This window comes from Nocardia pneumoniae NBRC 100136 (assembly GCF_000308755.1).
Taxonomy (GTDB): Bacteria; Actinomycetota; Actinomycetes; order Mycobacteriales; family Mycobacteriaceae; genus Nocardia; species Nocardia pneumoniae.
The window spans coordinates 1-57,091 of the sequence record NZ_BAGF01000149.1 but is presented as its reverse complement, the minus strand read 5'-3'; the positions used below and the strand labels follow the sequence as shown (position 1 = coordinate 57,091).

Below are 57,091 nucleotides of genomic sequence, written 5' to 3'. Positions count from 1 at the left end.
CCAGCACCGCGGCCTCGTGCTCGCGAATCCCCGCGCCCCGCCCCGCGGGCGGCTCCCAGGCGATGCTCTGCGCGAGAAACCGTTTCGCTCCGGCGGCCCGCGCGGCCGCGATCAAGTTGCGCGTGCCTTCGGTGCGAATGCGCACATTCGCCTCGGCCCGTTCCGCGAGCAGCGCCGCGTCGTCCGGCAGATCGGTGAGTTGGTGCATCACCATCTCCGACCCGAACCCGACCACAGCCGCAGTCAGCGCCTCGGCGTCATAGACGTCGCATACCACCGGCTCGGCACCCGCGGCCCGCACCTGGTCGGCCTTGGCCGCCGACCGGGTCATCCCCGCGACCTCGTGCCCCGCCTCGATGAGCAGCGGAAGCAAGCGGACGCCGATCACGCCGGTCGCACCGGCCAGGAAGATGCGCACGGTGCTATTTTGCCGCGACTCGGCCACGCACCGGTAGGCCACGCCGTGCACGCCTTACGAGCGCCATTCGCGGCACCGGGGCGCTGCGATCGCAGCGCCGCGGAATCAGCTCCAGCACACTCGGGCGGTGACCTCGTCGCCGTCCACCGCGTATTCGATGCCGCGGGCGCTCAGCATGCGCAGCACCGCGGTGTTGTCCGCCGTTGTGCTCACGAACAGGGAGGTGTAGCCCTCGTCGGTCGCCCGCTCGATCAACCGCGCGAACACCGCGGTCCCGATGCCGCTGCCGCGATGGGAACGGCCGATCCACACCCCAGCTTCTGCGACGCCCGTTTCGATGGGGCACAATCGGGCGGCCCCGACCACCGCATCGTCCGCGACAATGCAATAGGTCGATTCGATCGGCGGATCTGCCAGTGCCCTACCGCGATGGAACTCTCGGAACGCCGCTTCCCGCTGCGCGTTCCAGCCCGTGCCCGGTCCGTCCACCGGCATCACCTCGCCCGGAGCGGCGTCCGTCACCGCGGCGTGCAGCAGCTCGGTGAGCAGCTGTTCGTCGAGGGGTTGGAGCGTGACGTTGTCGGGCACAGGCTGATCGTGTCACCGGAGACCGGCCGAGGGCGAGGGATTTGTCGGCTCGCAGCGGCGTGATCGGCAGTCGCGGCACGGGCCTGAATGGCGAGGCCGGTGCCGTCGAGCGCGTGTCCTTGCAGCTGACCCGCGCGTTCGGCGGCAGACCCGCGGGCGTCGTCCGCTCTATGCTCACTGCGACGCGTCCAGGAAAGGAGAGCCGGTGGCGGATCGGGAAGTGCTGACCTGGGAGATGTTCGGCGCGGCGAGCCGGGAACTCGCCGTGACCATCGCGGAGGACGGCTTCGAGCCCGACCTGATCCTCTCGATCGCCCGCGGCGGGTTGTTCGTCGCGGGCGCGCTCGGCTACGCGCTGGACGTGAAGAACCTGCACGTGACGAACGTGGAGTTCTACACCGGCGTCGACCAGCGCCTGGACATGCCGGTGATGCTGCCGCCGGTCCCGCAGGCCGTGGATCTGGCCGGTGCCACCGTGCTGGTCGCCGACGACGTCGCCGACACCGGGGCCACCCTGAAGCTGGTCCGCGACTTCTGCTCCGGCCAGGTCGCCGAGGTGCGCTGCGCGGTGATCTACCAGAAGCCGTGGTCGGAGGTCGACAGCGAGTACGTCTGGCGCCGCACCGACCGCTGGATCAACTTCCCCTGGTCCACCGAGCCGCCGGTGGTACGACGCCGAGCGCAGGTGCTCGACGCGTAACCCGCCTCAGCGCCCGTGATGTTCGCACGCCACCGCGTCCAAACGCTCGCCGAGCGCGTTGACCTGATCACGCAGCGCGACGACGGACTCGAGCGGATACCCGACGGCGGCCAACACCGATTGGACCATCTCCCTGGCCCGCCGCCGCAGCGCGTGCCCGGCCTCGGTCGAGCGCAACTCGACCGATCGGCGGTCATGCGAGCAGCGCACGCTCTCGACCAGACCGCGCGCCTGCAGGCGCTGGATCAGCGGCGAGACGGTCCCGTAGTCCAACCGCAGCTGTTCGCCGAGTTCCTTCATGGTCATGCCCGGTCTCTCCCACAGCGCGAGCAGGGCGATGTACTGCGGATAGGTGACCTCCATCGCCTCCAGGAAAGGCCGATAGGCGGCGGTCATCGCGCGCGATGTCGAGTAGAGGGCGAAGCACAACTGGTTGGCGAGCGCGAGCAGGTCGTGGTCCACGTCTCGTGCGGTGGCGGGCGCCCCGGCCGGGTCGACACGCACCGCTGAAGAAGGATGCGCTGCATCGGGCATCAGGTCACTTTACTGGAACGAATTCGCCCTTCGAAATGTGTTGTTACCACGTCAGTGCACGCACATGCGCGTGCCAGCTGTCCGATGGTGCCGGAGGTGGGTGCGATGAGGCCCGGTCTGGTCGTGCCGACGCTGCCGGGCGTGCCACGCGCCGGCGCTCCTGCTCGGCGAGCGCGCCGGGGTCGGGTTCACCGCCTTGTTCCGCTCCGCCGCCGAGCGGCGCCCCGCGGGGCGTGCAGTGCGCGCGTGTGGACGCGAATGGGCGGGTGATCGACAAGGTCGAGCCGGTGCTGCCGAGGTTCGAACCGCGTCAGCAGGGCGGTGGCACCGCCCTGCTGACGACGAGCGGTCTTCACCCGCACGCGCCGCATCTGGTCGAGATTTGTTGGGTGGCTTTCAGAAATGCGTCGTTTTCCTCGGCACTTCCGATTGTCATACGGAGGTGATGAGGTATTCCCGGCTCACGAACGAGAACGCCACGAGCGAGATAGTCGTGCCACGAACTGTAGCTGTCCTCGAAACGACCGTAGAGAAGAAAGTTGGCTTCACTGTCGACTACACTGAATCCCATCTCGCGCAACGCCGCCGTAACCCTCACCCGCTCGCTCACCACCTCGGCTACTCGCTCTGATATCTCCTCCGAGTGTCGGAGCGTGGCCAACGCTGCCGCTTGGTTCAATCTCGATAGATGGTACGGCATGCGGACAAGTTTCATCGCTTCGATAACCGCTGGAGCGGCCACCATATAACCGACCCTCCCGCCCGCGAAAGGAAATGCCTTGCTCATGGTTCTCGTCACGAGTAATTTTTCCGGAAAAAATATCGAGGAGTTCAACAGTGCTTCCAGCGGAAGAAAACTCGGCGTATGCCTCGTCGACGACTACCATTCCCGGCGCTTCCCGTAGTATGGACTCCAGATCTGCAATAGATGTTGCGCGTCCGCTGGGATTGTGTGGATCACTGACGAGGACGATGTCCGGGCGGTGTGCGCGGATGCATCCGATGGCATAATCCACATCGAGCAAAAGGTTCGGCCTACGTATTCCCTCGACCCACTCGAGATCGGCCACGGAAGCAATGAAGCTGTACATCGAGTAATCTGGGACAAAGCTCAGAACACGCCCGTCAGAGTCACCGAATAGTTGCATGATTTCTGTAGTATTTCGAGTGACCCATTTGCGACCCAGACATTTTCCGCTCCAACGACGACTTCGCTGTGCCGAGTCACATAGCCTGCGAGCGCGGCACGTAATGAAGCCGCCTCGCTGTCTGGATAGCGATTCAAGGAGCTCAACTCCGCCCGGACCGAATCGATGATGTCATCGGCCAGTTCCCGAGAGGGAGGAAAAGGGCTTTCGTTCGTGTTCAATCGCACCGGCGTCAACGGCTGCGGTGGTGTGTACGGTCGCTGCTTCAGTAAACGCTTCCGCACCGGCAAATCCGCCAGAATTACTTTCGCTCCCGGCAGGCGGGCATTCTTTTCCTCGTACGAAATCATATCTTCCTCATCAGTGTTAACCCATCTGGTGGCGGCACCGCACGAAACGAGCGTTGCCACTGTCATAGAAATTCACAGCGAATGGTAGAAGAATCGCCTTGCCGAGTTCGCTGGGCACTAACCTATTCGTCGCGCCGCAGAAACCCGACGAGCGCTCCACTTCCCTGGTGGCGATACCGATATAATGTGCTTCCTGATCATTTCCATCTCCTTCGTGTGATGGGCGAGATGGTGCTGGTCGCGGCCGACCATGCGTAGGCTCAGGCCCTCGTGTCGGGTGACCACGGTGCATCCTTTCGTTGATGAACTCGCCTTGACGCTGCACGAATATTCGAGCCGCATAGGTAGGAGTCCCACATCGGTAGCCATGCGGCGTTCCCGAACGCCGCGACTTTGGGATTCCTACCGCCGCAGCGCACCCGGATAACTAGGCTGATGGTGTGTCGTTACAACGTCCGCCGAGGTCTGGCGGTCTGCCAGCGGCTGCCGATGGTTTCATCGGTCGAGAACGAGAGCTGGAGAAGATCGCAACACTGCTGCTCGGTTCCACCCGGCTGATCACGCTGACCGGCTCCGGCGGCATCGGCAAGACCCGGCTAGCCACCGAAGCCGTGCACCGTTATCGCCGAGCCAGGCGGGTCCCAGTGCACTGGGTGCGGTTGGCGCGTTTAGCCAAAGGCGCCAACGCCACAGCGGTCGAGAACGAGCTGGCGCAGTCGGTGGTGGAAGCGGACTTTTCCGGCCGCTCAGCATGGGATGCCGTGGTCGACACGCTGACGCCCTCCGAAGCGGTGGGTCGCAAGTTGCAGTCGATCTTGGTAATGGACAACTGTGAGCACGTTCTGGATGGAGCCGGGGAGGTAATCGCCGATCTGCTCGCTGCGGTACCTGAGCTGACCGTGCTGGCGACCAGCCGTGAGCCGATCGGCTGGATAGACGAGCAACTGCTACCGGTCCCGCCGCTGACACAGGACCAGGCTCTATCACTCTTCCGCGCGCGGGCGCAGCTGACCGGTCATGCCATTACCGACGGTGATATCGGCGTGGTCGGTTCGATCTGTCGGCATGTGCACAATCACCCTCTCTACATCAGGCTGGCCGCTGCGCGCCTGCTACACCAGCCGCTGCCGATCATCCTGCGAGAGCTGAGCGGGGAGAGCAGCGACCGGCGGCTGCACTGGTCGCATGGTTCCCGCGTGGGGGCCGACGAGCGGCACCGCGGAATCCGCGATGTCATCGCCTGGTCCTACGACCTGTGCGGAGACAAGGAGCAGCTGCTGTTGGAGCGCCTGTCCGTATTCGCCGCGGGCTACGACGCCGACGACCCGGACGACGACGCGGCCGCTGCCGAGGTGGGCGCCGAGCTGGAGGCGATCATCGCGGTCTGTGCCGACGCCCCGGAGCCTGGTATCGCCGCCGACGAAATCGAAGGTTTGCTCGAGCGCCTCACCGATCGATCTTTGGTGACCGTCCACCGGACGCGGACTGCCGTGCGCTACTCGCTGCTGGAAAGTTTACGGGTGTTCGCCCAGCAGCGGCTGCGTGAGCGCGCCGAGGGCGAGTGGGACCGGCTGGCCGGGCGACACCGGCGCTACTACCGGGACAAGGTGCGACAGGCCAGCGAGGACTGGTACAGCCCGGCTGAAACGGAGGTGCTGGATTGGGCCAGCGCGGCATGGGACAACCTGCAGTGTGCGATCGACAGCAGCCTCGACGACCCGGCGGAAGCGGTGCTCGGCCTCGAGATCGCCCTCGGGCTCATCACCGTGCGCGTGTCGTTTTTCCGGGGTTCGCTGCGTGAGCCACGGCGCTGGGTCGAGCAGACGATGGCCGCCGCACGCAGCCCCGAGTTGCAGCCGGTCGAGCTGCAGATCGCCGCAATGGCGGCAACCGCCTGGATCACCCTGTGCCAGGGCCAGCATGAGGACGCCGAGCGCCTGCTCGACGAATGCGTCGCCGTTTGCTGTCCCGATCCCGAAGGCCGGTCCCAACTGCGCGCCGACCCCAGCGTCGACCTCGGGCTGCCCCCATCCGTGGAACTCGCTCGCGGCGCCGAACTGTTGCTGGCACGGCGCGATGTGCGGGCGTTACCGGTGCTGGCCCGGGCGCGGGAGAGGTTCGCGGCGGGCGGCGATCGCGGCGGTGCCTCCATGAGCGAGTTGTTCGAGGCGCTGACCGCGTGCTTCTGCGGTTCCCGGGAACAAGCGCTGGAAATCGCCCGGCGTCATTTCGACAACGACTTGCGGTCGGGTGCTCCCGTGTCGATCTCGTTCGCGGGATTGTCCTGGGCCATCGCGCAGACCAAATACGGCGATCCGAACGAGGCATTGCTGCTCGCGCGTACCGCACTGGCGAAACAGCTCGCGATGCGCGATCAGTGGGGTGCGGTCTGGGCCGTGCACATCTGTGCCTGGGCACTGGCCCGGCTGTGCGCCGACGCGCGGCCAGAACCCGGCCGCCGAGCCGAAAAACCGGCCGCCCAGGCAATCGAAATCGCGCGGCTGCTGGGCGGTGCTGCCACCATGCGGCGTCGGCTGGGAGTGAACATAGAGCATCTCGGCCCCTTCGCGGACGAGACCGACCGGGCTCGCGACACGGCGCGGAAAGTGCTCGGCGACCAGGTGTTCACGGCTGCCGAGGCCGAGGGTGCGATGCTGCGTACGGAGCTCGACGAGGTGGCCCGCCTCGCCCTGGGCAAGCTGTCGCTGGACCGGCTCCCGGTCAACCATCCGATCCGGCGGCAGCAGCCCTCCCCGTGGGAGGAACTGTCCGAGGCCGAACAGGAGGTGGCGATACTGGCGGCGGCGGGCTGGACCAACAGCGCGATCGCCGCCCGGCGCGGCAGCTCGTTCAGAACCGTCGACGCCCAGATGGCCGCGATTCTGCACAAACTGATGATCAGCTCGCGTGAGCACATCATCACTCTGGTACCCGCCGGCCATCGAACCCGGATCGCCCGGGAGGCCCAACGTCGGCCGCACCGTTCCAGCACGAGAGAACCTCGATTGCGCTGACCCGTTCCGTCCCCACCTGCCGACCTTGAAATCACGTTGATGACGCAAAGTCCCGACAAACTGGACACTCGCGGATCACGGGGTTGGAGCACTCCAGGACGTGATCGAGGCATTCGCCGCCGCCACCCAACACGACGAGGGCTTGCGACAGTGCCATGGCTTATCGGGGGACTGCTTCGAGCACCGGTTCGGAAGTCGTAGCAGGCAGCAAACTCACATCGAGAGTTCGGGTCTCCGAAGCCGGCCTTCAGCTCGCCCCTGGGCTGGTGGCATGTAGGTAGGTAGGTATTGCGGAAAAGTCGCCGTTTGCCGATGTGGAGCTAGGTACCTAGCGGACAAGGATGGGAAGTGCCGGCGACAAATGCATCAATCTCCCGGAAAAAGAGTTCAACTGTACGACGACATCAGGCCGAGGAGCGATTGCGACCCTTGCGATGCACAACGAAGTGCAGAGTAGAGCAACGGCGCTCGGTAGGGTCACAAACTCCTCGGCAGGCAGTCGTCGCCCCGACGGTACCTCCAGTGCACTTCATGCTCGGAAATTCGTAGGCATGCGAGGTCGAACTCGACTGGCATGCTGAGCCGCCGGCAGGCACGCATGTTCAGGTGCGTCCTGCGCTCACAGATGACAACCCGCCCGGCTGTGGGACGTGATCTCCCGCGGCCGGCCCTACCGCAAACCCGGATCCTGCGATGACTTCTCTACTACCTCTTGCTTACGGGTACGTACGCGACGATCTGCTGCGTGGCCATGACCCAACTTTGAGCGACGACAGACTACGGACCGCCGCCAGATCACTCGGCTACACGCTGGGAACCGTATTCCACGAGCCGACACCGCAGAGCGCGACACTGCCGCCGGCATTCGTCGATCTCGTTCACGAATGCCGGCGAGCCGAGGCGCACACCGTGCTGACGCTGCAGGGACACCTTTCGGGCATGTCCGTGTGCCGGATGGTCCTGCTGGCGGTTCTAGACGTGCGAGCCGATGCCGCAGTCCAAGAAGTCGACCCCTGAACCCATGCTGCTGGACCGACCACGCTGACAGCAATCGCCACCCGCTCGCGATAAACGATCGGCGCAATCAGGAGGGGCCACCGGTATGCCGACACGCTATGAACACTCCGCTGACGCGGATTCGCTGCGAGTGGGGTGTCCTAACGGGCATCAGGACACTTTACTGGGATGGATCCGCCCTCCGCCGCGTGATGATCGCCGAGTTCGCGTGCCCCTCGGTGGGGATGGCCAACTCTCGTAGTGCCGCGATCGCGGCGTTGTATCCGCTCATTCCGTGTGCTCCGGGTCCTGGCGGGGCGGCGGCCGAGCAGATGAACATTCGGTCGGCAATATGGTAGGGGCGCACAGTGATACGCGGTCCCCCACAGATCAGTTGGCGGACGTTCTTGTCGCCGGTGAGGATATCTCCGGCCACGTAGTTGGGGTTGTAGGCCTGCATGTCGGCGGGGCCGACCACGGCGGTGGCGACGATGCGGTCACGGAACCCGGGTGCGAACCGTTCTATCGCGTCGAGCAGTAAGTCGGTGATGTCCTCCGAATACCGTTGCGGTACATGTGCATACAGGTCGATCGGGTGTACGTTTCCTCGTGATCGCGTCGGGTCGGCGAGGTACTGCTGTCCGACCATGATGAAGGGGTGTTCGGGAAGCCGTCCTTGATGGATCGCGCGTTCGGCGCGCACCACATCGGCGGCGTTTCCGCAGACGTGCACGCTTCCCGCCTGCCCGGCGTGGGGGTTGGTCCACGGTATCCCGCCCTCCACGGCCAGGCTGACCTTGTAGGCGGCCGGTCCGTGCCGGAATCGCCGGTATGCCCGGGAGATCCGCGACGGGAGCCGGTCACCGGCGATGTCGGCGATCGCGGCTGGGGCGAGGTCGAACATCACGAGATCGGCGGGCGGCAGCTGACCGAGCGACTCGACCCAGATGCCGGTCTCGATCGTGCCACCCAGATCCGTCAACGCGGCCGCCATGGCGTCGGTGATCGCTCGCGAGCCGCCCACCGCGACCGGCCATCCGTGACGATGTCCGGCGGTGGTGATACCGAGACCGATTGCCGCGGACAGGATCCGATGCTGCGGTTGCCAGCCGTGCGCCATGTTTCCGGCGAACAACGCCCTTCCCTGCTCGGTCCGGAACAACCGGCCCAGCGCGGTGGCGGGAATCAGCGTCGGAAGCCCGAATCGGGCCAACCGCAGCGGATGCGACGGTCTCCGCAGGAGCGGTCGCATGAAATCGGTGGCCAACAGCTCGTATCCGGCGGACGGGCCGCCGAAGATATGACGCCAGACCGAGCCGTCGCGGCCGAGGCCCGCCGCGGTCTCCTCGACGGATCGATACAGCACTCCCGCGGTTCCGTCGTCGAGCGGGTGCACGCAGTCTATGTCCGGCCACGCCCAGGTCAATCCGTATCGGGCCGCGTCCATTCCGGTCAAGAACGGTGAGCCGACAGCCATGGGATGGGCCATCGCACAGTGGTCGTGCAGCAGGCCGGGGAGGGTCAGCTCGCCGGAGCGGGTGCCGCCGCCGATGGTGGCGGCACCCTCGAGCACGGTGACGTCGACGCCGTGACGGGCCAGCGTGACGGCGGCGGCCAACCCGTTCGGCCCGGAGCCGACCACGATCGCCGTGGTCATCGCACCCCCGCCGAAGGCCTCCGGGTGTCGTCGCGGCCGACGGGGTGAACCGGGAACGAATCGCCCGGCTCCGGCCACGGCTGACGGGCCAGCATGTCCCGCACCAGCACATAGCCCTCCTCGATGACACCGCACGCGGCGTCGACGATGCGATATGCCTGGCGTTGCCGGTGGATCGGCTGGGACTCGAGGATGACGACGCGCAGCTCGCCTTCCTCGAACCGGCAGCGACGTTGCACTGCGGCCAGCAACTGTTCGTTGTGCAGGTGCCCTTCACCGAAGTTCCAGCCCAGCAGCGGACCGGCGACTATTTCTCCGTCGCGGACGGTGTAATCGTCTTCGTTGTCGACAGCGCGGGCGATCAGGCCGTTGAGCGCCCGGCCGTGGGTGTGCATCGAGCGCCAGCCCATTCCGCTCTGGAGCACCATGTCGGCGATCTCCGGCCCGTAGAGCTTGGTCAACTGGATGACCGGCAGCGCGGCGCTCTTGGTCACCTGCCGCTCGAGCTTCAGTTCGGCGTCACCGCGGAAACACCAGGCGCTGGTGGCCCAGTTGCCTGCGTAGTAGCGCATCGACGCCAGGAACGAAACCCATTGCGGGCGAACATGTCCCAGGACCACGACGACCGCGGAGAACAGAATCAGCGCGAGCACCAGCGGTGATCGAAGCTCTTGGACGTGGATGTACCCGTAGTGCCCGAACAGGTAGAACAGGCTGACGATGAAGAAGATGTTCCATTCCAGCGGCACGCCCATCGGCACGGTGGAGATGATGTGCAGGTGGAAGACGGCCATGAAGATGATCGCCGCCCAGGTCAGTGGGCCGCCGTCGCCGAAGAAGACCAGGTAGGCGGGAACCAGGTACTCCACGACGGTGCCGCCGTGGGCCAGCAGGACGGGGATCCGTGACGGGCGCAGATCCCGCGGCGGGTCGCGGTACATCTTGCGCTTGAGCCACGGCATCCGCAGGGCGGGGCTGTTGCTCATCATGACAGCCACCACGTGGCCGAAGTGATGGTTGAGCTTGGACGTGGCCGCACCCCACCACAGCGCGAGCATGACCAGCTCGAGTCCGATCACCATGTCGGCGAACGGGGCGAAGAACATCAGCAGCATCACCAGATAGTGCTCGGGGCGGGCGGCCAGAAACACCGTCTTGTCCCGCAACCCGAGCAGGCCGAGCGCGACGACCAGAGCGACGACGACGGTGGGGTCGAGCAGGCCTACGTGACTGCCGTCCACCGGTGGCGCACCGTGGCCGGATGCGAGCAATGCGCGAATTCCGGATCCGATCACGACCGCATACAGGATGACGTCGATGATGCCGCGCTCGTCACCGCGAGTGAACGGCACCTTCCCCGGCCACGGCGGCAGCCGCAGCGTGCCGGGACGCAGGAAATACAGCAGCCCGCCGACCGGCGGCACGAACCGCGTGGTGAGCGGCCCGAAACCGCAGCCGAAGCCGAAGATTTCGAACAGCAGGGTCCAGACGACCAGCTTCTGGTAGGCGATCGGCTCGGTCCACCACGAGGTGACATCGGTGAGCGCTCCGAGCCCGGGAGTCAGGGAAATGACCGCCGCCGCACCGAGGAGGTACAGGGCGCACTTGACGATATAGAGCACATAGACGGCGTAAGGGGTGCCGAATCCGTGCTCGACCCAGTGTTGCGCGACGGTGCGAATCCGTTCACCGCGCGGGCGGGTCTTCCATTCGGCGTAGTCGATGTCCGGAAGGTCCGGTTTTGTGAATCCCATGGCAGGCTTGTCTTTCGAGAGAGAACTGAGGAGTCAGACGGGCGCGTGCACCGAGCGGGCGCGCAGGGTCGGCTTGTCGATCTTCCCGACCGGGTTCTTCGGGATCTCGTCGACGGTCACGATCAGTTCGGGAAGCTTGTACCTGGCCAAGGACTTCCGGAGATGATCGAGCATCCGTTCCGGCTCCACCACGGCGCCGTCGCGATAGGACACGAAGGCGACGGGCACTTCGCCGTACACGGGGTGGGGTTGCCCGATCACCGCGGCCTCGAGCACCTGTGGGTGGGTGTAGATCGCGGACTCGATCTCCTTGGGAGAGATGTTCTCACCGCCGCGGATGATCATGTCCTTGATGCGGTCGACCAGGGTCAGGTAGCCGTCGGCGTCGATGCGGCCGATGTCTCCGGTGTGCAGCCAGCCGTCGACGATGACCTTCGCGGTCTCCTCGGGCCGGCCCAGATATCCCCGCATCACCGTCGGGCCTTTGATCACGACTTCGCCGGCTGATCCGTCGGTGACGAAGGCGCCGTCGCTGTCGACGATGGCGATCTCCTGTCCCGGTAACGCGATGCCGACCGTGCCGGGTTTGCGGACGCCGTCGAGCGGATTGCTCGCGCTCGCACACGTCCCCTCCGACAGGCCGTAGCCCTCGTAGATCGGGATCCGGTAGCGCTCCTCGAACCGGAGGAGCAGCTCGACGGGCATCGGAGCGGCGCCGCAGAGGGCGAATCGGATCGAGGAGGTGTCGGGCCGGACGGATAGGGGCAGCGCCGACAGCATGGCGTAGATGGTCGGCACCGCGGAGAAGTAGGTCGGCCGCGCCGCCTCGACCCTGTCGAAAAACGTCTGCGGCGAGAACCGGCCCGCGACCGTCGTCCGGCCGCCCGCGAGCAGCGGCGACAGCACGCTGACGACGATGCCGTTGACATGGAACAGCGGCAGGATGAGCAGGCTGTGATCGTCGGCGGTCAGTCGCATGCCCGCGACCATCGTCTCGGCCATCGCCATGATGTTCGCGTGGGTGAGCTCCACGCCCTTGGGGCTTCCGGTGGACCCGCTGGTGTAGATGATCAACGCCAGTGTGTCGCTGGAGAACTCGGTCGCCTCCACGCTACCCGCGCGGCCTTCGTGCCGCTCCAGCTCCGGCACCGAAAGCCGTTGCGGCACATCGACATCGCCGGACTCGTCGGCATCGGCGCAAACCAGTACCCGAGCGTGGGCGTCGTTCAGCTGGTATCGCAACTCGGCCGGGGTCAGCGCCGGGTTGACCGGTGTCGCCGCGGCGCCCAGCCGCCAGGCCGCGAACAGGGCCACGATCAATTCGAGCCGGTTGGGCAGCATCACGGCGACGACGTCGTCGCGACCGATCCCGGCTTCCGACAACCGATCGGCGTACTTCCGGACCAGGTCGAGGAACTCTTCGTTGGTGACCCGCCGCAGGTCGTCGGCAAGACAGGGATTGGCGGGGAAGGTCCCGGCGCGCAGGTCCGGTAGGGCGGCGAAGTGCATGTCGATCTCCTTGCTAACGCAGCGGCTCGCTTGCGTGAACGCCACGTTAAGAAGGTGATGTGACCCAGACCATAGTGCGGGCGCATGAAGATAGGCGCAGCGATCGTGCGCACAGCACGACAGACGTCTCAGCCGTTGCCCGGTTGCAGCACTGTCGCCCCCAACCATCGGCAGGCCAGCAGTGCGACCTCGACGTTCAGCCGGCCCTCCCGCAGCGGATGCCCCAGTGCTGCCTCCGCCTTGCGGATCCGGTACTGGACGGTGTTGCGGTGCAGGACCAGCCGCTCGGCCGTCGTCTGGAAGCTGCCGTTGGTCTCCAGAAAGACGCGCGCCGTCTCGCGCAGCTGTGCGGTGGCATCGTCGTCCTGCGCCAGCGGCCCGAGCACTTCACCGATCCATGCCCGGGTAGCGGCCAGATCGGCGCACATCAGCGCGATCGGCCCGATATGCGCCGAACACGACACCGAGGCGCGCTGCGGCGCCGGTGCCGACATCGCGACCACCTGCGCTTGTGTCGCTTGACGGTGGGTCAGCCGGAAGCCCTCCAGCCCGGTGGCGGGCATGCCTACCGAAACCCATGTCGCCTTCGGCGTGGTCACCGCGGCCGGGTCGATCTCCAGTTCGGGTTGCGGGAGCCACGCCCAGAGGGTCGATTCGTCCGCCGGGATCAGCAGCGGTTGTCCTTGGCAGTGCAGCTGGTCGGCGATGGTCGTCGCCAGCTGCTTGGCCGCACGCAGTTGATCGGCGCCTGCCTCCGACCAGACGACCAGGCCCAGGTGCGTCCGGTCGAGCCGATATCCCAGCGCACGTTCGCTGTCACCCCGGTCGACGCGCTGCCCGGACAGGATCGAACGCACCCGGGCCGTGCGGACGGCCATCTGGTTCTGCAACCACCGGTCCCGCTCGTCCTGGTAGGCGGTCACGACTTGCTGGGTGACCCGATCGATGTAGGCGAAGGAGCGGTCGGTCATTTCGGCCACCGCCGCCGCGACCAGCTCGCGGTCGCTCGTCGCGGTGCTGATCTCCGCGAGCATGTGGTCGATGAACAGCCGCTGCCCGATGCGGTACGCCCGCAGCAGCGCGGTGATGGAGGTGCCGCGCTGGGCCATGCGGCGGGCGTACTCCAACGCCTCGGCGGGCGCGTCGAGCTGCTCGATGTCCAGACCCAGCTCATAGACGTGCAACGCGATTACGACGTTTCCGGTGACGCTGGCGCGCAGCAGAGACTCCACCCGGCCGTCGCCACGCAGCTCCGGCTCGATCGCGAGCATCTGCTCCGTCAAACGTTCGGACAAGGCCAGCGCATGCTGATTCAACCCGCCCGCGATTCGAGCGAGCAGTTCGGCGCCGTTGCTCTGCTGCATGTCCGGATCACCTTGTGCTGCCAGCCGACTCGCGATCGAGCGGGGTCGGCGCATTCCGCTTCCGGCCGCCGACTATTCGCAGGGCAAGCTCGGCGTAATAGTCACCGATGTCTTCCGATGACCAGGAGCCGTCCTCACGATACCAGCGCGTGATATCGATCCCCAGCGAAAGCAAGGCGGTGGCGGTCATGTGCGTATTCGAGTTCTCGAATACCCCGGCGGCGACACCTTTCTCGATCACACCGCGGACCTCGGCTTCGATCGCCCGCCGGGTTTCCTTGATCTCCTGCTGGTGTTCGTGGCTGAGGGCAGCGAGCTCGTAATTGATGATCCGCGCCACGGTGTGCGCGCGGGCGTGGTGGACGGCGAACTCCCGCATCAACGCCGTCAGCTGGTCGGCGGGATCGTGCGCCGAGGCGATGGCGCCTCGGACACGCGCCAATGTGTCCAGGTGACCGGTACGCGAGATCTCGTAGAGCAGCTCTTCCTTGGAGCGGTGGTGCACATAGATGGCTCCGGCGCTCACTCCGGCGAGCGCTGTGATGTCGCGCGTCGTCGCGCCGTGGAAGCCGCGCTCGGCGAAGGCGGCCACGGCCGCGTCGAGCAGCCGTGACCGGGTCTCCTCCGCGCGCGAGCGGTCCGCCGTATCGGTCACCTGGACGGCAGTCCCACGAGGTCGGCCAGAACCGCCCGATGGTGGCCGGGACTTCCCAGTCCGATCTGGTCGGCCTTGGCACGTTTGAGGTACAGGTGCGCCGGGTGCTCCCACGTCATGCCGATCCCACCGTGCAGTTGGACGGCCTCCTCGGCGGCCCGCACCGCGATGTCTCCGCAGTACGAAGCGGCAACGGCGGTGGCGATAGCGCTGTCGGAGTCGGCCGCGGCCAGCGTTCCCGCCGCGTATCGTGCGGCGGCGGAGGCCGACTCCACCTCGACGTAGAGGTCGGCAAGGCGGTGTTTGAGCGCCTGGAATCCGCCCACCACACGACCGAACTGGCGGCGCAGCTTCAGATATTCGACGGTCGACTCCAAGCATCGGGCCGCGAGCCCCGCTTGCTCGGACGCCAGCAGTGCGGCACCCATCGTCAAACCCGATTGCAATGCCGCCCAACCCGATTCGGCCGCGACGACGATCCGGCCGGGCACGGCGTCGACGCGGACGTCGGCCAGCGGGCGGGTCATGTCCAGGGAGACCACCGGCTCGATCGCGACCGCGGCGGCCGACAACGCGTGAACTTCCGTACCGTTCGCCGTCTGCACGGCCGCCAGCAGTACATCGGCTTCGAGCGCGCCGACGACGCTGGTGACGCGGCCGGACACCCGGCCGGCGGCATCAGCGGTCAGCGTCGGGACCTCGGCCACCGACGCGGTGGAGAACGGCGTCAGCAGCGCTGCGCTGCATTCACCGCCGCCGAGCTGACCGACCAGCGCGGAGTCGCCTGCGAGCAGGACGGTCGCGGCGATCACGCTACTGGTCAGAAACGGCACCGGCGCGACGAAGCGCCCGAGCTCTTCGAGGACGACGGCGGCGTCCCGAGCGGTACCGCCGGCACCGCCGCGGTCCTCGGGGATGAGGAGCCCAGCGAGCCCGAGATCGTCGGCGATCGATTTCCACAGCGTCCGGGTCAGTGTCCGATCGCCCTCGTAGGCCCGGACAACCGTGGCCGGATCGCAGCGCGCGGTGAGCAGGTCACGCACCGCGCTCCGCAAGGAGGTCTCGACATCGGTGTCGAGCAGCAGGATGTCGCTCATCGGCTCAGGTCCTTCCAGGCGATGTCCTTGTCGGCCCTGGCTTCGCCCGGCAGGCCGAGGACGCGTTCGGCGATGATGTTGCGCAGGATCTCCGAGGTGCCGCCCTCGATCGAATTGCCTTTGGCCCGCAGAAAGCGGTAGCCGGCGCCACGCCCGGCGAAATCGACCCGGTCCGGGCGCACCATGGTCCAGTCGTCGTATCGCAGGCCATGCTCACCGTGCAGTTCGACTTCCAATCCGGACACCTGCTGGTTGACTCGCGCGAACGACAGTTTGACCGCGGAGGTTTCCGGCCCCGGTTGACCGCCCGCCACCCGCTGACGCAGTCGGGTCGCCGCCAGGCGGGAGACCTCGGCATCCACCCACAATCGCAACAACCGATGGTGCAGGTCGGGGGTGCGCTTTTCCGGGGATTCTCGCCAGAGGCGGGCGGCGACACCGACTACTCCGCTCTCCCGGGGTAGCGCGCGCCCTCCGATCGAGACGCGCTCGTTGTTCAGTGTGGTGGTGGCGACTCGCCAGCCCTCCCCTTCCTTTCCCAGACGGTGGGCGTCCGGGATCCGCACGTCGGTGAGGAAGACTTCGTTGAACTCGGCCTCGCCGGTGATCTGCCGCAGCGGCCGGACTTCGACGCCCGGGGCGGTCATATCGCAGATGAAGTAGGTGAGGCCCGCGTGCTTCGGCCGGGTGGGATCGGTGCGCGCCACCAGGATCGCCAGCTGCGCCTTGTGCGCGACCGAGGTCCACACCTTCTGCCCGTTGACGATCCAGTCGTCGCCGTCGCGCACCGCCCGAGTGGCGACCGCGGCCAGGTCCGATCCGGCGCCCGGTTCACTGAACAGCTGGCACCAGATCTCCTCCCCGCTCCACAGCGGACGCAGGAAGCGCTGCCGCTGTTCCGCTGTGCCGTAAGCGAGGATCGTCGGCGCGGCCATGCCCAGACCGATGCCGTTGACCTCCGCATTGTTACCCGGAGATCCGGCCTGCTCGAACAGGGCGTCGACGAACGGTTGCAGTTCCCGGTCGACAGCCAGGCCACCGAGACCGATCGGGAAGTGCACCCACGCCAGACCCGCGTCGAACCTGGCCCGATGAAATGTCACGGCGTCGGTTGTGGCCGGATCATGCTCTCCGAGTACGGCTTCCACCCGGCGGCGCAGATCATCGCGAACCGCGTCGGGAGTCGTCATCTGTCATCCTCCAGATCGGTGATCACGGCACCAACACCGCGACGGAATCGGCTACGCACGCGGGTTTGCCCGAGCCTTCGATCTCGATCGTCACCCGGCTGAGTGCCTGCGTGCCGAGGCGGCCCGGGGTCAGTGACAGCAGTTCGACTCCGGCTCGGATCCGGGAGCCGACCGGGACCGGGGCGGGGAAGCGCACCTTGTCGGTGCCGTAGTTGACACCCATGGACAGCCCCTGCACGGTGTAGATCTGCTGGGTGAGCATCGGCAGCAGCGACAGGGTGAGGAATCCGTGCGCGACGGTCGTGCCGAACGGACCGGCGGCGGCCTTGTCGGGGTCGACGTGGATCCACTGGTGATCGCCGGTCGCCTCGGCGAACTGGTCGATCTGCTGCTGGGTGATGGTGTGCCAGTCGCTGTATCCGAGGTGGGTGCCGACCGCGGACTCCAACTCGGTCAGGCCCTGGAATATACGCATGGTGGGTGTTCCTTCCGTGTCAGTTCCGCGGTCCGCCCGCGACGTAGATCACCTGACCGGACACGAACCCGGCCCCTTCGCTGACCAGGAACGACACCGCGTGCGCGATGTCGTCGGGCGTGCCGGTGCGCGCCACCGGGGTCTGCGCGGCGATCGCCTTGGTGAACTCGGCGAACGGAATCCCCATCCGCTCGGCGGTCGCCACGGTCATCTCCGTTTCGATGAACCCCGGCGCGATCGCATTCGCGGTCACCCCGTACTTGCCCAGTTCGATCGCGAGGGTCTTGGTGAACCCCTGCAACCCGGCCTTGGCTGCCGCGTAGTTGGCTTGACCACGGTTGCCGAGCGCGGAGGTGCTCGACAGGTTGACGATGCGCCCCCATTTCTGCTCGATCATGTGCGCCTGGGCGGCACGCGACAGGAGGAACGACCCGCGCAGGTGCACGTTCATCACCGCGTCCCAGTCTTCGACGCTCATCTTGAACAGCAGGTTGTCGCGGGTGATCCCGGCGTTGTTGACCAGCACCGTCGGCGCACCCAGCTCGGCGGCGACCCGATCGACCGCCGCGCTCACCGCGGCCTCCTCGGCCACATCCACACCCACCGCCAGCGCGCGCCCACCCGCCGACTCGATCTGCTCCACGGTCGCCTTGCAGGCGGCCTCCTCCAAGTCCAGCACGGCCACCGCCATACCGTCACCGGCCAGCCGCCGCGCCACCGCGGCACCGATACCCCGGGCGGCGCCGGTCACGATCGCGGTCCGCTGCGTCGGAATGGTCATCAAATACTCCTCGAAAACGTGATTACGATGAAAACTGCTGAATTCACGGCGTGTACACGACACGGCCGACGGTCCCGCCACCGGCCAACCGCTGCATTCCGTCGGCGACCCGGTCCAGGGGCAGTCGTTCGCTCACCAAGGGACGGATCAGCCCATCGGCGGCGAGCGCGGTGAGTGCGCGATGGCATTCGGTGACCGCGGCCGGGTCGTAGGTGTTGTACAGGCCCCAATGCAGGCCGACGATCGAATAGTTCTTCACCAGCGCGTGATTCAACGCCGCACTCTGGATCTCGCCGCCCGCGAATCCGACGACCACGATGCGGCCTTCGAAGGCGATACATTTCGTGGACCGCTGATAGACCTCGCCACCGACCGGGTCATAGACCACATCGGCACCGCGGCCGCCGGTCAGCTCCTTCACGACCTCGACGAAATCGTCCCGGTGCCGGTCGATGACCACGTCAGCGCCCAATTCCTTAGCGTGGGAGGCTTTCTCGGCCCCACCCACGACACCGATCACCTGGGCGCCTGCGGCCTTGCCCAGCTGCACCGCCGCGCTACCCACGCCACCGGCGGCAGCATGCACCAACAGCGTCTCCCCCGCCTTCAGTCCGGCGCGCCGATGCAATCCGAACCATCCGGTCTGATAACCGATGAACAACGCCGCCGCTTCGGCGTCGTCCAACGACGCAGGCGCCGGAAAAGTCTGAGCCGCATCCATGATCGCGAATTCGGCGAAACCACCGTGCGGCAGCACGACACCCCCGAGCACACGCTCACCGACCGCGAACTCGCTCACCTCGGCACCGACCGCCACCACCTCGCCGCACAGCTCGACGCCGGGGGTGAACGGCAACGGCGGTTTCACCTGGTAGAGACCGCGGCACATCAACACATCGGGAAAGTTCGCCGCCGCACCAGCGACCCGCACCAGGAGCTGCCGCGGTCCGGGCTCGGGACGTTCCACGTCTTCCAACCGCAGGACAGCACTCGGCTCGCCCAGCTCATGCACCCGCCACGCCTTCATCGTCGTCATGTCACACCCCACCGGTCAGGGTGATGCCACCATCGACGACCAGCAGCTGCCCGGTCAGCCAGCCCGCGTCCTCCGACAGCAGGAACGCCACCACACCGGCGATGTCCTCGGGCACCCCGAGTCGCTGCAACGGATAGGTCGCCGCGATCTGCTCTTCCCGGCCCTCGTAGAGAGCGGTAGCGAACTTCGTCTTCACCACCGCCGGAGCCACCGCATTCACCCGCAGCTTCGGCCCCAGCTCCACCGCCAGTTCCTGCGTGATATGGGTGAGCATCGCCTTGCTCGAACCGTAGAACCCGATACCCGGAGCAGGTTTGACACCCGCCACCGACGACACGTTCACCACCGCGCCACCGAAATCCTTCATCCACGCCCGATACACCTGCTGCACCCACGACAGGGCGGCCAGGCAGTTGACCTCCACGATCTTGCGGGCAGCATCGAGGTCCAACTCGATCATCGGGCCGAAGGCCGGATTGATCCCCGTGTTGTTCACCAGCAGATCAGCGCCACCGAAGGTCTCGATCGCCCGCGCCACCGTCTCGGCCTGATGCGCCACATCATCCGCGCGACCGGCAACCGCCAACGCCCGCGACGGGCCGCCGAGCGCCTCCACCGCCTCGTCCAGAGCCTCTTGCTTGCGGGCGGTGATCACGACGTTCGCGCCCTCATCCACCAGCCGCTGCGCGATACCCAACCCGATACCCCGACTGGCACCGGTGACAATCGCGGTCTTACCTTCGAACCTGTTCACAAATAAGTCCTTTGACGTGTAGTTGCGGTTAGGAGAGGCGCTCGAGCACCATGGCCATCCCCTGACCACCACCGACGCACATGGTTTCCAAACCGATCTGCTTGTCGTGGAACTGCAGGGAGTTGATCAATGTGCTGGTGATGCGGGCGCCGGTCATGCCGAACGGGTGCCCGACCGCGATCGAGCCGCCGTTGATGTTGAGCTTGTCGAAGTCGACACGCAGCTCCCGCGCCGAGGGAATGACCTGGGCGGCGAAGGCTTCGTTGATTTCGACCAGGTCGACATCGTCGATGCTCATCCCCGCGCGGGCCAGCGCCTGCTTCGACGCCTCGACCGGTCCCAGGCCCATGATCTCGGGAGACAGCGCGCTGACTCCGGTCGCGACGATCCGAGCCAGTGGCGTCAAGCCCAGCTCGGCGGCCTTGGTGTCGGACATGATCACGACCGCGGCGGCGCCGTCGTTGAGCGGGCAGCAGTTGGCGGCCGTCACCGTCCCGTCGGGCCGGAAGACCGGCTTCAGTTCGGCGACCTTCTCCACGGTGACTCCGGGCCGGGGGCCATCGTCCTTGGCGACGATGGTGCCGTCCGGCAGGGTGATCGGAGTGATGTCACGCTCCCAGAACCCGTTGACGAGGGCGGCCTCGGCGAGGTTCTGGCTGCGCACGCCGAAGGCGTCCTGTTCGGCGCGGGTCACACCGCACAGCTGCGCCACGTTCTCGGCGGTCTGGCCCATCGCGATGTAGACATCCGGCAGCAGGTCTTCCGTGCGGGGGTCGGTCCAGATCTCGCCTCCGGCAGCGAATTTCGCGGTCCGGCGCGCGGCGTCGGCGAACACCGGGTTCTCGGTGTCGGGCAGGCCGTCGGCGTTTCCCTTGACATAGCGGCTCACGGTTTCGACACCGGCGGAGATGAAGACATCGCCCTCTCCGGCGCGGATCGCGTGCAGCGCCATCCGGGTCGTCTGCAGACTCGACGAGCAGTACCGGTTGACCGTTGTGCCGGGCACGCGGTCCAGGCCCGCCAGAATCGCCACCACGCGCCCGAGATTGAAGCCCGACTCACCGGCGGGCTGGCCACAACCGAGCATCAGGTCATCGATGTCGTTCGCGCCGAGGGCGGGCACCTTCGCCAGCGCGGCCTGCACGATCTGCGCCGCCAGGTCATCCGGCCGCAGGTCCCGCAACGACCCTTTGCCAGCACGACCGATCGGCGACCGGGCGACAGAGACGATGACGGCTTCGGGCATGACGGCGAACCTTTCCCATGGCTTACTAAGCGCTTGCTAACCTCGGTCACCATGCTGGATGGATTCGCGACCGTCAATACCCACGAGCAATATCAGGACTGTGGGACAGCACACATTGACACCGGCGGCATAGCTCGTTCTGACCTGCAAGACGGCGAATACCTGCGCTTATACGCTGGTAGCGCGCCACCAACTGATCGCGACCCGTGTCACATCAGCTTCGTCCTCGACATGAAGACGGGCGAAGCTTGTTGATCTGGGAGGCTGCCGGGCATCGCCGAATGCCCCTTGCCGCGTCATGACATCCTCGGTCCGACACTCGACGATTCGTCCCAGGATGTTACGCGGCATCATCCCGATCGTGTGCGTGTCGTTACCATCCGGATTTTCCTGAGGCCCGATCTCTGAAATTCCGTAACATGCAGGCAGATTCGCGGCTTACCATCAGAATCGTCTCAAACGCGCTGCCATATAAGACAATTCGCCGGATTCGTCCAGGCTGATGTCGCGTACCGATTTTCCGTGCACCACTCGTCAGATCCGACCGACCACAGGCTCGACCGCACCATCGTCTCGGTTAACCAGCTCGGGGGTGAGGACCACGCATGACCATCGATCCGGACCATGCACGACCACCGTGATCGTCGCCGCGACGCCGGTCGATCTCGCCGCAATCCGCACCCGAGCCGACACCGCGCAGGCTCGGTCGTGAAATACTCTGCGCCATAGGCCGATCCGCGATAAACGAAAGAGTCGGCACCCGATGGCGACGTACCGAATGGTCGCCAGAACACGTCTTTTTCCCGTCCGCAGTGCGACAGTCCGCGCGCTACTTCGCCGACGCCACGGTCGCGAATCCCAGATAGAACGGAGTCGCCGCATGGCCTTCGAGTTTCTCGTGCCTGCCCTCACCGCGCTGGTCGCGATAGTCGTATTCGTGGCCGGGGATCGTCTACATCCGAAGACGTGGCGGCACACCGACGACGACACCGTCGGCGCATTGGTGCTCAACTTGATCAACACGATCTTCATGGCAGTGGTCGCGTTCATCGTGGTGATCGCCTGGCAGCAATACGACAACGCACGCAATCACACCATCGCCGAAGCGAAGGCGCTCATCGATACGTATTGGGCGGCGCACGGGATGCCGGATCCGGACCACACGCGAATTCAAGGTCTGGTGCGCGATTACACCGTTCAGGTCCTCGACGAGGAATGGTCTGTCATGGCCGACCACGGTCGGCTCAGTCAATCCACCCAGGACACCCTCGACACACTGCGCGACGCGGTGGCGTCGGTGAACACGGCGGACCCCGAGATCGACACGCTTCGCGCCAGTGCCGTGACCAGCCTGGAGACGGTAGCCCAGGCTCGCGCCGACCGTGCGCTGGACGCCGGTTACCGAGTTCCCGCATTCCTCTACGTGGCCATGTGGGTCAGCACGGTCCTACTGCTGTTGAGCGTGGTCCTCTCCGGTGTCCCCGTCACCAAACGCAGTGTCGTGACGACCGCGCTGCTCGGCGCCATCGTCGGTGCCGTGATCCGGGCGATCTACAACCTCGACGAGCCGTTCTCGGGCGGAAACCTGGTCCCGAAAGAGGCTTTCGAACTCGCACTGTCGCGTTACCAGCACACCACGTGATCTTCCAGCCAAGTTTCGACAACGACGAGGCGACAGCAGATGCGAAGCAACCGAGGCGCAACTCGAACACGGGGACTCACGAAGGGATTCGCCGCGGCGATGCTCCCCCTGACCATTGCCGCCCTCGCGGCTCGGCCGATAGAAGCCTCCGCGGAGGCGGCACCGTGGCTACCACTTGGCGACCTCCCAACCGGTAGTTCGGGCCCGGGGATCGACTCCAACCTGGCGGGCAGTGCACCGAGCCTCGGCCCCGCGCCGTCCGGCAGCGCCTTCGGTTCCGATGCCGAGGGCGCGACTTCGGGTGGACCTTTGGCTCTCGGCCCAATTCGCCCGCCTTCCGGCAGCGCCGGGCCCACGAGCGCTCGCCCCGGCTATCTCGGCGCCGGCAGCGCCGATCCCGACAGCCCTGGCCTTCTCGGTCCCGGCGATGCGGGACTCGACGGTGGCCCACACGCCACAACGGATGCGGCACCCGACCCGAACGGCATGGCAGGCAGTCCCGCCGAGGCACTGCAACTCGATACCGGCAGCGTCCAGATGGCGTGTACCGGTAGCGCCTTGACCGGAAGCGCATTGCTCCTGCTCGGATCGGCCACCGGCAGCGCCTTCGGCTCGTTCGGGTCGAGCCTCATCGGCCCGGGGTCGAGCCTCATCGGCCCTGGATCGAACGGATCGGCGCTCGGCAGCGCCGCCGTCGGCAGTGCCGCCACCGGCAGCGCGTTGCTGACCTGCCTCCTCCTGCTTCCCGCCGCCCCGCCGCCGGTACCGATGAGCCCCCTCCAACTCGGCCCGCCCGCTCCCGAAATCGTTCCATTTCCAGTCATCACGCAGACACCCCCGTTCCAGGCGGAACGCCCCCTCGCCGAGCCGCCGTCGTCCCCACCGAACCGCCAACGACCAAGGGACCTACCAGCCGCCGAACCGACCACCGACCCTCTCCCCTGGAACCTCATGAAGCTCATGACGGTATTGGTGGTCACCGTCCTCACCATCGTCCGCGTCCGCATGTCCCCCGGTCCCAGACGAATCCGATGAATTCCGGCCGTTCCCGCCGTCAGTGGTATCGGAGCCCCGCGACGACATCGAAGGAGAGTCATGACCACAGGCCGGATCACAGCTGATCTGACGGCTGATCCCCATTTGCTCGACCTCACCGAGGTGACCACGGCCGTCGTCCACGGCCGGGTCGCGGTGGGCGAGTTGCGTGAGTTCTTCGATATGTCGTTCCGTACGTTGCCGGAGGTTATCGGCGCGCAGGAGGCGATGATCGAGGGGCCCGCGTTCGGCCTGTACCGGGAGGCCTCCGACGGCTCGGTGGATATCGAAGTCGGGTTCCCGGTCGATCGGCGCATACGGCTCGACCGGGATGTCACCCCCGGTCGCCTTCCCGCAGGACAGGTGGCTCGGATCGTGCACGCCGGTGCGTTCGACGGGTTGAGCGCTACGTGGGACCGCTTGCGGTCCTGGATCGGCGCGCATGGGCTCACGCCGGGGCCGGTCCGGTGGGAGGTCTACATCACCCGGCCGACGCCGCAGATGGACCCGAGCGAGCTGCGCACGGAGCTGAACTGGCCTGTGCTGCCTGCCTAGTCGCGGCTGGACTGCCGGTGCGCTCGCGCTCAGCGGGTTACGGGATGACTCGAGACACGACGGGCGAGCGGTCCCGGTCGAGCCCACGGCGTCAGGTTGGGCGTGGGCGGGCGAACTGCGTTGGGATACGCCGCTATTGACGGTGCCGTTGCACAGCGGTACGTTACACAGGTCACGAAAGGTGGTGTCACTACCGAAAAGGTCGGGCGCCCGTCGCTGAGTTCGTGATGGCTTCTGCTTCCTGAACAGAAGGACGGGTCATGGCCTTCATCGGTCTCGGGCTGGTATTCCTCTTCATCTTCGTGTCCGGTGGGTTGCGGTCCGTCGAGGTCGGGTTCCAGAACACCCAGAAGATCTATGTGCGGAACGTGTGGCTGTGCGCGGTGTTCTCGTATGCCGTTGCGCTGGCCGGTTTCTCGATTTTCCTGGCGGTGTCGAAGGTGGTCGCGCCCTCGGCGTGGCCGAGTCTGGACGACGTGCGGAACATGCCGTGGTGGGCGCCGTTCGGCGGCTTGATCGGCGGCGTGGCGGTGGTCGGCATGATCACCGTCGCCAGGTACGTCGGCGTGGCGACCTTCAACGCGGTGGTCATCGTGAGCGAGATGGTGGTCGCGCTGGTGATGGATCACCTCGGGCTCATGGGTTTTCACGCACGAGAGATCACCCCGCCCCGCCTGGTCGCGGTCGGGTTGATCACGGTGGCGGTCTATCTGATGGCCAGCGACTCGCCCGAACAACCACCCGCATTACTCACCGCCGCCAGGGCCGAGGGGGTTTCCCGATGACGACCACGACGACCACCACTACCGCTGCCGAGAAGCGCCCCACGCTGACGCGCTCGGCGATGATCCTGATCTTCGCGCTCATGCTGGTCGGCGGCGCGTTGCGGTCGGTCGAGGCCGGGTGCCAGAACACGCTGAAGCTGGCACTGAAGGACGTGTGGCTGTGCGGGGTGATCTCCTACGCCGTGGCCCTCACCGGCGTCGGCGCGATTCTCCTTGCCGCACTGGTTGTTTCGCGCCGCCAGGAGTGGCCCACCCGTGCCGACCTCGCGGCCATGCCCAAGTGGGCGCCGTTCGGCGGCCTGACCGGTGGTGCGGCGATCTTCGCCATGATCTCGGTGGCCTCCAGTGTCGGCGTCGGCACGTTCAACGCCTTGATCATCGCCGGTCAGATGTTCGTCGCGGCGGCGATGGACCATTTCGGGGTGCTGGGCTTCCCTCGTCGCCGAATCAATGCCCGGCGCGTCGCGGCTTGCGTCATGATCATCATCGGCTCCTACCTCATGGCGAAGTACTGAGATCACGCTCGTAGCGATCGGCGGCACACCGGGCCGCGGAGACTGTACGACCAGCTTTCGGCGGCGGGTTCCCGTTCACGCTGCCGACTCCTCGAGTACGAGTGGCAACCCGCGCCCCTCCAGCCAAACCAGCCCGCTATCGCGATACCTCCACCATGTTAGTGCGCATTCGAACTTGTCTGGAGATTGAGCGGAAGGTCCACCGGAACCGCGCTCAGTATGTCGATGGTGATTCTTTAGCAGATACGGAACCGATACAGGCGGATGCGCAGCGTAGGCCGGTGTGCACCACGGGCTCATCTCGTACACGTCCGATCAGCTCAGCACCTCGTCGACGAGCCGTGCCGCGCGCTGCTGGTCGGCCTCCGAGCCATGCCGCGGCCGAGGAAAGTCCAGCCGCACAGGCGTGCTCGTGCGCTTCTCACCTGCCAGGAGCGACAATACGGCGGGGGTTGACGAGCTCGACCGGGGCGAGGTTACCTGTCACAACTGTGCAGATCCGCGACTGTGACGCGATAGTTTCGTTACTCTCTGGCGCGGGTATTGGGTGAGGTGCCGTCCGGGCCGGGCGGAGCCGCGTCGGAGGTAGGGCATTACGCGTGAGCAAGTGGGTCGAGCTGCGCAAATCCGCTGTGGGACTGGCGAGGTCGAGCCAGCGCAATGTCCGTGGTCGAGTCGGTGTGCGCATGCGGCTGTTGGCGATCGTGCTCATCTCCAGCGTCACGCTGCTCGCGATCGGCGGCGGCGCGGCCGGCTATCTGGTGAACTCCAGCCGGGCGGCGAAGGAATGGGCGGAGCTGGCCACCAGCACCACCGGACCGGCCATTCTCATGGTGCAAGCGTTCGAAGAGGAGCGGCGGTTGTCGCTGCTGTATCTGGCGGGCGATGCCGAACTCGCACAGGGGCTTGCCGCCGCGCGCCAGCGCTCGGACGCTGCGCTGGCGGCGGTGATGGCCAAGGGTGACGCCGCCCGCAAACTCAATCCCGGCGGTTCGGCCAGCGATATCGAGGGTTACAACAAGCTGTTCACCATAGTTCCGGCGCTGCGCGGCGGGGTGGACGCGCAGCAGGTCCCGCCGAATCAGGTGTTCGATTTCTTCAGTCAGCTCATCGGGACGATCATCGCCGCGTCGATGCTGGCCGCCCGGGTGGCGCCGGAGGCCGACATCGCCGTCGAACTGGGCTACGGCGTCGATCCGCTGCGCGCGGCCGAGTCGCTGTCGATGGCGGACACCCTGGGCGCGGTAGCGCTGACCCTCGGCGAACACACTCCGGCGCAGTTCACCGAGTTCAACCGTCTGGTGGGCGAATTCCGCAGTGAGGTGGCGTATTCGGGGCGCGTGCTGAAGGGGACCCGGCTCGCTCAGCTCAACGAGATCACCGCCGGACCGGCCTACCAGAAGGTGATCGCGATGCAGGACGCGGTGATGCTGCGCGGTCCGGTGTCGGCGAGCGACACCACCTCCGATGAGTCCAGCCGTCTCGGCGACGGCACCGGCCGGTCCCAGGACTCTCGCTCCACGTCCAAGACCGCCCCGCTACCCATGAGCGTCGCCGCATGGCAGGAGGCATCCGGTCAGGTCGTGTCGGCACTGCTGAAACTCTGGGAGGACCAGAGCCGCGACGCGCACGTCATCGCGCGCGAGCATGGCGAGCGGACCGCGCAGCAGTCCCTGCTCGGCGGTGCGGCGGTGCTGGTGATCGCGACCCTCGCCTTCCTGGCGGCATTGATCCTGGCCAACCGTTTCATCGGGCGCATGCGCCGATTGCGGCGCGACACCTTGGAATTGGCCGACCATCAGCTGCCCGATCTGATGCGCAGGCTCGGTCAGGGCGAGAACGTCGACTCGACGGCCGAGGCGTCGCGTCTGGATTTCGGTACCGACGAACTCGGCCAGGTGGCCGACGCCTTCAACCGGGCGCATGTCGCGGCCGTGGCCGCCGCGGTCGCGGAGGCGAAGACACGCGCGGGCGTGAACGCGGTGTTCCTCAACATCGCCCACCGCAGCCAGGTCGTGGTGCATCGGCAGCTGGCCCTGCTGGACCAGGCCGAGCGCAAGGAGGAGAACGCCGACCAGCTCGAGCTGCTGTTCCAGCTGGACCACCTGGCCACCCGGGCCAGACGCAATGCGGAGAACCTCATCATTCTCGGCGGCGAGCAACCGGGCCGCCGTTGGCGTAAGCCGGTTCCGCTGCTGGAGCTGGTTCGCGGCGCGGTCGCGGAAAGCCTCGATTACGCCCGGATCCAGACCGGCCGGATGCCCGAGGCACAGGTGTCGAGCAAGGCCGTAGCCGACCTGATCCATCTGATGGCCGAGCTGATGGACAACGCGACCGCCTTCTCACCCCCGCAGGCGCGCGTCGAGGTTTCCGGCGTCGTGGTCGGGCGCGGCGTCGCGATCGAGATCATCGATCAGGGCCTGGGCATGTCGGAGGCCGACTTCGCCGCACGCAACGAACTGCTGTCGAATCCACCGGACTTCAGCGTGGTGTCGCTGTCCAGCGACGCCCGGCTGGGGCTGTTCGTCGTCGCGAAACTGGCACACCGCCACGGTGTTTCGGTGCGGCTGGGCGAATCCGTTTACGGCGGTGTTCGCGCGGTGGTGCTGATCCCCACCGCACTCTTGCAGCCGCAGAGCCCGTCCCAGGAGGAGAACGGCGATCTCGACGGCAAGCCCATCGATGCCGCGGACAGCACGGCCCCGGACGACGCGAAGCGGCAGCAGTCGCCGGTGGCGCGGCAATCGGCATGGTTCACACCGCACTCCGAACAGGACTCGTCCTCCTCGGCGCCGGGCGAAAGCAGCGAATCCCCTGCCGCCACGACGTCTTCCGCGGCGACTCCGGATTCCAAGCCACCCCTACCGCGACGCCGTCGTCAGTCCGAATCCGCGACCGAGACGGCGGCGCCCACCATCGCTCCGGTGCGGGAGCGAACCGCCGACGAGGCGCGCAATCTGATGAGCGCCATCGAGAGCGGCACCCGCCAGGGACGCCGGACCCGACCCGACGTCGACTAGACCGCGACGAAGAACCCACCAGAAAAGGCGACGATGACTACTTCCCCGACAACCGGCCTCGGCTGGCTGCTCGACGAGCTGGTCAACGGACTGACCGGAGCACGCTGCGCGGTACTGCTGTCCTCGGACGGGCTGCTGCTCGGCTATTCGAATCAGCTCGACCGGACCGACGCCGAGCGGTTCTGCGCGATGGCGTCGGCGCTGCACAGTCTGTCGCGCAGCGTCGGACACCATTTCGATGCCGGTGGGGTCAGCCAGACGGTGGTGGAACTCGACCGCGCGGTGCTGTTCGTCACCGCGGCGGGCGCCAACGCCTGTCTGGCGCTGCTGGCGTCCGAGGACGCCGACATGGGCATGGTCGCCTACCAGATGAATCAGACGGTACAGCGGGTCGGCACACATCTGTCGGTCGACTCCCGCCCGCACCCGCCCGCTTCGACACAGCCATGAGTCATCCGCGCGAACCCTGGTATGAGGAGGACGCCGGCCCGCTGGTCCGGCTCTACGCCATCACCCGCGGCCGGGGTCGTGCCGTACGGCCGGAACTGAACGTCGCCACCCTGGTGGTCGACGCCGGGCACGGTACCGTACTGCGGCGCACCGAACCGGAATACGCCGCCATCGCCGAGTTGTGCCGCACCCCGCAGTCGGTGGCCGAGGTGGCGGCGCACCTCGGCCTTCCCTTGACGATGACGAAGGTTCTCGTCGGCGACCTGATCGATGACGGCCAGCTGGTCTGCCGATCGGAGCAGTCCACGGCGGAGGCCAATTCCGATCTCGGTGTGCTCCATGCCGTGCTGAACGGAATACGAGCGATCTGACAACAGCGGCTAGCGCCATTCCCCGATGGGATGGTCTGGCACTATCACTTCGCCACCTGCACTGTCGAGGCAGAACCAATGCCAGTCACCATTCAGGTGATGGAATGCGTCGGACGCGCGAGAGGCGGCGGTGAGCTGGGCAAACCCTCCACCCCCGCTCGAGCAGTTGCCTGTCCTCGGGCTGGTCCTGAAATAGATACCCCAGGCGTAGCGGTCCGCACTATCGATGCGGTAGAGCCCGAGCCGGTCACCTTCGAACGTCCGCGGATCGACACCGTCGCGCACCTGCCGTGCGGCGTCATCGAAGCTGTGCGCCGAGAACTGCCAGCGCACCGCGATCGGTAGGTCCGCGCCCCACGCGGCCACCGTGAACGCCGCCACCAGCGCAGGCGCGAGCAGGGGACCGAGCTCGGGTACCCGAAGCCGCCGGGTTACGACTACCCGGGTCAGGTAGCCGATGATCACACAGAACAACCCGAACGAGGCGCTGATCGAGAAAAACCACAACAGCAACGACTCGGCGCTGTCCGGGGCACTTGCCCGCAGAAGTGCGCCTGGGCAAGACGCAACCGTGCAGGCGAGTACCAGGTACCAGGCGAGCTGTGACCGGAGTCGTCGATTCTCCGGTCGACCGGGAAGGTTGCCGGACGGCGCCGTGCTCATGCCGGAAGCCTAGCCTGCAATCATATGAGCTGCGCGGCAAGCCTTTTCGCGTTCATGTAGGCGATCGCCTCGATCGACACCATGGGGTTCACACCCGATGCGGTCGGGAAGCACGAGGCGTCGGCGACGACGATATTCCCGATCTCCCAGGTCGCGCCGTCGGGGTTGGTGGCCGACAGGTCGGGCGAGCCGCCCATCCGGGCCGAGCCCATGATGTGCAGGGCACCCATCGAGCATTGTCCCGGCCCGTACCCGGCGGCCTGGCAGGCGTCGGCGAAATCGGCATGCGAGCCGCGCTTGCCGGGTTCGTAGGAGATGCCCGCCTGGTGTCCGGAGAAGATACGGCGCGCTCCGGCGGCCTCCAGAATGCTTGCGGCCCCGACCACTCCGGTGTGCATATGGGCGGCGTCGTGGTCCGAGAGCCGGTATTCGACGAACGGCTCACCGCTGCGGTCGATGGAGACGGTACCGGGATCACGGTCGCGAGTGATGATGCCGATGGCGTTGGTGCGCGCGAAGCCGAGCATGACGGCACGGTGCTCAGACGCGCAGCGCCAGCTCATGAATCCGGTTGCCAGGCCGGGATGCACCGGCCCGGTTTCGTAGATGACCCCGTAGCCGTTGCCGTCCAGATCGCTGTGGCGGCGGCAGATGCGGGTCTGCATGCCGCCCTCCCATGGCCGGATCTCCTCGTCGAACACCCCGAACACGGCGGCGGCCGGATGCAGGCGCAGATAGCGGCCGATGTTCTTGTTGCGCAATCCGGAACGCCGCAGCAGCGCGGGCGTCTGGATGGCCCCGGCCGCGACCACCACCGCACGAGCGTGCACCTGGATCTCGACGCCGTCCGAGGTGCGGGCCGACACACCCTGCGCACGACCGTTGCGCACGACGATCCGACGGACATCGGCGTCCACGACCAGCCGCGCACCACGATCGGCCGCGTCCACGAGCCAGGTCTTGGTCACCGACTGTTTGGCGCCCAACCGGCACCCGTAACCGCATCGGCCGCACTCCACACCGGCATCGCAGGCGTCGGAGACGTTGCGCGGCAAGGTATCCACTTCCCAGCCCAGCGCCGAGGCGCCGCGCTCCAATACACCGTCACGCGCCGACAGCGGAGAACGCTGGTCGGTGACGCCGATCCGCCGTCGCACCACGTCGAGCGCGTCGCCGAACTCGGCGTCGGCGAATTGCCGGGCGCCCAGGGCGGCCCACTCCGTCCGGACGTCGCCGGGCGTGGGCAAGGAGGTGCTCCAGTTGACCACGGTTCCGCCGCCCAGGCACGTGCCCGCGACGAGAGTGATCTGACCTTCCGCGGACGCGGACGGGCCCGGCGCGTACAGGCGCTGTAGCGCGCCGAGCTCGCCGGTGCCGAAATCCCGATCGTCGTAATAGTTTCCGCGTTCCAGCACCACGACGTCGAGCCCGGCTTCGGCCAGCACCGCGGCGGCGGCGCCCCCACCGGCGCCCGAGCCGACGACCACCACATCGCAGGCCAACTCCGTCCTCTCGGCGCAGCGCAGTGGGGTCAACGAGGGCTTCGGCGCCGTCGGCAGCGGGCCCGCGGGAGCGGGATAGCCGATCTCTTTCCACAGCGGGTTGGCGCCCGACGGGCCGGGGGTGATGTTGTAGGACAGCAGCGAAGCTTGCTTCAGCGCCTGGAAGATCACGCGCACCGACGCGAACCGCGAATCGGCGAGCCGGAGCAGCGCCCGCTCCCGCTGCCGCTGCGACAAGCTGGAGAACCGCCGTGGGCCTCTTCCGGTCAGCAAGCCGGTCAGCGGTGAGTCCCACAGGTCCAGCAGCATGGCCAACTGCTTCTTCTCGGCCTGCCGGGGGTTACGGCCCAGCAGTTCGAAGACCGTATCGACCGCACCGAGCGCGCTCGCGCCGGGCAGCGTCAGCTCGTCGCCGGGGTTGAAGGTGTCGCAGATGACGCTCAGCGCGGCGCGCTGCTTGGCCGTTGGTTCCATATCGAGCAGTACCCTCCGTGTCCGCTGGTAGCGTTGTATCACATCATGTGAATCATCGATTACAAATCGGCGATTTATCAGTTGCGATCTACGCAGATTGCACAGAATAGACAGACACATAGCAGCGCAACCGGCCGTGCACGGCGCCAACCGGCAGCTGCCGCCCCACACCAAGAAGACTGTCGACTCGACGTGGGCAGTGATGGAAGCTCGCCCGCGTCGATCCCACGACGATCAGCGCCGAAAGAGCCGCGAGAGGGCGCGCACCATGAGGACGGCACCTGCTCGGGCGCGGACCGATGAACACGATCACGCCCGGCGCTCGCCGCGCTGGGCCGGTCAGCGGCGGGGCGGGTCCAGATCCAGGTCCGTGATCCGCGATCCTGGCGCATGTCCCGGATGACCAGTCGCCTGCCGCAGACCGCGCGACACCGATGCGCGGCACGACTGCGGCGATAAGGGTTTCGGCTCGGACGGCGGCTCGCTCCGATCCAGGTCCACGCGAACGTCGACGCTCGCGACCTGCCCGCCGTCGTCGAATTCGATGTCGCCCGCTACGCCGTCGCCGCTGAATTCGAGCCACCGGTAGTCATCGAGGAATCCGGTGTGCAGTCCCCGCCTGGTCAGATAGCTGTGCACGGCGCGTCGATGGTCGCTCAGCGGCAGCGCACCGACACCGAAGGCCAGTACGCGCGCAAGGCTCGACGCGGTGGGCGGCGGCAGCAGGAACGCCGGATGTTCGACGAGGAACGCCACGCAGGTGCCGTCGGTGACACCGCAGTAGGAACTCCAGCGCCCACAGACGATCTTCGCGGCGTCCGCCAGCAGCCCGGCGACCTGGTGCGGCTCCGGCGCGGCACCGGCGAGAGCGACAGGCAGCTCCGCCGAGCACAATTCGGCGACGCGATACCGAAAACCGAACTCCCGCACCGTCTCCGCGGCCTTCAGCAGCGACGGCGGGTAGCCCCACGGATTGGCCCAGCCCCACAACCACGACTCGGCGTCGGCCGTGCCGATCAGGTGGACCTTGGTGCACACGAACGAGCCCGCTTCGCCGACGAATTCCAGCCGCCGTCCGTCCAGATCCGCGTGCCACTCGTGCTCGCCCAGCACTTCTTCGAGATGGAGGCGATGCTCGAGCGAGAGCAATCCCGCGTCATCGAGGAGCCGCGTCAGTGGCACAGGTTCGGACACCTGCGTCAGCGTACTGAAATGCCGCTGCTCCGCTGCTGATCACATCACCCAGGCCGACGTGGTATCGGTCACCGTTCCGGCGAGTCCGGCATGACGCACGTCAGCTGTTCGCGCCGCTCTCCTCGACCATGCGGGACGGTATGTCCACGACAACCGCGGTGGTGTTGTCGGTTCCTCCGGCACGGAGTGCGGTGTCGACCAGCGTGTTCGCGATGGTTTCGACCGTGCCGCCTTCTGCCAGTAGGGCTTTGATCGTGGCGATGCCGAGTTTCTTGTGCACTCCGTCGGTGCTCAGCAGCAGTCTGCCCGTGCTCGATCCGGTTACCGCGTAGCCGATCTCGTCCGGTCGCACGGTGCGCACCGACGTGGTGACGAGATGACCGGTCCGTGGCGCGGGAACGAGCCCGCGGGCGCGGTACAACTCCTCGACGGTGTGGTCGGTGGTGATCTGGTGCAGCACGCGCCCGTTCCACCGGTACGCGCGACAGTCACCGACCCAGGCCACCTCGCAGGGCCCCTCGGGCTTGCACTCGGCGGGCAGCACCGCGACGACCAGCACACTGTCGGCCGAAGGCTCCGGTACGGCCTGCCGCAATTCGCGTTGCGCCGCAAGTATTCCCGCACGGCCTCCGTGACGTGCCCCGACCCGTGCCGCCACGGAGGCCGCCGTGCGCGCCGCCTTCGCGGCCAAGAGATGGTCCCCGACACCATCGGCGACCGCGAACGCCGTCACGCCCGTCACCGTGTCCGTCTCGACGACCACCGCGTCCGCGTTGATCGACCGAGCTCCGCGCCGACTCACCGAACCCCAGTGCGCGTTGCCGAGCCCGAGGGTCCGGATCCGCGGCATGCTCGGGGTGGTGGCGGAATGCATGGCCTCTCCTCGGGCTGTGGACGCTGCGGCCGATCGGCGCACCCTTTCAGGACACCGGCCCAATCCGTGCGCTTCGCCAGAGGCCCCCGTGTAACTGCTGAGAATCAGTCAACAATCGGGTCACGACGTGCGGACACACGGCATGGTCATCTGACCGATTGCCGGTGTCCCGATCCACCGGGTCGACCCGGTTTCATGGCACATCGGCAGCCCCGCTTTCGGCCGAGTCACCTGCCGTGTGGCGACCCTCGAGCCACACACTCACCGCCACCGTGGCATACGCCGCGGCCGCCGCCAAGCCGGGCAGGATGAGCATGAGCGTGAGAAACGAAACGAACGAAGACACAAGCCCTCCCGGACCACGCGATCGGATAGGTCGCACCGGTGCGCACACGACAGCACCGTCATGGCCGCGCATACCCACCATTCGACATTCGATGCACGCCGAGACGCCGGTTTCGTAGGCAGCAGCGCGGGAATGCGCACTGCGAAGGCGCCTGTACCGCATCGGTCGCCGCTGGCTGCCTCCCTGGTCAACGGCGAAATGGAGCGGCCATCCTGGAAGGAGAACAAGCATGCCTGCAACGATCAACTCGACCTCGGACGCCGTCGACTTCCTGGTCCAGCAACACGGACGGATCCGGCAGCTGTTCGCCGAAACCGCTCAGGCATCCGACGTCAAGGAGCGCGAGAAGAAGTTCTACGAGCTGCGACGGCTCCTCGCGGTGCACGAGACCGCCGAGGAGGAGATCATCCACCCGCGCGCACGCCGGGAGATCGGCGACGGCGCTGGCATCGTCGAGGCACGCCTGGACGAGGAGAACAAGGCGAAGAAGCAGCTGGCGGACCTCGAAGACCTCGACATCGGCTCGGTCGAGTTCGAGGTCAAGCTGGAGGGCTTGCGCAAAGCCGTGGTGGCGCACGCTGAGCACGAGGAAACCGAGGAGTTCAACCGTCTGCGCCAAGAAATGGACCCCGATTCCCTGAAGCGGATGCGCAGCACAGTCGAACTCGCCGAAGCAATGGCACCGACCCGCCCCCACCCCGGTGTCGAGTCGGCCACGGCCAACGCTCTCGTCGGCCCGTTCGCGGCGATGATGGACCGTGCCAAGGACATGATCAGCAAGCCACGCTGAGCAAGTCCCCGTTCGACGCCGCGGCGCCGGGCTTCGCCTGATCAGGGCGATCCCGGCGCCGCGCTCTCCTATCTCACAGCAGAACCAGAGCGACACTCAGCACACACAACACCAGCACCCATGCCGCCACGGTGAGACGGATAGAACCCTCCGCATCGGAATCGCCGCGATGACGGCGTCGACCGGCGCGGTACGGCGGGCGCGAGGCCGAAACGGACATGACATCCTCCTTCGGTCGGCTTGCGTCGGGGAGTCGCATACCCGCTTTCGGCGCCGATCGTCGCGATGTCGCTGTGGCGAATACCACCGGCCGGGTGCGACGACGAAGATCCGGCGGCTCACCTGCGGTGTTTGGGGTCGGCGACGAAGGGAAGTCGCTCGATGCAGGAGAGGAGTCGGCAATGACCGAACCGAAAGACACCTATGACCCGCCACAGGACACGGGCGCGCCCGACTCGGCCGAATCCGATCCGGCCGCGCTCAGCAGCGCGGAGGATCTCGACGAGGACCGGCTGCGTTCCGATCCGCTGGAGGCCGGAATGGACCCGCCCGAGCACTGGTCGGGAGCCACCCGGTACGGCATGACGCACTGGGAGGAAGCCCATCCTCGACCGATCGGAGATCGGCTCGCCGAGGAGGAGCCCGATATCGACCCCGACCGGGAGCCGGGAACGGGGCAGACGGGCAAACTGAGGGACATCACGTGCGACAGCGACGAGGTGCCCGTCGAGCACAGCTACGAAGAGGAGCTCGGCGTCGCGGCCGATGTCGCGGGTGGCTCGGTGGCGGACGAAATCCGCCACGCCGCACCGCCCGAGTGATCGATGGCGTTTCGCCGGGCGGTCGGCGAGGATCGCCCAGCGGCGTGCGGTCAGGCCCGAGCCGGGCCGTAGTCGAGGTGGACGACGCCGTTGTCGTAGACCTCGTGTTCCTTCAACACGAGCTTGGTCGCGTCGGCGCCGTCGCTCCACAGCCGCTTGCCCTTGCCGAGCGCGATCGGGTACACGAACAGGTGCAGGTCGTCGATCAGACCGTCATCCAACAGCGCCCGCACCAGCGTGCCGCTGCCGCTGATGTAGATGGCGCCGTCGATCTCGTCTTTGAGCTTGCGGATGACCTCCGGGTCGTAGACGCCGATGCGGGTACTGTTGGCCCATTCCACCTGGGGTTCGTTCGCACCGACGACGTACTTCGTCGTGTCGTTGAAGAACGGCGCACCCGGGTCGTCCTCCACCGTGCGGGTCGACCACGCCGGGGCGAACATCTCGAACGTGATGCGGCCGAGCAGGATGGCCTTCGACGCGGAGGTGATCGCGCCGAGCGTCGCACCCATCTTCGGATCGAATCCGTATTCGAACGTCCAGGACGGATTCTCGTACACGCCGTCGAGTGCGATGAACTCGTGAACTGCGATGGTGCCCATGATGACTACCTTCCGTGCGAGATCGGCGGCTGCCGGGTGCGGCTACTGTCGCGCCGTCGGGAACGACTCTGGGCGCCGCCGGGCGGTTTGTCCACCACCACACGAAGAACCGGCCCGACAAAACCCGTCGAGCCGGTCGTCACGAGTGGAGGACTGCGCGTCAGCCGACGATGGCATTCATGATCGTGCCCGCACTGGTCGCCACCGCGCCGCCCGCCATCGCGCTGGCGACCATCTTGGGCGACTGGAGGGTGCCGCCGTTCCACTTCTCCCACGCGAACCTGCCACCCCCGTATGTGATCGCCGTGATGCCGGAGAGCTGGACAAGCCAGGTGAAGTAGCGGCCCAACTGCATCAGCTTGTCCGCCATCGGCGGTTCTTCCGGAGTTGGATTATCGAACTGCGCCATCACGGTGTCGTGTAGCGCGGCCAGAATCATGCTCACGTTCGTGCTCCTTTTTCGCATGCCGATGGTGATGCCGGAGACAAATTCGAGAGAAAGAGCGGAGCTGCTGAGCGGCAAACTCGTGACAAGATCGATTAGAACGTATCGCGGTGGTGTATTCCCCGCGACACACCGGAGCGCGCATGACGGGAGTCACAGCGTCCGCGCCGTGCCGAGCGAGGCTGCCGCCATTAGGATTTCACTAGGTGCAGGGGCTGACATCATGTCGGCGCAGTGCGGCGCCGACCCCACCGTGACCGAGGGGAGGGCACAATGCACACCGCTTTCTTGATTCGACTTCTCATCACGCTGCTGATCGTCACGGCCACGGCTGTGGTGGCTGGTTACGCCACCGTTATCGCGGCTTATTGGTTCGAGCTGCGCTCCACCGAACGACACGGGGGGCGCGTGGATCCGTCGCCGCGCTGACCGCACGGAATTCCCCGCGCGATTGCTCTCGGCGGATGGACCACAGCGAGGGGTGGCCGAACACCGCGCGGTGACGTTTGGGTCGTCGCCGTCCGGCAATCACGACGAGGAACCGAAGGGCCGATAGCGGCGAGGTGACGATGGTCGACGATGTCGAGAAGCGGTGGCGCGATCCGCGGATGTTCCGCCGCGCCGCGAGCTATGTCGCCTCGGTCCTCGCGACGGCCACGCTGGTCTTCCTGCTCATCCTGCTGTGGGCAGCCGAGCGCGAATGCGTGGACGCGGACACGCTGCTGTGCGACACGACCGCGGAAAGCGCCGTGGTGATCGGACCGTCGGCCGTCCTGCTGATCGGCGGGATCGGCGCTTTCGTCGAAACCTACCTTCAGTGGCGCCGCGGCCGGGCGTGGCCGATCTGGCAGGGCGCGGGCTGGTTCCTGTTCGTCTTGATGGTGGTCTACCTCGGTATCGGCGGCGGCGCGGCCGCGCGCTGATCGGTCGGCGACTTTCCCGGCATGCCGCTCCCCCTGACCGGGCGGCGCGGACGCGGAGAGTACGCGCCCGCGCGTGTCCGGCGATCACCAGGACGGCGTTCGCGGCCCGAGGAACAAGCCGCCGTTCACCTCCAGGGTCTGACCGGTGACCCAGCGACCGTCGTCGGAAGCGAAGAAGGCCACCGCGTCGGCGATGTCCGCGCCCGCGCCGACCCGCTCCAGCGCGGTCATGCTCGCGACGCCGGAAATCGCGCCCTCGTTGGTGTGCAGCCAGGAATTCATCTCGGTATCGGTGATGCCGGGCGAGACCGTGTTCACCGTGATCCCGCGCGGCCCCAGCGTGTTCGCGAGCGAACGGCCCAACACGTTGAGCGCGCCCTTGGTCATCCCGTAGACCACTTCCGGCGTGGCGAACCACGTGACGCCGGAGGAGATGTTCACGATCCGCCCGCCGTCCCGCAGCAGCGGCAGCGCCCGCTGGATGATGAACAGCGGCGCCCGCACGTTGACCGCGAACAGCCGATCGAACTGCTCCTGGGTCGCGTGCTCGATGGTGGCGTCGTAGACGATGATCGCGGCGTTGTTCACCAGGATGTCCAGCGGGCGATCACCCAGTCCCGCGGCCAGCTCGCCGAACAGCTGGTCGATATCGCCTTCGGCACCCAGCTCGGCGCGCACCGGGAACGCCCGGCCGCCCGCGCGCCGGATCGCCGACACCGTCTCCTCCGCCGCGTCCTTGTTGGTCCCGTAGTGCACGGCCACCTCCGCGCCGTCGGCGGCCAGCCGTTCGGCGATGGCGCGGCCGATGCCCCGCGAGGCGCCGGTCACCAAAGCGGTCTTTCCGTTCAGATCGGTCATACTTCGCCCTTCCACTCTTGTTAGGTAACGTTCCCTAACATTGTCCCGAGGGCTACTCTAGGCCTGTGGAAGCGAAACGTCGACCCGCCGCGGAGACCAGGGATCACATCCTGGTCGTCGCGCGGGAGCTGTTCTATCAGCAGGGGATTCGCGCGACCGGCGTGGATCGTGTCGCGGCCGAGGCCGGTGTCGCGCCACCCACCCTGTATCGGCTGTTCTCCTCCAAGGACGATCTCGTCGCCGCCTATCTCGAGCGCGAGGACCGCCACTACCGGGAGTGGTTCACCGCCGCGGCCAGCGGCGACGGACCGCGCGAACGCATCCTCGCCGTGTTCGACGCACTGGCCGAGCAGGTCCGTCCGGAATCCTGTCGCGGGTGCCCGTTCCTCATCGCGCTCGGGGAGTTCCCGGATCGCGACCTGCTCAGCCACAAGCACGCCGTCGTCATGAAGAGCTGGGTCCGCACCCAGTTCCGCGCGCTGGTCGACGAACTCGCCGCCACCGCGCCCGTCCCCGATCCGGCCGCCCTGGCCGACCAGCTCATGCTCGTCATGGAAGGCGTCTACGCCACGACCCAGGCGTTCGGCCCGACCGGCCCCGCTACCCGGTCCCGGCTCCTCGTCGAGACACTGCTTCCCGGTAAAACAGATTGCCCAGCAGCAGTATCCACGTGAGCGTCCGTGACATCGACATGAGCGACGGGAACATTGGCGTGGGGACCGCGGCTTCGTAGCGTCGAAACCATGACCTTGGAAATCGGCACCATCCTGCCCACCTCGACGCCCGACCCCGCCCATCCCATCCTGGGTGACGTGCGCGCGAGCGCCCGTTTCGCCGAAGAGATCGGTCTCGACTCGGTGTGGTCCACCGATCATCTCGTCGCCAGCGCGCCGATCCTGGACAGCACCACGGTGCTGGCCACCGCCGCCGCCGTGACCGACCGCATCCGCATCGGCTACAGCGTCATGCTGCTGGCCTTGCGCCCGGCCGCCTGGGCCGCCAAGCAGGTCACCACATTGCAGTACGTCTCCGGCAACCGGCTGATCCTCGGCGTCGGCACCGGCAACCCGGCGCACGGTGACGTCGGATGGCGCGCGGCCGGAGTGCCGTTCGCCGAACGCGGTCGTCGCACGGATGAGGCGCTGCGCGTGCTCCCCGACTTGGTCACCGGGCGGCCGACGACTCTGCCCGACGGGACCGTGGTCACACTGTCACCGGAGGCGTCCATGCCGCCGGTACTCGTGGCGGGCGACGCTCCGGCGGCGCGCCGACGCGCCGCCGCCTACGCGGACGGCTGGGTCGCCATCGGTCTCGAACCGGATCAGGTGCGCGCGAGCAAGGCCGAGTTGGCTTCGCTCGCCGAGGAATACGGCCGTCGTCCCCCTACCGTCACGATCGTCGCGCCGCCGCTGGCGACCGATCCGGGCCACGCTGCCGATCAATCGGCCGCCTACGCGGACGCGGGCGCGGAACGGCTGATCCTGGCTCCCTCCGGAGCGGAGTGGCGCGCCGACTACGAGTTCGCCGCGAAGATCAAGGCACAGCTGGATACCGTGCTCACCCGGTGAACAGCAGCCCCAGACCGAGGCCGAACAGCACCACCGCGATCACCGTATCCAGCACCCGCCACGCGAACGGGCGAACGAACAGCGGGCCGAGCAGTCGCGCGCCGAATCCGAGCGCGGTGAACCAGAGCACGCTGGCCAGCATCGCCCCCGCCCCGAGGAACCAGCGGTCCGGAGTGCCATAGGTGCTGGCGAAGGAGCCGAGCAGCACCACGGTGTCCAGATAGACGTGCGGGTTGAGCCAGGTGAGCGCCAGGCAGGTGGCCACCGTGGCACCGAATGCCGCGGTGGCCCGCGCCGATTCGACGGTCAACGCGGCGGAGTCGAACGCTCGCCGCGCCGCCGCCACCGCGTAACCGATCAGGAACGCCGCACCCGCGTAGCGCGCCACCACCAGCACCGCCGGAGCGGCCTGGACGATCACGCCGAACCCGCCGACCCCGGCCGCGATCAGCACGATGTCCGAGACCGCGCACACCGTCACCACCGCGGGCACGTGCCTGCCGCTGATGCCCTGCCGCAGGACGAACGCGTTCTGCGCACCGATCGCCACGATCAGCGACAGGCCGAAGCCCAGACCGGACGCGGCCGCCACCGCCGCGGAAGAAATACTCACGTCCAGCGACGCTAAGCCGAGCACCATACCCAGACAAGCTAAAGATTCTTACCTGTCATTAGAATCGCTTAACGATGGATCTACCGCTCGACCAGCTCCGCGCCCTCGACGCCGCGATCACCGAGGGAACGTTCGACGCCGCGGCGCGGCGGTTGAACGTCACCCCGTCGGCGATCAGTCAGCGGATCAAGGCCTTGGAGGACGCGGCGGGACGGATTCTCGTGCAACGCACGAAACCGGTGCGCGCCACCGAATCCGGTCTCGCCGTGCTCCGGCTGGCCAGACAGATCCAACTGCTGGCCGCGGACACCGCGCGCGAGCTGGGTGGCCAGCCCTCGGACGGCCCGATCCGGGTGCCGATCGCGGTCAACGCCGACTCGCTGGAGACCTGGGTGATGCCCGCGTTGGGTCGCGCCTCGCGCGGCGTGTGCTTCGAGATCCACCGCGAGGACGAGGAGCACACCACCCGGCTGCTGCGCGACGGCACCGTGATGGCCGCGATCACGTCCACCGCGCAACCGGTGCAAGGCTGCAAGGTGGAGCGTCTCGGCGCCATTCGCTACCGGCCGATGGCCAGTCCGGAGTTCGCCAGCACCTGGTTCGCCGACGGCGCGACGGCGAAGTCGTACGCGGCGGCCCCGGTGGTGCTGTTCGACCGCAAAGACGACCTGCAAGATCGCCTGTTGCGCCGGCGCAGCCGCAAACCGCTCAACCCGCCACGCCACTACGTCCCGTCGTCCACCGGGTTCGCCGAGGCGGTCCGTCTCGGACTCGGCTGGGGCATGCTGCCGGACCTGCAAACGCGAGACGATCAGGCCACCGGCCGCCTGGTCTCGATCGATCCCGGCGTCGTCATCGACGTCCCCCTGTACTGGCAGCAGTGGCGCCTGGACTCCCCCGCCCTCAGCGCCGTCGCCGAGACCATCGCCGCGGCGGCGGCAGCCGTGCTGCGCTGAGCTCCATTTCCCGGCAAGACATTCGCGGCCTCTGACGTCGCCGGGCCGAGCACTCCCGCCCCGGCGACGCTGTATCCGAGAAGGTGCGACCGTGGGCACGGCAGCACCGCAAGGTGGTTCGGAGTCCAGGGAAGAGTGGATGGACTCCGACGCGGCGACTCGGCGGCCACGGGCGGCACCCGCAACGACACTCGGCGGTCCATGCACGTTCGGTACGGCTGTCTCGGGCGGTCGAGAGGTAGTTTGATTCCGCACGGCGACCACAGGTTCAGCTCCACCTCGCACCCGACACCAGCTGCTCGAGGAGTTCACTTGGCACGGCACCGTCGTTCGCATCAACCACGCACTCACGGCGTAGCCGCCGGGGCCGCCGTGATCGGCATCCTGCTGACCGGCATCGGAACCGACGCGGCCGCACGCCCGATCGGTCCCTTCGACGTAAGCGGAGCGATCGAGGTCGAATACGACCAAGCCGGTGGACCCGCGTTCTTCGGCGACCCGGTCTCCCCCGACTCCCCCGCCGCCCGCGGCGGCCGCTACCAAGCTTTCGAGCGCGGCTCCTCCATCTACTGGCACCCCGACACCGGAGCCCATCAAATCGGTGGCGCCATCCGCGACAAATGGGGCGACCTCGGGTTCGAGGGCGGACTGCTCGGCTACCCCGTCACCCGCGAAGCGGCGACACCGTCCAAACCCGGGCGCTACAACGTCTTCCAGAACGGCTCCATCTATTGGTCGATCGGCACCGCCGCTCATCAGATCGGCGGCACGATCCGGGACAAGTGGGGCTCCTACGGGTGGGAGGACAGCCCGCTGGGCTTTCCCATCACCGACGAATCACCCGCCCGCGCGGGCTACGGCCGCTACAACCTCTTCGGCGGCGGCGCCATCTACTGGTCTCCGCTGACCGACGCCCATGTCATCTGGGGAGCGATCCGTGAGTCCTGGGAAGCCGCGGGCGGCGAATCGGGCCGCTACGGTTATCCGATCAGCGACGAATACGACTTCCGGAACGGGAAAGCCCAAGACTTCCAAGGCGGCCGGATCACCTGGAGGCCTTGATCGCGGATCACAGCGGCTCCGCCGGCGGCCCCAACGAGTGTTGGGGCCGCCGCGGCCGAACCAGCCAGTGCCCGAGTTCGATCCTCAGACCCCGACCTCGACAGGGATACTGCCACATCGTTTCGGCGGCGTCGCAGCGATGATTGTCCATCGGTACGCACATGCGCGCGTGCATGTGCGTGGACGACAGGAGAGGCGAAATCCGCTGAAATCGACGTCGATAAGGCCGCATTGATAACGGATCAGCATCGACAGGCGGTTGCCGATACCGAACTGTTGTCTGTCACAGCGACGGCCGGAGCCAATTGGATCCGAAGACAACCTGATTCGCGGGTACTCGGCGCAATATCCTGTGTTACTTGATCATTCATCGAACACGCCGCGCTCGAGCGGATCTCGACCGGCGGTTGATGCCCGGCGCTGCTACCCGGGTCGTCGCGTCGATCTCGAGCGAGAATCAGGCGTTTCGCTCACCGGGCTGGGCCTCGGACAGCAGCGCGCACAAGAAGCGCACACTGTCCGCAGGGGACAGCGCCTCCACGCTGAGCCGGTTCATCACCGACATGTACACCTCGACGTCGCGCCGTTTCTCGAAGTAGATCGAGCTGGTGAGTTGCTCGGTGTAGACGATGTCGGGCAGTTCCGGCTCCGGGAATCGGAGAATGCTGAACGGCCCGCCCGCGGCGGAGTGCCCTCCCGCCGCGTATGTCAGGACCTGGATCCGGACATTGGGGCGGGCGGACATCTCGACCAGGTGCTCGATCTGCTCCCGCAGAACCTGCGTCCCGCCAACCGGTCGGCGCAGCGCGTTCTCGTCGATGACCGCCCAGAGGGTCGGAGCGGCCACCCGGTCGAGGATCTGCTGGCGGCGCATGCGGATGGCGACCCGGCGTTGGGTCTCGTCCTTGTTGCCGAGCTGGATCACCGCACGCGCGTAGTCGGCGGTCTGCAGCAGACCCGGAACGAATTGCGCCTCGTAAGTACGGATCGTGGTGGCGGCCTGTTCCAGGCCGATGTAGGTCTCGAACCACGCCGGGAGCAGGTCGCTGTAGCGCTGCCACCAGCCGGGATCGTTGGCGCGGCGAGCCAGTTCGAAGTACGTTTCCCGTTCAGTGGGGTCGACAATGCCGTAGAGGGTCAGCAGGTCGCGTAGATCGCGTTCCTTGAACCCGGTGCGGCCCAGCTCCAGACGGCTGATCTTGGCGTGCGAACCGCGGATGGAGTCGCCCGCGGCCTCCCTGGTGATTCCGCAGCCCTCGCGCAGCTGACGCAACCGGCTGCCGAGCGCGATCCGCAGAACGGTCGGGCCCCGTTCTGCCGCAGGGAATTCCGCGTTGCCGCCGCCGTCCTCATCGTTGGTCATGGGTGCCTCCGGTCGATCGCGGGGTAGACCGCGGGGCGCGATGCCTCCACCATTACAGCTCACGTGACGTCGGCTGCCGATCCTACTCGGCCGTGCATCCGGCCCCGATCACGATGCGAGCACGAACCGCGAACTTCGGTGCGCGTGCATGTATTCGCAAGAGGGGCAACGCAATATCTTGACCGCAATGCTGGGCAAGCCGGAACCGCTGTGCGTAGAGTCGCCCCCGACGGTGGCCGCGCGGAGGAGGAGAGCCATGACGTCAGCGGAAGGGTCGACCACGCTAGCGGGAGTCGACCCGAATACGCCCAGCATCGCACGCGTGTACGACTACGCCCTCGGCGGGACGAACTGGTTCCCGGTGGACCGGGAAGCCTACGAGCACCTGAAGAAGGCGGTACCGCACCAAGACGACGTCGGCGCCGCCAACCGGCGCTGGCTCGAGCGCGTGGTCCGGTACGTCACCCGCTCCGTGGGCATCGATCAGATCCTCGATCTGGGCAGCGGACTGCCCACGCAGAAGAACACCCATGAGGTCGCCCAGGAACTCGACGCCGAGGTCACGGTGGTGTACGTGGACAACGACCCGGTCTGCGCCGCCCGCGGCAGGGAACTACTCGAGGCGAACGAACGCACGCACTTCCTCGACCTCGATCTGACCCGGCCCACCGACGTACTCGGCCACCCCGCGGTCGCCGAATTCCTGGACCTGGACCGTCCCTTGCTGCTGATGCAATGCGGCACACTGCATCACGTCGACGACGATCAGGACCCGGCGGGCATCATGCGCCAGTACGTCGAGCGCCTCGCGCCCGGCTCGTACGTGATGATCAGCCACTTCTTCGATCCGGCCGACGAGGACCGGTACCTGCACGGGCTGGCCAGGCAGGCCGAGCGGGCGCTGCACGACGAGCGGCTCGGCACCGGCCGGTGGCGCACCCGCGCGGAGATCCAGGCATTCTTCGCGGGACTGGACATGGTTCCACCCGGACTGGTGGAGCTGCACGATTGGTGGCCCGGCGGACCCGCGCTGCGCACGCCGTGGCCCGACGAACGTCTCATCCTCGGCGGCGTCGGCCGCAAACCGTAAACCCTTCCCCCACCACGGAGCGCGATATGACATCGAACGACGTGCAGATCAGCGATCAGGATCTCCTGGACAAGCTGTCCGAGGTCCTCCGTTTCACCAGCATCGACCTCGCGACCTCCGAGAACGGCGTCAACTGGTGCTCGAACGCGTTCTTCGCCGAGCTGGACGGCGATCCGTTCCGCTTGACGCTCGCGCTCGAGTCCGGAGGACGGACCTTGGCCGGGCTGCGGGCGAACCCGAGCATCGGAGTCAAAGTCGTCCCCGACGGATTCCTCAACCCGTTCGCCCAGGGGCTGGGCACGGCCGCGGTGCGAACGGAATCCAGCGAGCGGGAGGAGACCTTCCAGGCCCTGCTGCGCAAGGAGCCGCGCATCGAACCGTTCCTGTCCACACCGCTCGAGGCGGTCGAGGTGCGGGTCGACTGGTGGCGGGTCACCCACGTGCAGGGCGGTTTACTGCCCGGACGCGTGCTGCACCGGCCCGGCGCATAACCGGTGAAACAGACGAAATCGGCTCCGGCCGAAGGCATCAGCACCGATTGCCCGCGAAATCGGCGGACTCTAGGCTGGTGAACCAGGCCACGGAAACGCGAAGAGAGGTCTCCATGTCCGATTCCGCTCCGCGGACCGGTGTCAGGGTGCCGGTCGGCGTGGACACGACACGTGCGAGCATCGCCCGCGTCTACGACGCGACCCTGGGTGGCAAAGACAACTACGAAGTCGACCGCTTCGTCCGCGACAAGGTCGCCGAGGTCGCGCCGCGGCAGAGCGAGGTGGCCTGGATGAACCGCCGCTGGCTGCACCGCGTGGTCCGGTATCTCTCCGGCACCGTCGGCATCGACCAATTCCTCGATGTCGGCGCGGGTTTGCCTACGGTGGGCAACACGCATGAGATCGCGCAGCAGCAGAACCCTCGAGCGCGCGTGGTGTACGTCGACAACGACCCGGTGTGCAATATCCACGGCCGGGTCTTGCTCGAACGCAACGAGTACACCCACTTCGTGCCCGCGGATCTGACCGAGCCGAAGACCTTGCTCGCGCACTCGGAAGTCACGCCGCATCTCGACCTCACCCGCCCGTTGGCGCTCATCCTGTGCGGCATCCTGCATCACGTCGACGACGAGCTCGATCCCGCCGGAATCATGCGGCAGTACATCGATGCGCTCCCCGCGGGTTCGTACGTCGCGATCACCCACTTCTGGGATCCGGCGGACGGCTCCGAAGCCCACGATATGGCCATCGAGCTGCAACGACGTTTCACCGAAATGGGTCTGGGCTCCGGCTGGTACCGCACCCGCGAACAGATCGCCTCCTACTTCGGTGATCTGGAGTTGGTCGAACCCGGCCTGGTGGAACTCGACGACTGGTGGCCGATGGGTCCCGCGCTGCGCCCGCGCCTGACCGAGGAGCGTCTCCTGCTGGGCGGGGTCGGATTCAAAGCGGGCTCCACCAACGGTGTCGTGACCCCGTTGCGCCGCCGATCGACGAACACGAACGACCTACCCGATTCCGCCGATGACGACTCGGCAGAAAGGTAATGCCGCAATGCCGTACGACGACCTGAACGGACCAGATCTCCGCGAAGACCGGTGGCGTTTTCTGGAGGTCCCGCTCGGGGAAGACCAGACCTGGCGCTACGCCGACCCAGCCGCCGAGACCGAGATCGGCGACGGCACGGTGTCGGTCCGCATCGACGCCTTCAGTCGGTCCAATGCCGATGTCCAGATCCTCGACAACCCGAAGCATCTGCTGGTGTCGACCGAGGCGTTCGATGTCACCACCGGTTCACGCACGTTCGCGGTGGAGATGGCCGCCGAGAACATCGGCGTCACCGGCGAGGACTACCGGGACGGGTTCGCCGCCTTCAACGTTCTCGACATGAGCAGTGCCCAGGTATTCGACCTGATCGCGACCAGCAAGAACGCCTATGCGATCCACGAACGGCTGTTCGTGCCGGGTGTCGTCCCGAAAGAGCAGGCATTCACCCATGTGGTGCACGCGCCGCTGGCGGGCGTCGACATCAAACCCGGCGAGTTCCACCGTTACGCCGTGACCATCGACCGGGATTCCGGCACTGTCGGCTGGTACGTCGACGACTCGCCGGTATACACCACTTACGCTCCGCAGCTGCCCGAGACGGTGCAGATCGGGTTCGGCATCATCACGCTGCATCCGATCGAGGACGGCCACAGCACCTCGCTGCGCGGGCAGGGGTTGCACGGGTCGTGGCGGAACTTCACCGTCGACTGACCGGGTCCGAAAACACGTGGTGCCCAGTCGCGTTCGACCGGGCACCGTTTCGTCCGCCGCCTATCGCGGCGCTACCACCGCTCGGACATCTCCTTCCGCGGCCATTCGGCGCCGCCCGGGCGGGCGTACTCTTCCGACACAGCGTCGGCCTCGTCCACGTCGAAGTCGTACTCGTCGAACTCGCGACGGCGCGGATCCCACACCATCGCCGCGGCCGCCAGTGCCAGCAACGTAATGACTATGGCCGCTATGACCCCATACAGCACGTCTTACACCCTCCTGAGAAAAAACGAATCGCCGACGCGGCCGTGCCGGATACTCAACGCGCACAGCTCTTTTCACGTCGAACGAATCCTAAACCGAGTCGGCATGCTGGGCAGTCCCAGGCGTGGTGACCCCACTCACCCACGGGGGGTGATCCGGCCGGAACACAGCGTGCACCGATTCCGTGAAACGCCCCCGCGAACGCTCAGCGTCGCCTAGGCTCAGCGCTGTCCCGGTGGCTCCGGGACATCCACGCGGAACCGGTACGCCCAATCCGGCCGCGATTGCTGGTGGTAGCGGTGGGGTTCACCCGACTAGATGAACCTCGCCGTCCCCCACTTCCCCCTAAATCCCGCGGACATTCGCGTGGAATCACGCGCACCGGGCATCCTTGGAGCTACCGTCTTCGGTCATGGACGACATCGAACTGCAGCCACCGACCGTCGCCTCCCCCAGGCACACCGGACTGGTCCTGGACATCGCCACCCTGAGCATCCACAACCCCCTCGCCGGGCCCGGCGAGATCACCTATCCCTATATTCGCTGCACCGACCACCGAGTCCTGCGCCTACCGGAGCCATTGCACCGGTGGGCGACCGAAACCATCGCGCTCGAGCACGCCACGCACGCCGCGGGCGCACCACCGCTGTTCCCCGGTCAGGTCGAGTTCGGCATTCTCGACGGCATCATGTACGCCGAAATCCTCTGAGTGGGGCGCGCATTGCGGCGAGAGACCGATCGGTTCGGTACGGCTCTCGCCGCCGGTCGCGACCGGCACACCGCCGCAGCCGGACTTCGGTCAACCTCATGTCGGTCGACGGCGGAATGAACCGGACCACGATCGTTCGGGCCTGCCCGTCCTGGCGTGCACTCCGTGCCGAGTCCTGACCACGCCAAAAGTGCGTGGCGTAGCGATCGAGGGTCGGCGAGCTTCCGATCGAGGCTGAGGGCGGCGCGTGGGCGAATGCGCACGCAGGCTGCGAGGGCCGAAAGGGCTGATGGGCGGCGTGCATGGGCCCGCATGTGGCGCGCGTTCCGGGGGCACGACACACTGGAGCCCGTGAATCGCATGTCAATCCGACCGCGCGCCCGCGCACTGGACGGCCTGCCGTGACCGATCTCGCTCGCGGTGAGAACCGCCCCGCGCCCGGAGATCGGCTGACGGTCACCGTCACCTGCTCGGCTCCCGTCGACGTTTCGGCGCTGCTACTGAACGCCGCCGGAAGAGTACGCTCCGACGCCGACTTCGTGTTCTTCAACCAACCCGTCGCGCCCGGCGTCACCTATCGGCACGGTCAGGGCGCCGGTGACGTGGTGGACATCCAGACCAGCGCGTTGCCCGGCGATGTCGACCGGGTCGTGGTCACCGCGAGCCTGGACGGCAGTGGGCCGCCCACCTTCGCGGCCGTCGGCTCGCTGCGCGCGACCATCGGGTCCTCCGCGGGCACGCTGGCGTTCCCGATGACCGGTCTGAGCACCGAGACCGCCGTGGTATGCGTGGAGATCTACCGGCGCGGCGGCGGATGGAAGGTCCGCGCCGTCGGCCAGGGCTATGACAACGGCTTGGCCGGGATCGCGACGGCGTTCGGCGTGAACATCGACGACGAGCCCGCGCCGTCGCCCACCCCGCCGCCTGTTCCTGCTCCCCCGCCGGTATCCCGACCAGCGGCTCCGGCGCCTCCGCCGTATCAACCCACCCCGCAGTCCGCTTATCCCGCGCCTCCGGTCCATCCCGCGCCTCCGGCTTACCCCCAGCAGCCGGTCTACCCGCAGCAACCGGCCTATCCCCAGCAACCGGCCCATCCACCGCAACCGGCCTATGCCGTGCCCGCCGCGGTGCCGCCACCACCGATGCCTTCACCTCAGCAAGGAGCGCTGCCGATGCAGAGCGAACTGTTCGCCCCCAGCCACGCCGAAGTCACCGGCGCCGGCATCCAGAAGCAGGGCGGCAAGATGATCAAGGTCGCCGTCAACGGCGAGGTCATGGCGCGGGCCGGATCGATGGTCGCCTATCAGGGCGACCTGCATTTCCAGGCGCTCGGCGCCGGCGGTATCGGGCGGGCGATCCAGCAGCGGCTGACCGGTGAAGGCGTTCCGCTGATGAAGGTGTCCGGCCGCGGCGACCTGTTCGTCGCCAACGGCGCCGCCGACGTGCACACCATCGATCTGGACGGCACCGACGGCCTGACCATCAACGGCGCCAACGTCCTCGCGTTCGATTCCAGCCTGCGCTACGACATCCGGATGGTGCAGGGCGCGGCCGGATTCGCCAGCAACGCCGGTTTGTTCAACTGCGTCTTCACCGGTCGCGGACGCATCGCCATCACCACGCACGGCACGCCGGTGGTGCTCAACGTCGACCAGCCGACCTACGCCGATCCGCAGGCGGCGGTCGCCTGGTCGTCGAGCCTGCAGACCGGCATCAAGCGCAACGACTCCTTCGGCCTCGGCAGGCTGATGGGCCGCAGCACCGGCGAGGGGATCACGCTGTCGTTCTCCGGCCACGGTTTCGTCATCGTGCAGCCCTCGGAGCTTCCGCCCGGCGGCTTCCTCGGCGGCGCGGGCGGCGGCCAGGAGGCGGGGCAGAGCGGCGGCGTGCTGGGCGGGTTGTTCGGGTAGCGCGGCGTCATGCCTGGAGCGAAACGAGCTGCACGACGGTGATGTCCGACGGTGCGCCCACGCGCACCGGCGGACCCCACGCCCCGGCGCCCCTGGTGACGTACAACTGGGTGTCGCCGTAGCGCTCCAGCCCGGCGACAGTGGGATTCGCCAGGGCCGCAAGGTAATTGCCGGGCCAGATCTGGCCGCCGTGGGTATGGCCGGACAGCTGGAGATCGACACCGTGCGCGACCGCGTCCTCGATCAGGATCGGCTGGTGCGCCAGTAGCACCGCCGTGCGGGAGCGGTCGCGGTCGCCGAGCGCCTTGCCGAAGTCCGGGCCCTGGCCCGTCCGCTCGCCCTGCACGTCGTTCACTCCGGCGAGGTCGAATCCGGTTAGTTCGGTGCGGGCATTCGCGAGCAGGCGCATGCCGAGTTCCTGGACGTGTTCGATCCACTGCTCGGCGCCGGAGAAGTACTCGTGATTGCCGGTGACGAAGAACGCTCCGTGCCGGGCGCGCAGTCCGGCCAGCGGCTCGACGGCCGAGCGCAGGTGCTCGACGCTGCCGTCCACCAGGTCACCGACGACCGCGATGAGGTCGGGCTGGGTGTCGTTGACCGTCCGGACCACCCGCTCGGCGAAGCCGCGGCCCAGGATCGGGCCGAGATGGACATCACTGACCACCGCGATGCGGAATCCATCCGCGCTGCGCGGCAATTTCGCCAGCGGCACGGCCACATGCTTGACGCTGGGCCCGTTGAGGACGCCGTAGGCTCCGAGGCCGACCGTGGTCGCGGCGGCGGCCACGGCGGCCCCGCCGACCACCCGCGAGACGAAGACACGGCGAGGTAGTCGAGCAACCGACGACGCGGTCGGCGTGGACTCGGCCGGAACCGTCGCGACAGGCTTGTCCGGCAGAGGTTCAGGCGCGAACGCAGAGTCCGCATCGTCCACGGCGGCGCGCGGTTCCCCCGCAACAGCCTTGTCCGGCAGAGGTTCAGGCGCGAGCGCGGAGCCCGGGTCCACCACGGCGACGCCCGATTCGCTCGCGACAAACTGGTCCGGCGCGGGATCAGGCAGGAGCGCGGAATACGCATCGACCACAGCGACGCCTGTTTTCCCCGCACCAGCCCTGTCCGGCAGAGGATTGGGCGCGAGGGCGCAGCTCGCATCGTCCACTGCGGCGGCCGGTTCCCTCGCAATGGCCTTGTTCGGCTCGCGATTCGGTGCGGACGCCGGTTCCGCCTCGACAACGGCAGCCAGTGCGTCCGTCGCTCGATCGCGATCGATCAAGCGCAGCAGCAGGAACCGAATCGGCTCGCCGACCAGCGACGCCAGCAGCAGGTAGACGAACAGCGCACCCCAGAGATAGCCGGGCCAGGCGATGATCCGGACCACCGTGAACGGAGCCGACGCCACTTCGGCGGCCGTCGCGCCGACCAGCAGTATCGGCGCGGCCAGCAGGACCGCGGTGCCGACGCGTCGCCCGCGGGAGTCCGCCATGGTCGTGTCCCGCACCAAGCGCCGCCACAGGTACCAGTGCAGCGCGACGAACACCGCGACGACGCCGAACACCGCGAGGATGGCACCTACGGCAACAAGCACAACGACCACAACGGCACTCTCTGTGAGCTTTTCGGACGCGCGGCACCAACTTACGTCACGCCATGGGTGACGCGCTCCGTGCCGGGTTCCCGCTGCCGGTCATCGCGTCCGCTCGAGTCATCGCGTCCGCTCGAGCACGCCGCGCACGAAGGCGGCTTGACCCGCGTGCTGCAAGTCGTCGGCGATCACGCTGACCAGTCGCACGCCCAGCGTCACCGGCGGGTCCCAGCGGGTGTCGACGACGCGGTCCAGGTCACCGTCCTCGAGCTCGCGAACGAAACGCAGCGTCTGCTCGTGCACGGCGTCGTAATAGCCGGTGAGCAGTTCGGCCGGGGCGCGGATGGCGGCCACGTCGGCGGGGCGGTCGCCGTATCCGGTCGCGGTTTCGTCGACGGGCAGGCCGAACCGGTCGTACCAGCCCTGCGCGGTCCACACCTGCTCGATGCCCGCCACATCGGCGATGTGGTCGTCCTGCACCCGGGCCAGATGCCACACCAGCCACGCGATCGAGTTGGCTCCCGGATCGACCCGGTGGACCAGGTCGTCCTCCCCCAGCCCGTCCACCGCCTCGTGCACCGTCTCTTTGATCCGCTCGTAGGCGTCGGTCAGCACATCGGCGCTCGTAGCCATCGTCGACTCCTCTCGATGTCCGGTGCCCCGACGGTACCCAGCGCGGCCGTCGGGCACGAGCGTCGGCGCGGCTGGCGAGTCGGAATTCTCGCACGATCGCACCACATTGAACGTACCGTTATCTGGCGGTACGATATTCGATGGCGAGATCAGGTCCGGTGGATTCGACTGGGTCACCGACCGGACGACTACGTACCGAAGTGAGGAAGTACCGATGATGCACGACCACAAGGCCGGACGCGCACGGCGCACGGCTGTTCGCGTGGCGATGGTCGCCGCGCTCGCACTGACGCCGGTCGCCGCCACCGCGGCGCCCGCGCTGGCGCAGCAGCCGACCGTCGCGCAGACGAATCAGGCCGAGGAGATCCACGGGCGCGGTTGGAATCACCACGGCGGGTGGGGTCGCCCCGGCTGGGGTGGCTACGGCGGCTGGGGCGGCTACGGCTACTGGGGCAACCCGTACGGTTTCTGGGGCAGCCCGTTCGGCATCTTCCCCGGGCTCTTCGTGCCGCTGCTCGGCACCGGAAGCGCGTTCTGAGCTCCTGCGCATCAGCGCAGATCACCAGGTGATTCCGGCTCCGCGGCGCCCCACCTCGGGGGCAGCGATCTTCCCCTCATGCTGCCGCCGCGGAGCCGGAATCGCCTGTCTCCGAAGAACCCTCGATTCTCCACACTCCCACGTCATCGGCGCCCTTCGACGCGACCGTCCCCGGCGAGACGTAAATCCGCAACACGACGGCGTCCTCCAATTGTGGCTGCGCACAACGAAACAGCCCGAGCGATAGCAGCTCGCCGACCTGCCGTGCTCGTCCCCACGGGCCGCAGCCACCCCGAAGCAGCATCGATGCAGCACCACCAGCGCTCGTCCACAAAAATGCGCTCACGCCTGGAATTTTCCAAAATTCGCCGTTCATGCGATGGAATTACTTGCCGCATAGGCCGAGTCAGCAGACATTTGGCAATCCATCGAAATATTCGGACGAAAACCCCAGTGTCCGGCGAGAATTCGCCCACAGGCACCGGCGCAGCGACATGGCTATTTTTCAGTGAAATTCGCAGAACGATTGCTTCGGCAAAGCCGTCCGGCCAGAATGGGTAGGGCCGAGAACCGGCACTTCGGGGATTCGTCGGCACTCGTGGCCGACACGACTATGTGGGGAAATACGATGAGAGTCAACAGATTCGCCGCCACCGCCCTGCTCGCGGTCGGAGCCACCGGAATCGCGACGGGCGTCGCGAACGCCCAACCCGCCGCACCCGCGCAGGTCAGCGTGCACGGTGTCGAGCAGGGAGTCGGATTCACCTCGGCGCCTGCCCCCGACGGCAGCGCGGTGGTCACCACCGTCGAGGCGGGCGGCTTCGCCTTGACCGCCGACGCCAGAGCCGTCGAACTCCGGGACGGCGCGGGGCAGGTCATCACGACCATTCCCCTGGCCTTCCAGTCCTCCGGCGCGACGTACGGGCTGACGCCCACGATCACCGACGCCGGCCGCACTCTCACGGTGACTCCGGTCGGCGCGCCCGCGGCGACCGAGCGCCTCAACCAGTTCGTCGACGAGCAGGAAACGCTCGCGCGCAAGCAGCACAACGCCGGGGTCGGCGCCCTCATCGGCGCGGGGATCGGCGCCGTGATCGGCTTCTTCCTCGGCGGCGTCGGCGCGCTGGTCACCATTCCGATCGGCGCGGGCATCGGTGCGCTGATCGGCTTCGCCACACCGTAATCGGGCTGGGCCGGTGTGCGGTCGCCGATCGTGCGGCCGCACACCGAGCACCCGTCGCTGAAGTTGCGTAGACACCCCTCATTTCGCCAGCAGTGCGAAGGTACCGGGGCTGGCCCCAAGGCACCGAACTCCGTCACCGGATTGCCGAGGACGATTTCCACTCCGCAGATGTGATGACTCACGCGACGCGGTCGGCGCCCCTACGCCATCTCACCCACAGCGATCTCCGCTGCCGCCCACCGACTCCGTATACCCGCGCAAAACAGGATGCCCACAGCGCTGGCTGGGGCATGATGGGAGGGCACGGAGACGATCGGAGCGACGACACAGGATCGCGAGATGGCACAGAGCCGTTCCCTCGCGCAGCAACGGGCTGCACTGGAACAAGAGTGGTCCCGATGGATACCCGCCGGAACACCGCAGGGTGATTCCGCGCTGCGCAGTGAGGTCGCGCAATCCTGGCTGCGATCGCTGCGCACCGTCGATCCCACGTGTGACCACGCTCCCCTCGACGAAGCCGACGTAGCCGCACGCTGGGCCGAGTCCCCGCTGCGCACACCGGTATCCGAGCTCACCGACCAGCTGCGCGGCGTCACCGAGGACGCGGGCTACGTCGCCGCGATCACCGATGAGAGCGGCACCATTCTGTGGTCGCACGGCGGCCCGGTCATGCGCCGCCGCGCCGAGCAGGTGAACTTCGCGCCGGGCGGGCGATGGGACGAGGCGCACATGGGCACGAACGCGCTGTCGTTGGCGCTGCGCACCGAACGGCCGCACACCGTGTTCTCCGCAGAGCATTTGGTGGCGGCCCTGCACGGCTGGGTCTGCTACTGCGCGCCGATCCGCGCCGCGGACGGACATCAGCTCGGCGTGCTCGACCTTTCCACGACTTGGGACCGCGCCCATCCCCTGGCCATGGCCACGGCTCGCACCCTGGTCAGCGCCATCGAGACCAAGCTGCACCACCGCACTGCCGAGCCGGGCGTCCGGCTGACCTGCCTCGGCACCGGCCGCCTGACCCGCGACGGCACACGCGTGCGGCTGCGCCCCAGGCACCTGGAGATCCTGGCCCTGTTGGCGCTCGAGCCGGAGGGCTACACGCACGAGCGCCTGCACTTCGCGGTGTACGGCGATCGGCCGGTGGGCGCGAGCACACTCAAATCCGAGATGTCCTACCTGCGGCGCGCGACCGGCGGTGACATCACCAGCAGGGTCTATCAGCTGGTCAGCCCGCTGCCCTGCGACGCGGTGGACGTGCTCGCGGCGCTGGAGGCAGGCGACACCGCGACGGCCGTCGAGTTGTATCGCGGGCCGCTGCTGCCCGACTCGGATACTCCGGGAATCGTGCGGTGGCGCGAGTATCTGGAGGTCGGCGTGCGCACCGCGGTGCTGTCCAGCGCGACCGCCGAGCACGCGCTGCGCTACGGCGAACGCGCGCCGCACGACATCGAAGTGCACGAACACGCGCTGCGTCTGTTGCCCGCCGACGACGGTCGCCGCGCGCTCGCCGCCGCCCGGCTGCACAGCGCGCTGCACGGCTGAAATCCGACCGCGCTCGCCGCAGCGGCCCTGTTGTCGCGCTGGTCGCCGATCGCGACAACGGGCCGGTCGCCGCCGCGGCCGCGCGCTCGTCGGCGAACCGGCGCGGTCCCTGGCATTCGACCGCCTGGCTGCCCGGCAGTCACTGGGCGTCGTCCGCACGCCACCGCAGGACCGCGGTTCACCCGCGCCCGTGCGCCTCAACGTTTCGTCAACCCTCGCGCGGCATAGTGACCTGCATCACGGCTGGACCGCCGTGCGCTTCACGTCCGCAACCAGCGAGGAGTTACCCGCCATGAGCTACGCAAAGCCGGGGACCGAGGGCAGCGTCGTCGAATTCGCCACGCGCTACGAGAACTTCATCGGCGGCGAATGGACCGCCCCCGTCGAGGGCCGCTACTTCGAGAATCCCTCCCCGGTGGACGGACAGACGTTCTGCGAGGTGGCGCGGTCCTCGGCCGCCGACATCGACCTGGCGTTGGACGCCGCGCACCAGGCCGCCGACGCGTGGGGCGCGACATCGACGACCGAACGGGCCAACATCCTCAACAAGATCGCCGACCGGATCGAGGACAACCTCGAGGCGCTCGCGGTCGCCGAGACCTGGGAGAACGGCAAGCCGGTGCGCGAAACGCTGGCCGCCGACCTGCCGTTGGCGGTCGATCACTTCCGCTACTTCGCCGGCGCCGTCCGCGCCCAGG

At 67.3% G+C, this 57,091-nt stretch carries 57 protein-coding genes and 1 pseudogene (1 of these 58 cut by a window edge); 29 read left to right on the top strand and 29 right to left on the bottom strand.

Annotated features, from left to right (window positions below; translation table 11 throughout):
• Positions 1-418, bottom strand: the 5' portion of a protein-coding gene (locus ON34_RS30630; RefSeq protein WP_040786372.1) for an NAD-dependent epimerase/dehydratase family protein. The gene continues 167 nt to the left of window position 1, outside the view; the window shows 418 of its 585 coding nt (coding positions 1-418); it begins with the start codon at positions 416-418; its stop codon lies beyond the left edge, outside the window.
• A gap of 105 nt (positions 419-523) precedes the next feature.
• Positions 524-1,006 carry a GNAT family N-acetyltransferase gene (locus ON34_RS30625; RefSeq protein ID WP_040786245.1) on the bottom strand — a complete coding sequence of 161 codons (483 nt, stop codon included), beginning with the start codon at positions 1,004-1,006 and terminating at the stop codon, positions 524-526.
• A gap of 205 nt (positions 1,007-1,211) precedes the next feature.
• Here ON34_RS30625 and ON34_RS30620 point away from each other — a divergent pair, with 205 nt between their 5' ends.
• Complete coding sequence (locus ON34_RS30620) at positions 1,212-1,706, top strand: phosphoribosyltransferase (protein WP_245548279.1); 495 nt, start codon at positions 1,212-1,214, stop codon at positions 1,704-1,706.
• Positions 1,707-1,712: 6 nt separating this feature from the next.
• Here the strand turns inward: ON34_RS30620 and ON34_RS30615 are convergent, their stop codons facing one another.
• Both ON34_RS30615 and ON34_RS30610 read right to left on the bottom strand, forming a co-directional pair.
• Positions 1,713-2,240 (bottom strand): MarR family winged helix-turn-helix transcriptional regulator, encoded by a 528-nt coding sequence (locus ON34_RS30615; protein WP_063821779.1) that lies wholly within the window; start codon positions 2,238-2,240, stop codon positions 1,713-1,715.
• Between the two features lie 352 nt (positions 2,241-2,592).
• Positions 2,593-3,738: pseudogene (locus ON34_RS30610) on the bottom strand (histidinol-phosphate transaminase).
• 440 nt (positions 3,739-4,178) lie between these two features.
• On the opposite strand from ON34_RS30610, the gene ON34_RS30605 reads away from it, so the two are divergent.
• Positions 4,179-6,752, top strand: a complete 2,574-nt coding sequence (locus ON34_RS30605; RefSeq protein ID WP_040786239.1) for an ATP-binding protein — start codon at positions 4,179-4,181, stop codon at positions 6,750-6,752.
• Between the two features lie 1,177 nt (positions 6,753-7,929).
• Here the strand turns inward: ON34_RS30605 and ON34_RS30595 are convergent.
• From ON34_RS30595 to ON34_RS30540, 12 genes are all read right to left on the bottom strand, one after another.
• Complete coding sequence (locus tag ON34_RS30595; RefSeq protein WP_063821778.1) at positions 7,930-9,405, bottom strand: phytoene desaturase family protein; 1,476 nt, start codon at positions 9,403-9,405, stop codon at positions 7,930-7,932.
• Complete coding sequence (locus ON34_RS30590; protein WP_040786235.1) at positions 9,402-11,159, bottom strand: DUF3556 domain-containing protein; 1,758 nt, start codon at positions 11,157-11,159, stop codon at positions 9,402-9,404. The genes ON34_RS30595 and ON34_RS30590 overlap by 4 nt, the downstream gene beginning before the upstream one ends.
• A 33-nt stretch (positions 11,160-11,192) precedes the next feature.
• Positions 11,193-12,668, bottom strand: a complete 1,476-nt coding sequence (locus ON34_RS30585; protein ID WP_040786233.1) for a class I adenylate-forming enzyme family protein — start codon at positions 12,666-12,668, stop codon at positions 11,193-11,195.
• Positions 12,669-12,796: 128 nt separating this feature from the next.
• Entirely contained in the window at positions 12,797-14,032 is a 1,236-nt protein-coding gene (locus ON34_RS30580; RefSeq protein ID WP_040786231.1) for a PucR family transcriptional regulator, read from the bottom strand.
• A 7-nt stretch (positions 14,033-14,039) separates the two neighbouring features.
• The gene (locus ON34_RS30575; protein WP_051023370.1) at positions 14,040-14,687 is read right to left on the bottom strand and encodes a TetR-type transcription factor C-terminal domain-containing protein; all 648 of its coding nucleotides are present in this window, start codon (positions 14,685-14,687) and stop codon (positions 14,040-14,042) included.
• Positions 14,684-15,784, bottom strand: coding sequence for an acyl-CoA dehydrogenase family protein (locus ON34_RS30570; protein WP_040786229.1), 1,101 nt, complete (start codon positions 15,782-15,784; stop codon positions 14,684-14,686). The genes ON34_RS30575 and ON34_RS30570 overlap by 4 nt, the downstream gene beginning before the upstream one ends.
• Positions 15,781-16,974 (bottom strand): acyl-CoA dehydrogenase family protein, encoded by a 1,194-nt coding sequence (locus ON34_RS30565; RefSeq protein WP_040786227.1) that lies wholly within the window; start codon positions 16,972-16,974, stop codon positions 15,781-15,783. Before ON34_RS30565 ends, ON34_RS30570 begins: the two co-directional genes overlap by 4 nt.
• Positions 16,975-16,996: 22 nt before the next feature.
• The gene (locus ON34_RS30560) at positions 16,997-17,449 is read right to left on the bottom strand and encodes a MaoC family dehydratase (RefSeq protein WP_040786225.1); all 453 of its coding nucleotides are present in this window, start codon (positions 17,447-17,449) and stop codon (positions 16,997-16,999) included.
• Between the two features lie 19 nt (positions 17,450-17,468).
• A complete protein-coding gene (fabG, locus tag ON34_RS30555; protein WP_040786223.1) occupies positions 17,469-18,230 on the bottom strand; it encodes a 3-oxoacyl-ACP reductase FabG in 762 nt (253 codons plus the stop codon).
• 43 nt (positions 18,231-18,273) lie between these two features.
• Complete coding sequence (locus ON34_RS30550; protein WP_040786361.1) at positions 18,274-19,257, bottom strand: NADPH:quinone oxidoreductase family protein; 984 nt, start codon at positions 19,255-19,257, stop codon at positions 18,274-18,276.
• A gap of 10 nt (positions 19,258-19,267) precedes the next feature.
• Complete coding sequence (locus ON34_RS30545) at positions 19,268-20,020, bottom strand: SDR family oxidoreductase (protein ID WP_040786221.1); 753 nt, start codon at positions 20,018-20,020, stop codon at positions 19,268-19,270.
• 28 nt (positions 20,021-20,048) lie between these two features.
• Positions 20,049-21,266, bottom strand: coding sequence for an acetyl-CoA C-acetyltransferase (locus ON34_RS30540; protein ID WP_040786218.1), 1,218 nt, complete (start codon positions 21,264-21,266; stop codon positions 20,049-20,051).
• Positions 21,267-21,317: 51 nt separating this feature from the next.
• On the opposite strand from ON34_RS30540, the gene ON34_RS37295 reads away from it, so the two are divergent.
• The 9 genes from ON34_RS37295 (at position 21,318) to ON34_RS30500 (ending at position 29,639) form a co-directional block, all read left to right on the top strand.
• Positions 21,318-21,521, top strand: coding sequence for a hypothetical protein (locus ON34_RS37295; RefSeq protein WP_157172526.1), 204 nt, complete (start codon positions 21,318-21,320; stop codon positions 21,519-21,521).
• 625 nt (positions 21,522-22,146) lie between these two features.
• Positions 22,147-22,908, top strand: coding sequence for a bestrophin-like domain (locus ON34_RS30535; RefSeq protein WP_040786216.1), 762 nt, complete (start codon positions 22,147-22,149; stop codon positions 22,906-22,908).
• 486 nt (positions 22,909-23,394) lie between these two features.
• Positions 23,395-23,943 carry a hypothetical protein gene (locus ON34_RS30530; protein ID WP_040786213.1) on the top strand — a complete coding sequence of 183 codons (549 nt, stop codon included), beginning with the start codon at positions 23,395-23,397 and terminating at the stop codon, positions 23,941-23,943.
• Positions 23,944-24,003: 60 nt separating this feature from the next.
• Entirely contained in the window at positions 24,004-24,498 is a 495-nt protein-coding gene (locus ON34_RS30525) for a GyrI-like domain-containing protein (protein ID WP_051023369.1), read from the top strand.
• A 260-nt stretch (positions 24,499-24,758) separates the two neighbouring features.
• Positions 24,759-25,283: a DMT family transporter gene (locus ON34_RS33995; RefSeq protein ID WP_051023368.1), complete on the top strand. Its 525-nt coding sequence runs from the start codon at positions 24,759-24,761 to the stop codon at positions 25,281-25,283.
• Entirely contained in the window at positions 25,280-25,798 is a 519-nt protein-coding gene (locus ON34_RS30515; RefSeq protein WP_040786210.1) for a DMT family transporter, read from the top strand. Before ON34_RS33995 ends, ON34_RS30515 begins: the two co-directional genes overlap by 4 nt.
• Before the next feature lie 599 nt (positions 25,799-26,397).
• Positions 26,398-28,818, top strand: a complete 2,421-nt coding sequence (locus ON34_RS30510; protein WP_245548278.1) for a sensor histidine kinase — start codon at positions 26,398-26,400, stop codon at positions 28,816-28,818.
• A 33-nt stretch (positions 28,819-28,851) separates the two neighbouring features.
• Entirely contained in the window at positions 28,852-29,268 is a 417-nt protein-coding gene (locus ON34_RS30505) for a roadblock/LC7 domain-containing protein (RefSeq protein ID WP_040786207.1), read from the top strand.
• Positions 29,265-29,639: a DUF742 domain-containing protein gene (locus ON34_RS30500; RefSeq protein ID WP_040786205.1), complete on the top strand. Its 375-nt coding sequence runs from the start codon at positions 29,265-29,267 to the stop codon at positions 29,637-29,639. The genes ON34_RS30505 and ON34_RS30500 overlap by 4 nt, the downstream gene beginning before the upstream one ends.
• Before the next feature lie 9 nt (positions 29,640-29,648).
• Here the strand turns inward: ON34_RS30500 and ON34_RS30495 are convergent, their stop codons facing one another.
• From ON34_RS30495 to ON34_RS30480, 4 genes are all read right to left on the bottom strand, one after another.
• Positions 29,649-30,302 carry a hypothetical protein gene (locus ON34_RS30495; RefSeq protein ID WP_157172525.1) on the bottom strand — a complete coding sequence of 218 codons (654 nt, stop codon included), beginning with the start codon at positions 30,300-30,302 and terminating at the stop codon, positions 29,649-29,651.
• Between the two features lie 20 nt (positions 30,303-30,322).
• The gene (locus ON34_RS30490; RefSeq protein ID WP_040786198.1) at positions 30,323-32,278 is read right to left on the bottom strand and encodes a GMC family oxidoreductase; all 1,956 of its coding nucleotides are present in this window, start codon (positions 32,276-32,278) and stop codon (positions 30,323-30,325) included.
• Positions 32,279-32,617: 339 nt separating this feature from the next.
• Positions 32,618-33,472 (bottom strand): DUF6882 domain-containing protein, encoded by an 855-nt coding sequence (locus ON34_RS30485; RefSeq protein ID WP_157172524.1) that lies wholly within the window; start codon positions 33,470-33,472, stop codon positions 32,618-32,620.
• 100 nt (positions 33,473-33,572) lie between these two features.
• Complete coding sequence (locus ON34_RS30480; protein WP_218003954.1) at positions 33,573-34,346, bottom strand: PP2C family protein-serine/threonine phosphatase; 774 nt, start codon at positions 34,344-34,346, stop codon at positions 33,573-33,575.
• Positions 34,347-34,921: 575 nt separating this feature from the next.
• Between ON34_RS30480 and ON34_RS30475 the strand changes: the two genes are divergently transcribed.
• On the top strand, positions 34,922-35,482 hold the full coding sequence (locus ON34_RS30475) for a hemerythrin domain-containing protein (protein WP_040786195.1): 561 nt from the start codon (positions 34,922-34,924) through the stop codon (positions 35,480-35,482).
• A gap of 73 nt (positions 35,483-35,555) precedes the next feature.
• Here the strand turns inward: ON34_RS30475 and ON34_RS36515 are convergent, their stop codons facing one another.
• Positions 35,556-35,702 (bottom strand): hypothetical protein, encoded by a 147-nt coding sequence (locus ON34_RS36515; RefSeq protein ID WP_157172523.1) that lies wholly within the window; start codon positions 35,700-35,702, stop codon positions 35,556-35,558.
• Between the two features lie 181 nt (positions 35,703-35,883).
• Between ON34_RS36515 and ON34_RS30470 the strand changes: the two genes are divergently transcribed.
• Positions 35,884-36,303 carry a hypothetical protein gene (locus tag ON34_RS30470; protein ID WP_040786192.1) on the top strand — a complete coding sequence of 140 codons (420 nt, stop codon included), beginning with the start codon at positions 35,884-35,886 and terminating at the stop codon, positions 36,301-36,303.
• Positions 36,304-36,353: 50 nt separating this feature from the next.
• Here the strand turns inward: ON34_RS30470 and ON34_RS30465 are convergent, their stop codons facing one another.
• Both ON34_RS30465 and ON34_RS30460 read right to left on the bottom strand, forming a co-directional pair.
• On the bottom strand, positions 36,354-36,905 hold the full coding sequence (locus tag ON34_RS30465; protein WP_040786188.1) for a dihydrofolate reductase family protein: 552 nt from the start codon (positions 36,903-36,905) through the stop codon (positions 36,354-36,356).
• A 160-nt stretch (positions 36,906-37,065) separates the two neighbouring features.
• The gene (locus tag ON34_RS30460) at positions 37,066-37,344 is read right to left on the bottom strand and encodes a hypothetical protein (protein ID WP_040786350.1); all 279 of its coding nucleotides are present in this window, start codon (positions 37,342-37,344) and stop codon (positions 37,066-37,068) included.
• 279 nt (positions 37,345-37,623) lie between these two features.
• On the opposite strand from ON34_RS30460, the gene ON34_RS36510 reads away from it, so the two are divergent.
• The gene (locus tag ON34_RS36510) at positions 37,624-37,779 is read left to right on the top strand and encodes a hypothetical protein (RefSeq protein ID WP_157172522.1); all 156 of its coding nucleotides are present in this window, start codon (positions 37,624-37,626) and stop codon (positions 37,777-37,779) included.
• A gap of 140 nt (positions 37,780-37,919) precedes the next feature.
• A complete protein-coding gene (locus ON34_RS30455) occupies positions 37,920-38,273 on the top strand; it encodes a hypothetical protein (RefSeq protein ID WP_040786185.1) in 354 nt (117 codons plus the stop codon).
• An 84-nt stretch (positions 38,274-38,357) separates the two neighbouring features.
• Here ON34_RS30455 and ON34_RS30450 read toward each other — a convergent pair whose 3' ends face one another.
• On the bottom strand, positions 38,358-39,131 hold the full coding sequence (locus ON34_RS30450; protein WP_040786182.1) for an SDR family oxidoreductase: 774 nt from the start codon (positions 39,129-39,131) through the stop codon (positions 38,358-38,360).
• A 65-nt stretch (positions 39,132-39,196) separates the two neighbouring features.
• On the opposite strand from ON34_RS30450, the gene ON34_RS30445 reads away from it, so the two are divergent.
• Both ON34_RS30445 and ON34_RS30440 read left to right on the top strand, forming a co-directional pair.
• Positions 39,197-39,805, top strand: a complete 609-nt coding sequence (locus tag ON34_RS30445; protein ID WP_040786179.1) for a TetR/AcrR family transcriptional regulator — start codon at positions 39,197-39,199, stop codon at positions 39,803-39,805.
• A 69-nt stretch (positions 39,806-39,874) separates the two neighbouring features.
• On the top strand, positions 39,875-40,699 hold the full coding sequence (locus ON34_RS30440) for an LLM class flavin-dependent oxidoreductase (RefSeq protein WP_040786176.1): 825 nt from the start codon (positions 39,875-39,877) through the stop codon (positions 40,697-40,699).
• Here the strand turns inward: ON34_RS30440 and ON34_RS30435 are convergent.
• Positions 40,689-41,306, bottom strand: coding sequence for a LysE/ArgO family amino acid transporter (locus ON34_RS30435; protein WP_051023375.1), 618 nt, complete (start codon positions 41,304-41,306; stop codon positions 40,689-40,691). The two genes, ON34_RS30440 and ON34_RS30435, sit on opposite strands and share 11 nt — an antisense overlap.
• An 80-nt stretch (positions 41,307-41,386) precedes the next feature.
• Here ON34_RS30435 and ON34_RS30430 point away from each other — a divergent pair, with 80 nt between their 5' ends.
• Both ON34_RS30430 and ON34_RS30425 read left to right on the top strand, forming a co-directional pair.
• Entirely contained in the window at positions 41,387-42,268 is an 882-nt protein-coding gene (locus tag ON34_RS30430) for a LysR family transcriptional regulator ArgP (protein WP_040786173.1), read from the top strand.
• Positions 42,269-42,580: 312 nt separating this feature from the next.
• A complete protein-coding gene (locus ON34_RS30425) occupies positions 42,581-43,330 on the top strand; it encodes an LGFP repeat-containing protein (protein ID WP_040786171.1) in 750 nt (249 codons plus the stop codon).
• Between the two features lie 457 nt (positions 43,331-43,787).
• On the opposite strand, the gene ON34_RS30420 is transcribed toward ON34_RS30425, so the two are convergent.
• The gene (locus tag ON34_RS30420) at positions 43,788-44,693 is read right to left on the bottom strand and encodes a Sco1979 family transcriptional regulator (RefSeq protein ID WP_051023366.1); all 906 of its coding nucleotides are present in this window, start codon (positions 44,691-44,693) and stop codon (positions 43,788-43,790) included.
• Between the two features lie 256 nt (positions 44,694-44,949).
• On the opposite strand from ON34_RS30420, the gene ON34_RS30415 reads away from it, so the two are divergent.
• From ON34_RS30415 to ON34_RS30400, 4 genes are all read left to right on the top strand, one after another.
• Positions 44,950-45,783 carry an SAM-dependent methyltransferase gene (locus tag ON34_RS30415; protein WP_040786168.1) on the top strand — a complete coding sequence of 278 codons (834 nt, stop codon included), beginning with the start codon at positions 44,950-44,952 and terminating at the stop codon, positions 45,781-45,783.
• Positions 45,784-45,809: 26 nt separating this feature from the next.
• Positions 45,810-46,274 carry a hypothetical protein gene (locus tag ON34_RS30410; protein WP_051023365.1) on the top strand — a complete coding sequence of 155 codons (465 nt, stop codon included), beginning with the start codon at positions 45,810-45,812 and terminating at the stop codon, positions 46,272-46,274.
• 158 nt (positions 46,275-46,432) lie between these two features.
• Entirely contained in the window at positions 46,433-47,320 is an 888-nt protein-coding gene (locus tag ON34_RS30405) for an SAM-dependent methyltransferase (RefSeq protein WP_245548276.1), read from the top strand.
• A 7-nt stretch (positions 47,321-47,327) separates the two neighbouring features.
• A complete protein-coding gene (locus ON34_RS30400; RefSeq protein ID WP_245548275.1) occupies positions 47,328-48,032 on the top strand; it encodes a DUF6081 family protein in 705 nt (234 codons plus the stop codon).
• Between the two features lie 71 nt (positions 48,033-48,103).
• Here the strand turns inward: ON34_RS30400 and ON34_RS30395 are convergent, their stop codons facing one another.
• Positions 48,104-48,298 carry a hypothetical protein gene (locus tag ON34_RS30395; protein WP_051023364.1) on the bottom strand — a complete coding sequence of 65 codons (195 nt, stop codon included), beginning with the start codon at positions 48,296-48,298 and terminating at the stop codon, positions 48,104-48,106.
• A 410-nt stretch (positions 48,299-48,708) separates the two neighbouring features.
• Here ON34_RS30395 and ON34_RS30390 point away from each other — a divergent pair, with 410 nt between their 5' ends.
• The gene (locus tag ON34_RS30390; protein WP_040786160.1) at positions 48,709-49,005 is read left to right on the top strand and encodes a hypothetical protein; all 297 of its coding nucleotides are present in this window, start codon (positions 48,709-48,711) and stop codon (positions 49,003-49,005) included.
• A 401-nt stretch (positions 49,006-49,406) separates the two neighbouring features.
• A complete protein-coding gene (locus ON34_RS30385) occupies positions 49,407-50,915 on the top strand; it encodes an AIM24 family protein (protein ID WP_040786156.1) in 1,509 nt (502 codons plus the stop codon).
• Between the two features lie 7 nt (positions 50,916-50,922).
• Here ON34_RS30385 and ON34_RS30380 read toward each other — a convergent pair whose 3' ends face one another.
• Together ON34_RS30380 and ON34_RS30375 are read right to left on the bottom strand one after the other, a co-directional pair.
• Positions 50,923-52,293 carry a metallophosphoesterase gene (locus tag ON34_RS30380; RefSeq protein WP_373291991.1) on the bottom strand — a complete coding sequence of 457 codons (1,371 nt, stop codon included), beginning with the start codon at positions 52,291-52,293 and terminating at the stop codon, positions 50,923-50,925.
• 324 nt (positions 52,294-52,617) lie between these two features.
• Entirely contained in the window at positions 52,618-53,130 is a 513-nt protein-coding gene (locus tag ON34_RS30375) for a mycothiol transferase (RefSeq protein ID WP_040786339.1), read from the bottom strand.
• Between the two features lie 214 nt (positions 53,131-53,344).
• Here ON34_RS30375 and ON34_RS37290 point away from each other — a divergent pair, with 214 nt between their 5' ends.
• The 4 genes from ON34_RS37290 to ON34_RS30355 form a co-directional block, all read left to right on the top strand.
• Positions 53,345-53,668 (top strand): hypothetical protein, encoded by a 324-nt coding sequence (locus ON34_RS37290; RefSeq protein WP_040786153.1) that lies wholly within the window; start codon positions 53,345-53,347, stop codon positions 53,666-53,668.
• A gap of 628 nt (positions 53,669-54,296) precedes the next feature.
• A complete protein-coding gene (locus tag ON34_RS30365; protein ID WP_040786151.1) occupies positions 54,297-54,851 on the top strand; it encodes a DUF8020 domain-containing protein in 555 nt (184 codons plus the stop codon).
• 339 nt (positions 54,852-55,190) lie between these two features.
• Complete coding sequence (locus ON34_RS30360) at positions 55,191-56,393, top strand: sigma-54-dependent transcriptional regulator family protein (RefSeq protein ID WP_063821777.1); 1,203 nt, start codon at positions 55,191-55,193, stop codon at positions 56,391-56,393.
• A gap of 292 nt (positions 56,394-56,685) precedes the next feature.
• On the top strand, positions 56,686-57,091 hold a 406-nt coding region (locus tag ON34_RS30355; protein WP_040786147.1), incomplete at its 3' end, for an aldehyde dehydrogenase family protein.

Coding starts and splice junctions, on each gene's coding strand:
- ON34_RS30615 (WP_063821779.1), bottom strand. CDS start 2,240: ATGCCCGATGCAGCGCATCCTTCTTCAGCGGTGCGTGTCGACCCGGCC.
- ON34_RS30595 (WP_063821778.1), bottom strand. CDS start 9,405: ATGACCACGGCGATCGTGGTCGGCTCCGGGCCGAACGGGTTGGCCGCC.
- ON34_RS30590 (WP_040786235.1), bottom strand. CDS start 11,159: ATGGGATTCACAAAACCGGACCTTCCGGACATCGACTACGCCGAATGG.
- ON34_RS30585 (WP_040786233.1), bottom strand. CDS start 12,668: ATGCACTTCGCCGCCCTACCGGACCTGCGCGCCGGGACCTTCCCCGCC.
- ON34_RS30580 (WP_040786231.1), bottom strand. CDS start 14,032: ATGCAGCAGAGCAACGGCGCCGAACTGCTCGCTCGAATCGCGGGCGGG.
- ON34_RS30570 (WP_040786229.1), bottom strand. CDS start 15,784: ATGAGCGACATCCTGCTGCTCGACACCGATGTCGAGACCTCCTTGCGG.
- ON34_RS30565 (WP_040786227.1), bottom strand. CDS start 16,974: ATGACGACTCCCGACGCGGTTCGCGATGATCTGCGCCGCCGGGTGGAA.
- ON34_RS30560 (WP_040786225.1), bottom strand. CDS start 17,449: ATGCGTATATTCCAGGGCCTGACCGAGTTGGAGTCCGCGGTCGGCACC.
- fabG (WP_040786223.1), bottom strand. CDS start 18,230: ATGACCATTCCGACGCAGCGGACCGCGATCGTGACCGGCGCCGCCCGG.
- ON34_RS30550 (WP_040786361.1), bottom strand. CDS start 19,257: ATGAAGGCGTGGCGGGTGCATGAGCTGGGCGAGCCGAGTGCTGTCCTG.
- ON34_RS30540 (WP_040786218.1), bottom strand. CDS start 21,266: ATGCCCGAAGCCGTCATCGTCTCTGTCGCCCGGTCGCCGATCGGTCGT.
- ON34_RS37295 (WP_157172526.1), top strand. CDS start 21,318: ATGCTGGATGGATTCGCGACCGTCAATACCCACGAGCAATATCAGGAC.
- ON34_RS30535 (WP_040786216.1), top strand. CDS start 22,147: ATGGCCTTCGAGTTTCTCGTGCCTGCCCTCACCGCGCTGGTCGCGATA.
- ON34_RS30530 (WP_040786213.1), top strand. CDS start 23,395: ATGGCAGGCAGTCCCGCCGAGGCACTGCAACTCGATACCGGCAGCGTC.
- ON34_RS30525 (WP_051023369.1), top strand. CDS start 24,004: ATGACCACAGGCCGGATCACAGCTGATCTGACGGCTGATCCCCATTTG.
- ON34_RS33995 (WP_051023368.1), top strand. CDS start 24,759: ATGGCCTTCATCGGTCTCGGGCTGGTATTCCTCTTCATCTTCGTGTCC.
- ON34_RS30515 (WP_040786210.1), top strand. CDS start 25,280: ATGACGACCACGACGACCACCACTACCGCTGCCGAGAAGCGCCCCACG.
- ON34_RS30505 (WP_040786207.1), top strand. CDS start 28,852: ATGACTACTTCCCCGACAACCGGCCTCGGCTGGCTGCTCGACGAGCTG.
- ON34_RS30500 (WP_040786205.1), top strand. CDS start 29,265: ATGAGTCATCCGCGCGAACCCTGGTATGAGGAGGACGCCGGCCCGCTG.
- ON34_RS30495 (WP_157172525.1), bottom strand. CDS start 30,302: ATGAGCACGGCGCCGTCCGGCAACCTTCCCGGTCGACCGGAGAATCGA.
- ON34_RS30490 (WP_040786198.1), bottom strand. CDS start 32,278: ATGGAACCAACGGCCAAGCAGCGCGCCGCGCTGAGCGTCATCTGCGAC.
- ON34_RS30480 (WP_218003954.1), bottom strand. CDS start 34,346: ATGCATTCCGCCACCACCCCGAGCATGCCGCGGATCCGGACCCTCGGG.
- ON34_RS30475 (WP_040786195.1), top strand. CDS start 34,922: ATGCCTGCAACGATCAACTCGACCTCGGACGCCGTCGACTTCCTGGTC.
- ON34_RS36515 (WP_157172523.1), bottom strand. CDS start 35,702: ATGTCCGTTTCGGCCTCGCGCCCGCCGTACCGCGCCGGTCGACGCCGT.
- ON34_RS30470 (WP_040786192.1), top strand. CDS start 35,884: ATGACCGAACCGAAAGACACCTATGACCCGCCACAGGACACGGGCGCG.
- ON34_RS30465 (WP_040786188.1), bottom strand. CDS start 36,905: ATGGGCACCATCGCAGTTCACGAGTTCATCGCACTCGACGGCGTGTAC.
- ON34_RS30460 (WP_040786350.1), bottom strand. CDS start 37,344: ATGATTCTGGCCGCGCTACACGACACCGTGATGGCGCAGTTCGATAAT.
- ON34_RS36510 (WP_157172522.1), top strand. CDS start 37,624: ATGCACACCGCTTTCTTGATTCGACTTCTCATCACGCTGCTGATCGTC.
- ON34_RS30455 (WP_040786185.1), top strand. CDS start 37,920: ATGGTCGACGATGTCGAGAAGCGGTGGCGCGATCCGCGGATGTTCCGC.
- ON34_RS30450 (WP_040786182.1), bottom strand. CDS start 39,131: ATGACCGATCTGAACGGAAAGACCGCTTTGGTGACCGGCGCCTCGCGG.
- ON34_RS30440 (WP_040786176.1), top strand. CDS start 39,875: ATGACCTTGGAAATCGGCACCATCCTGCCCACCTCGACGCCCGACCCC.
- ON34_RS30430 (WP_040786173.1), top strand. CDS start 41,387: ATGGATCTACCGCTCGACCAGCTCCGCGCCCTCGACGCCGCGATCACC.
- ON34_RS30420 (WP_051023366.1), bottom strand. CDS start 44,693: ATGACCAACGATGAGGACGGCGGCGGCAACGCGGAATTCCCTGCGGCA.
- ON34_RS30415 (WP_040786168.1), top strand. CDS start 44,950: ATGACGTCAGCGGAAGGGTCGACCACGCTAGCGGGAGTCGACCCGAAT.
- ON34_RS30410 (WP_051023365.1), top strand. CDS start 45,810: ATGACATCGAACGACGTGCAGATCAGCGATCAGGATCTCCTGGACAAG.
- ON34_RS30400 (WP_245548275.1), top strand. CDS start 47,328: ATGCCGTACGACGACCTGAACGGACCAGATCTCCGCGAAGACCGGTGG.
- ON34_RS30390 (WP_040786160.1), top strand. CDS start 48,709: ATGGACGACATCGAACTGCAGCCACCGACCGTCGCCTCCCCCAGGCAC.
- ON34_RS30375 (WP_040786339.1), bottom strand. CDS start 53,130: ATGGCTACGAGCGCCGATGTGCTGACCGACGCCTACGAGCGGATCAAA.
- ON34_RS37290 (WP_040786153.1), top strand. CDS start 53,345: ATGATGCACGACCACAAGGCCGGACGCGCACGGCGCACGGCTGTTCGC.
- ON34_RS30365 (WP_040786151.1), top strand. CDS start 54,297: ATGAGAGTCAACAGATTCGCCGCCACCGCCCTGCTCGCGGTCGGAGCC.
- ON34_RS30360 (WP_063821777.1), top strand. CDS start 55,191: ATGGCACAGAGCCGTTCCCTCGCGCAGCAACGGGCTGCACTGGAACAA.